Source organism: Vibrio sp. 10N.247.311.12, assembly GCF_041467515.1.
In the GTDB taxonomy this organism is placed as follows: domain Bacteria; phylum Pseudomonadota; class Gammaproteobacteria; order Enterobacterales; family Vibrionaceae; genus Vibrio; species Vibrio crassostreae_C.
On record NZ_JBFSUV010000039.1, the window covers coordinates 1 to 55,168 of the forward strand.

The 55,168-nt window shown below is 44.1% G+C and carries 57 protein-coding genes and 2 pseudogenes; 48 read left to right on the forward strand and 11 right to left on the reverse strand.

Annotated elements, in window-relative coordinates; all coding sequences use genetic code 11:
* Positions 1–82 precede the first annotated feature (82 nt).
* A complete protein-coding gene (locus AB6E30_RS16525; RefSeq protein WP_372104453.1) occupies positions 83–1,342 on the reverse strand; it encodes an adenylosuccinate synthase in 1,260 nt (419 codons plus the stop codon).
* Positions 1,343–1,625: 283 nt separating this feature from the next.
* Between AB6E30_RS16525 and AB6E30_RS16530 the strand changes: the two genes are divergently transcribed.
* From AB6E30_RS16530 to AB6E30_RS16545, 4 genes are all read left to right on the forward strand, one after another.
* A complete protein-coding gene (locus AB6E30_RS16530) occupies positions 1,626–2,498 on the forward strand; it encodes a LysR family transcriptional regulator (protein ID WP_017059183.1) in 873 nt (290 codons plus the stop codon).
* Positions 2,499–2,774: 276 nt separating this feature from the next.
* Positions 2,775–3,770: a CDF family Co(II)/Ni(II) efflux transporter DmeF gene (gene dmeF / locus AB6E30_RS16535; RefSeq protein WP_372104456.1), complete on the forward strand. Its 996-nt coding sequence runs from the start codon at positions 2,775–2,777 to the stop codon at positions 3,768–3,770.
* Positions 3,748–4,164 (forward strand): MarR family winged helix-turn-helix transcriptional regulator, encoded by a 417-nt coding sequence (locus AB6E30_RS16540; RefSeq protein ID WP_017059185.1) that lies wholly within the window; start codon positions 3,748–3,750, stop codon positions 4,162–4,164. The genes dmeF and AB6E30_RS16540 overlap by 23 nt, the downstream gene beginning before the upstream one ends.
* Before the next feature lie 618 nt (positions 4,165–4,782).
* Entirely contained in the window at positions 4,783–6,507 is a 1,725-nt protein-coding gene (locus tag AB6E30_RS16545) for a methyl-accepting chemotaxis protein (protein ID WP_372104525.1), read from the forward strand.
* 145 nt (positions 6,508–6,652) lie between these two features.
* Here AB6E30_RS16545 and AB6E30_RS16550 read toward each other — a convergent pair whose 3' ends face one another.
* The gene (locus AB6E30_RS16550) at positions 6,653–6,892 is read right to left on the reverse strand and encodes a PAS factor family protein (RefSeq protein WP_004733935.1); all 240 of its coding nucleotides are present in this window, start codon (positions 6,890–6,892) and stop codon (positions 6,653–6,655) included.
* A 239-nt stretch (positions 6,893–7,131) separates the two neighbouring features.
* Here AB6E30_RS16550 and AB6E30_RS16555 point away from each other — a divergent pair, with 239 nt between their 5' ends.
* From AB6E30_RS16555 to AB6E30_RS16570, 4 genes are all read left to right on the forward strand, one after another.
* Positions 7,132–8,130, forward strand: coding sequence for a DHH family phosphoesterase (locus tag AB6E30_RS16555; RefSeq protein WP_372104459.1), 999 nt, complete (start codon positions 7,132–7,134; stop codon positions 8,128–8,130).
* Positions 8,131–8,617: 487 nt separating this feature from the next.
* Positions 8,618–10,807: an immunoglobulin-like domain-containing protein gene (locus AB6E30_RS16560; RefSeq protein WP_372104461.1), complete on the forward strand. Its 2,190-nt coding sequence runs from the start codon at positions 8,618–8,620 to the stop codon at positions 10,805–10,807.
* A 229-nt stretch (positions 10,808–11,036) separates the two neighbouring features.
* Positions 11,037–11,957 carry a LysR family transcriptional regulator gene (locus AB6E30_RS16565; RefSeq protein ID WP_017059189.1) on the forward strand — a complete coding sequence of 307 codons (921 nt, stop codon included), beginning with the start codon at positions 11,037–11,039 and terminating at the stop codon, positions 11,955–11,957.
* 181 nt (positions 11,958–12,138) lie between these two features.
* Positions 12,139–14,184: a TonB-dependent receptor domain-containing protein gene (locus AB6E30_RS16570; protein ID WP_372104464.1), complete on the forward strand. Its 2,046-nt coding sequence runs from the start codon at positions 12,139–12,141 to the stop codon at positions 14,182–14,184.
* A gap of 129 nt (positions 14,185–14,313) precedes the next feature.
* Here the strand turns inward: AB6E30_RS16570 and AB6E30_RS16575 are convergent, their stop codons facing one another.
* The gene (locus tag AB6E30_RS16575) at positions 14,314–15,057 is read right to left on the reverse strand and encodes a class I SAM-dependent methyltransferase (protein WP_102321012.1); all 744 of its coding nucleotides are present in this window, start codon (positions 15,055–15,057) and stop codon (positions 14,314–14,316) included.
* A 459-nt stretch (positions 15,058–15,516) separates the two neighbouring features.
* On the opposite strand from AB6E30_RS16575, the gene AB6E30_RS16580 reads away from it, so the two are divergent.
* From AB6E30_RS16580 to AB6E30_RS16610, 7 genes and pseudogenes are all read left to right on the forward strand, one after another.
* Positions 15,517–16,041, forward strand: coding sequence for a GNAT family N-acetyltransferase (locus AB6E30_RS16580; RefSeq protein ID WP_372104467.1), 525 nt, complete (start codon positions 15,517–15,519; stop codon positions 16,039–16,041).
* A gap of 14 nt (positions 16,042–16,055) precedes the next feature.
* Complete coding sequence (locus AB6E30_RS16585) at positions 16,056–16,652, forward strand: LysE/ArgO family amino acid transporter (protein ID WP_372083664.1); 597 nt, start codon at positions 16,056–16,058, stop codon at positions 16,650–16,652.
* A 13-nt stretch (positions 16,653–16,665) separates the two neighbouring features.
* A pseudogene (locus AB6E30_RS16590) lies at positions 16,666–16,839 on the forward strand (porin family protein); the annotation flags it as partial.
* Between the two features lie 213 nt (positions 16,840–17,052).
* Positions 17,053–18,306 (forward strand): exonuclease subunit SbcD, encoded by a 1,254-nt coding sequence (sbcD, locus tag AB6E30_RS16595; protein WP_372104470.1) that lies wholly within the window; start codon positions 17,053–17,055, stop codon positions 18,304–18,306.
* A gap of 4 nt (positions 18,307–18,310) precedes the next feature.
* Complete coding sequence (locus AB6E30_RS16600; protein ID WP_372104472.1) at positions 18,311–22,027, forward strand: AAA family ATPase; 3,717 nt, start codon at positions 18,311–18,313, stop codon at positions 22,025–22,027.
* Positions 22,028–22,357: 330 nt separating this feature from the next.
* On the forward strand, positions 22,358–22,492 hold the full coding sequence (locus tag AB6E30_RS16605) for a DUF2256 domain-containing protein (protein ID WP_081324519.1): 135 nt from the start codon (positions 22,358–22,360) through the stop codon (positions 22,490–22,492).
* A 160-nt stretch (positions 22,493–22,652) separates the two neighbouring features.
* Positions 22,653–23,537, forward strand: a complete 885-nt coding sequence (locus AB6E30_RS16610; protein ID WP_029235559.1) for a PA4780 family RIO1-like protein kinase — start codon at positions 22,653–22,655, stop codon at positions 23,535–23,537.
* A 147-nt stretch (positions 23,538–23,684) separates the two neighbouring features.
* Here AB6E30_RS16610 and AB6E30_RS16615 read toward each other — a convergent pair whose 3' ends face one another.
* The 3 genes from AB6E30_RS16615 to AB6E30_RS16625 form a co-directional block, all read right to left on the reverse strand.
* Entirely contained in the window at positions 23,685–24,425 is a 741-nt protein-coding gene (locus AB6E30_RS16615) for an SDR family oxidoreductase (protein ID WP_372104475.1), read from the reverse strand.
* On the reverse strand, positions 24,425–25,996 hold the full coding sequence (locus AB6E30_RS16620; protein ID WP_372104478.1) for a cryptochrome/photolyase family protein: 1,572 nt from the start codon (positions 25,994–25,996) through the stop codon (positions 24,425–24,427). Before AB6E30_RS16620 ends, AB6E30_RS16615 begins: the two co-directional genes overlap by 1 nt.
* Before the next feature lie 293 nt (positions 25,997–26,289).
* A complete protein-coding gene (locus AB6E30_RS16625) occupies positions 26,290–26,712 on the reverse strand; it encodes a universal stress protein (RefSeq protein WP_017063967.1) in 423 nt (140 codons plus the stop codon).
* Positions 26,713–26,947: 235 nt separating this feature from the next.
* Here AB6E30_RS16625 and AB6E30_RS16630 point away from each other — a divergent pair, with 235 nt between their 5' ends.
* The 10 genes from AB6E30_RS16630 to AB6E30_RS16675 all read left to right on the forward strand — a co-directional run bounded on the left by AB6E30_RS16630 (position 26,948) and on the right by AB6E30_RS16675 (position 34,730).
* On the forward strand, positions 26,948–28,078 hold the full coding sequence (locus AB6E30_RS16630; protein ID WP_136975749.1) for a PcfJ domain-containing protein: 1,131 nt from the start codon (positions 26,948–26,950) through the stop codon (positions 28,076–28,078).
* 23 nt (positions 28,079–28,101) lie between these two features.
* Positions 28,102–28,236: a hypothetical protein gene (locus AB6E30_RS16635; protein WP_017059202.1), complete on the forward strand. Its 135-nt coding sequence runs from the start codon at positions 28,102–28,104 to the stop codon at positions 28,234–28,236.
* Between the two features lie 66 nt (positions 28,237–28,302).
* Positions 28,303–28,737, forward strand: coding sequence for a GNAT family N-acetyltransferase (locus AB6E30_RS16640; RefSeq protein ID WP_017059203.1), 435 nt, complete (start codon positions 28,303–28,305; stop codon positions 28,735–28,737).
* 242 nt (positions 28,738–28,979) lie between these two features.
* Entirely contained in the window at positions 28,980–29,234 is a 255-nt protein-coding gene (locus tag AB6E30_RS16645) for a DUF3297 family protein (RefSeq protein ID WP_017059204.1), read from the forward strand.
* 505 nt (positions 29,235–29,739) lie between these two features.
* The gene (gene glpT, locus AB6E30_RS16650; RefSeq protein ID WP_372104481.1) at positions 29,740–31,113 is read left to right on the forward strand and encodes a glycerol-3-phosphate transporter; all 1,374 of its coding nucleotides are present in this window, start codon (positions 29,740–29,742) and stop codon (positions 31,111–31,113) included.
* 77 nt (positions 31,114–31,190) lie between these two features.
* Entirely contained in the window at positions 31,191–32,246 is a 1,056-nt protein-coding gene (gene glpQ, locus AB6E30_RS16655; RefSeq protein WP_372104484.1) for a glycerophosphodiester phosphodiesterase, read from the forward strand.
* 262 nt (positions 32,247–32,508) lie between these two features.
* Positions 32,509–32,973: an ASCH domain-containing protein gene (locus AB6E30_RS16660; protein ID WP_017059207.1), complete on the forward strand. Its 465-nt coding sequence runs from the start codon at positions 32,509–32,511 to the stop codon at positions 32,971–32,973.
* 130 nt (positions 32,974–33,103) lie between these two features.
* Positions 33,104–33,598, forward strand: a complete 495-nt coding sequence (locus AB6E30_RS16665) for an HAD family hydrolase (protein ID WP_102398441.1) — start codon at positions 33,104–33,106, stop codon at positions 33,596–33,598.
* A 121-nt stretch (positions 33,599–33,719) separates the two neighbouring features.
* Positions 33,720–34,100 carry an STAS/SEC14 domain-containing protein gene (locus tag AB6E30_RS16670; RefSeq protein WP_017070707.1) on the forward strand — a complete coding sequence of 127 codons (381 nt, stop codon included), beginning with the start codon at positions 33,720–33,722 and terminating at the stop codon, positions 34,098–34,100.
* A 228-nt stretch (positions 34,101–34,328) separates the two neighbouring features.
* Positions 34,329–34,730, forward strand: a complete 402-nt coding sequence (locus AB6E30_RS16675; RefSeq protein WP_102393698.1) for an NUDIX domain-containing protein — start codon at positions 34,329–34,331, stop codon at positions 34,728–34,730.
* A 53-nt stretch (positions 34,731–34,783) separates the two neighbouring features.
* Here AB6E30_RS16675 and AB6E30_RS16680 read toward each other — a convergent pair whose 3' ends face one another.
* Positions 34,784–35,185 (reverse strand): YkgJ family cysteine cluster protein, encoded by a 402-nt coding sequence (locus AB6E30_RS16680; RefSeq protein ID WP_017065706.1) that lies wholly within the window; start codon positions 35,183–35,185, stop codon positions 34,784–34,786.
* A 208-nt stretch (positions 35,186–35,393) separates the two neighbouring features.
* Between AB6E30_RS16680 and AB6E30_RS16685 the strand changes: the two genes are divergently transcribed.
* The 15 genes and pseudogenes from AB6E30_RS16685 to AB6E30_RS16755 all read left to right on the forward strand — a co-directional run bounded on the left by AB6E30_RS16685 (position 35,394) and on the right by AB6E30_RS16755 (position 44,323).
* The gene (locus AB6E30_RS16685; RefSeq protein ID WP_017059212.1) at positions 35,394–35,555 is read left to right on the forward strand and encodes a hypothetical protein; all 162 of its coding nucleotides are present in this window, start codon (positions 35,394–35,396) and stop codon (positions 35,553–35,555) included.
* Positions 35,555–36,238 (forward strand): pseudouridine synthase, encoded by a 684-nt coding sequence (locus AB6E30_RS16690; RefSeq protein WP_372104486.1) that lies wholly within the window; start codon positions 35,555–35,557, stop codon positions 36,236–36,238. The genes AB6E30_RS16685 and AB6E30_RS16690 overlap by 1 nt, the downstream gene beginning before the upstream one ends.
* 93 nt (positions 36,239–36,331) lie before the next feature.
* Positions 36,332–36,613: pseudogene (locus AB6E30_RS16695) on the forward strand (glyoxalase); the annotation flags it as partial.
* 69 nt (positions 36,614–36,682) lie between these two features.
* Complete coding sequence (locus AB6E30_RS16700) at positions 36,683–37,039, forward strand: hypothetical protein (RefSeq protein ID WP_372104489.1); 357 nt, start codon at positions 36,683–36,685, stop codon at positions 37,037–37,039.
* 36 nt (positions 37,040–37,075) lie between these two features.
* Positions 37,076–37,546 carry an N-acetyltransferase family protein gene (locus tag AB6E30_RS16705; protein ID WP_372104491.1) on the forward strand — a complete coding sequence of 157 codons (471 nt, stop codon included), beginning with the start codon at positions 37,076–37,078 and terminating at the stop codon, positions 37,544–37,546.
* 87 nt (positions 37,547–37,633) lie between these two features.
* Entirely contained in the window at positions 37,634–37,978 is a 345-nt protein-coding gene (locus AB6E30_RS16710; RefSeq protein WP_372104494.1) for a VOC family protein, read from the forward strand.
* A 119-nt stretch (positions 37,979–38,097) separates the two neighbouring features.
* Positions 38,098–38,514: a VOC family protein gene (locus AB6E30_RS16715; protein ID WP_017061801.1), complete on the forward strand. Its 417-nt coding sequence runs from the start codon at positions 38,098–38,100 to the stop codon at positions 38,512–38,514.
* 129 nt (positions 38,515–38,643) lie between these two features.
* Positions 38,644–39,225: an HD domain-containing protein gene (locus AB6E30_RS16720; RefSeq protein WP_102321002.1), complete on the forward strand. Its 582-nt coding sequence runs from the start codon at positions 38,644–38,646 to the stop codon at positions 39,223–39,225.
* A 203-nt stretch (positions 39,226–39,428) separates the two neighbouring features.
* The gene (locus AB6E30_RS16725; RefSeq protein WP_102393703.1) at positions 39,429–39,686 is read left to right on the forward strand and encodes a hypothetical protein; all 258 of its coding nucleotides are present in this window, start codon (positions 39,429–39,431) and stop codon (positions 39,684–39,686) included.
* A 140-nt stretch (positions 39,687–39,826) separates the two neighbouring features.
* Positions 39,827–40,831, forward strand: a complete 1,005-nt coding sequence (locus tag AB6E30_RS16730; protein ID WP_372104496.1) for a S66 peptidase family protein — start codon at positions 39,827–39,829, stop codon at positions 40,829–40,831.
* A 151-nt stretch (positions 40,832–40,982) separates the two neighbouring features.
* Complete coding sequence (locus AB6E30_RS16735; RefSeq protein ID WP_372104498.1) at positions 40,983–41,447, forward strand: DUF302 domain-containing protein; 465 nt, start codon at positions 40,983–40,985, stop codon at positions 41,445–41,447.
* A 267-nt stretch (positions 41,448–41,714) separates the two neighbouring features.
* The gene (locus tag AB6E30_RS16740; protein ID WP_372104501.1) at positions 41,715–42,230 is read left to right on the forward strand and encodes an adenylate kinase; all 516 of its coding nucleotides are present in this window, start codon (positions 41,715–41,717) and stop codon (positions 42,228–42,230) included.
* A 132-nt stretch (positions 42,231–42,362) separates the two neighbouring features.
* Positions 42,363–42,587, forward strand: coding sequence for a hypothetical protein (locus AB6E30_RS16745; protein ID WP_017061807.1), 225 nt, complete (start codon positions 42,363–42,365; stop codon positions 42,585–42,587).
* A gap of 138 nt (positions 42,588–42,725) precedes the next feature.
* Positions 42,726–43,754, forward strand: coding sequence for a radical SAM protein (locus AB6E30_RS16750; protein ID WP_372104503.1), 1,029 nt, complete (start codon positions 42,726–42,728; stop codon positions 43,752–43,754).
* Positions 43,755–43,771: 17 nt separating this feature from the next.
* Complete coding sequence (locus AB6E30_RS16755) at positions 43,772–44,323, forward strand: DUF1349 domain-containing protein (RefSeq protein WP_372104506.1); 552 nt, start codon at positions 43,772–43,774, stop codon at positions 44,321–44,323.
* A gap of 94 nt (positions 44,324–44,417) precedes the next feature.
* Here AB6E30_RS16755 and AB6E30_RS16760 read toward each other — a convergent pair whose 3' ends face one another.
* A complete protein-coding gene (locus AB6E30_RS16760) occupies positions 44,418–44,750 on the reverse strand; it encodes a PBPRA1643 family SWIM/SEC-C metal-binding motif protein (RefSeq protein WP_017068336.1) in 333 nt (110 codons plus the stop codon).
* A 255-nt stretch (positions 44,751–45,005) separates the two neighbouring features.
* Between AB6E30_RS16760 and AB6E30_RS16765 the strand changes: the two genes are divergently transcribed.
* The 7 genes from AB6E30_RS16765 to AB6E30_RS16795 all read left to right on the forward strand — a co-directional run bounded on the left by AB6E30_RS16765 (position 45,006) and on the right by AB6E30_RS16795 (position 48,867).
* Complete coding sequence (locus AB6E30_RS16765) at positions 45,006–45,722, forward strand: HAD family hydrolase (RefSeq protein ID WP_372104509.1); 717 nt, start codon at positions 45,006–45,008, stop codon at positions 45,720–45,722.
* 51 nt (positions 45,723–45,773) lie between these two features.
* Positions 45,774–46,157 (forward strand): nuclear transport factor 2 family protein, encoded by a 384-nt coding sequence (locus tag AB6E30_RS16770; RefSeq protein WP_372104512.1) that lies wholly within the window; start codon positions 45,774–45,776, stop codon positions 46,155–46,157.
* An 89-nt stretch (positions 46,158–46,246) separates the two neighbouring features.
* Positions 46,247–46,978 (forward strand): glucose 1-dehydrogenase, encoded by a 732-nt coding sequence (locus AB6E30_RS16775; RefSeq protein ID WP_372104515.1) that lies wholly within the window; start codon positions 46,247–46,249, stop codon positions 46,976–46,978.
* A 144-nt stretch (positions 46,979–47,122) separates the two neighbouring features.
* On the forward strand, positions 47,123–47,704 hold the full coding sequence (gene catB / locus AB6E30_RS16780; protein WP_372104518.1) for a type B chloramphenicol O-acetyltransferase: 582 nt from the start codon (positions 47,123–47,125) through the stop codon (positions 47,702–47,704).
* Positions 47,705–47,875: 171 nt separating this feature from the next.
* The gene (locus AB6E30_RS16785; RefSeq protein ID WP_372104520.1) at positions 47,876–48,127 is read left to right on the forward strand and encodes a Rho-binding antiterminator; all 252 of its coding nucleotides are present in this window, start codon (positions 47,876–47,878) and stop codon (positions 48,125–48,127) included.
* Between the two features lie 8 nt (positions 48,128–48,135).
* Complete coding sequence (locus AB6E30_RS16790; protein WP_010441052.1) at positions 48,136–48,369, forward strand: hypothetical protein; 234 nt, start codon at positions 48,136–48,138, stop codon at positions 48,367–48,369.
* Positions 48,370–48,417: 48 nt separating this feature from the next.
* Positions 48,418–48,867: a GyrI-like domain-containing protein gene (locus AB6E30_RS16795; protein WP_102398034.1), complete on the forward strand. Its 450-nt coding sequence runs from the start codon at positions 48,418–48,420 to the stop codon at positions 48,865–48,867.
* Between the two features lie 150 nt (positions 48,868–49,017).
* On the opposite strand, the gene gltS is transcribed toward AB6E30_RS16795, so the two are convergent.
* The 3 genes from gltS to AB6E30_RS16810 all read right to left on the reverse strand — a co-directional run bounded on the left by gltS (position 49,018) and on the right by AB6E30_RS16810 (position 52,538).
* A complete protein-coding gene (gene gltS / locus AB6E30_RS16800) occupies positions 49,018–50,241 on the reverse strand; it encodes a sodium/glutamate symporter (RefSeq protein ID WP_017078222.1) in 1,224 nt (407 codons plus the stop codon).
* Between the two features lie 77 nt (positions 50,242–50,318).
* A complete protein-coding gene (locus AB6E30_RS16805; RefSeq protein WP_102393707.1) occupies positions 50,319–51,692 on the reverse strand; it encodes a patatin-like phospholipase family protein in 1,374 nt (457 codons plus the stop codon).
* A gap of 249 nt (positions 51,693–51,941) precedes the next feature.
* A complete protein-coding gene (locus tag AB6E30_RS16810; RefSeq protein ID WP_240698159.1) occupies positions 51,942–52,538 on the reverse strand; it encodes a glutathione S-transferase in 597 nt (198 codons plus the stop codon).
* A gap of 173 nt (positions 52,539–52,711) precedes the next feature.
* Between AB6E30_RS16810 and AB6E30_RS16815 the strand changes: the two genes are divergently transcribed.
* Positions 52,712–54,967 carry a peptidase U32 family protein gene (locus AB6E30_RS16815; RefSeq protein ID WP_372104523.1) on the forward strand — a complete coding sequence of 752 codons (2,256 nt, stop codon included), beginning with the start codon at positions 52,712–52,714 and terminating at the stop codon, positions 54,965–54,967.
* Positions 54,968–55,168: the final 201 nt, after the last annotated feature.

A 55,168-nucleotide genomic window follows, 5' to 3' on the forward strand; every position in this document is an offset into this window, starting at 1 on the left:
TTTATCGCCCAAACTGGTTAAATTTTAACAGTGACATCTACCCTGCCAGATAGGGTAGATGTAGATGTAGTAGTCTTCTCAACTAAGCTCGAATGATCATTTGCTCGCGCTCTGGACCTACCGATACCATCACGATTGGCACACCCATCAGCTCTTCGATACGAGTAACGTAATCTTGCGCTGCTTGAGGAAGGCTCTCAAACGTGCGGCAACCCGTGATGTCTTCATCCCAGCCAGCCATATCTTCATATACGGGCTTTAGCTCAGCCGTTTGTGGCCAAATCGGGTTCTCAGTATGTTCACCTGAGTAAGCGGTACAGATTTTAAGTTCAGACAAACCAGACAGGCAATCGATCTTAGTCAGTGCTATTTCCGTTGCAGCTTGTAGGTCAACACCGTTGCGAGTTGCCACTGCATCAAAGTAACCCATGTCACGTGGGCGGCCTGTTGTTGCGCCGTATTCGTTAGAGCTTTCGCGGAAGCTATCTTGTTCTTCCATTGCAGTTACTAGCGTGCCAGTACCAACAGACGAGCTGAATGATTTAGCAACAGCGATAACACGTTCAGGACGAAGTGCAGGTAAACCGCTACCAATGCCAGCATAAGCTGCGGTTACATTCGAAGATGTTGTCCAAGGGTATTCACCGTAGACAAGGTCGCGACCTGCGCCTAACTGAGCTTCAAACAGTAGGTTTGCGTCTTGCGATTGTAGTGCTTTTAGCGGCTCAGTTACGTTGCAGATGAACGGGCGCCACGCTTTAGTTACTTCAAGTAGCCATTCTGTCATTTCAGAAGCTGTCTGAGTGAAATCACATTGAGGGTATAGAGCCTTCAGTTGAGGCATCTTCCAATCAAGTAGGAATTGAATACGCTGCTCTAAAATTTCAGGTTGATTCAGCCAACCGACAAGAATGCCTTTCTTCATTACACGATCGCCGTACGCTGGTGCAATGCCTTGACGTGTAGAGCCGTAAGCGCCATCGCCCAAACGCTCTTCTTCAAGCGTATCTTCAAGAGCATGTAAAGGGAGACACAGTGTCGCACGATCTGAGATCGCCATTTTCACTTTGATGCCAGCCTCTTGAACTTCTGCAATCTCTTCAGTTAGCGCAGCAGGGCTGATCACCATGCCAGGGCCAAGAACCGCCGTACAATTAGGATTAAAAATACCACTAGGTAGTTGGTGCAGTTTGAATGTACCGAAGTCATTTACCACAGTATGACCTGCATTGTTTCCGCCTTGGAAACGAATGCTAGCAGAAGCTTGGTCTGCTAAAAAATCGACGATGCGGCCTTTGCCTTCATCACCCCAGTTTGCGCCCACAACAACGATAGATGGCATAATTTTTCTCCTAACTGATTGAGAAATCATGTTAGGCCGACAAAGTGGATAAGAGAAATTAATTATCTTTATTATCTTGATAAGGATTTCATATATCCTTAAAGTCTTAACCTACAAACGAGATTCCCTATCACCTTCCTTTCTCACTGTAGGGAATGACGATATTTAGTAGAGAAACTTCAAAATAACCGTCATTCCAGAACCGAGGAACGAGGTATCAGGAATCTCAAACGGGGCATTCTTTACTTTTAGGGAATGATATTAGTGACACGAGAGAGAGGACATGATGCTCGATATTAATTTGTTGAAGACGTTTGTGACGCTTGCGGAGTACAAGCATTTTGGGAAAGCGGCCAATGCACTGCACATGACACAACCCAATGTGAGTTTGCACCTAAAACAACTGGAACAACAAACACGCATAAAGTTGATAGAGAGAAGCCCTTTTCAATTGACTCAAGCGGGTGAACGGCTATTGGAAACAAGCCAAAGAACGCTACTCGAACTGCAGATTTGTCAGGCCGATCTCAATGCCATTAACGACCTTAAAATAGGGACGTTAACCATTGCCGTAAGTGACATCATTTCTCGATTTTTGCTAATTCGTCCGTTCCAGAAGTTCAAAGCGCAGTATCCCGGTATTGACCTTACGCTCTTGAATACCACGTCATCTCAGGCATCGAATTTAGTTAAAAATGCTCAAGCGGATATTGGTTTTGTTATCGCCAAAGAGCAGCACAACGAGTCTTTGTATTTCACTAAGCTGCAAGAGCTTTCTTGGTGTGCGCTTGGCGATGGGTTTGATATCCGAGACTCTGATGCAGAGCTCACTTTGATTCTACTAGGTCATGATACGAGAACGCGTGACTTTATTGATGAAGGTTTACCAAGCCTTAATCTACCTAATTATAGGGTGATGGAAGTAGGGAGTGTCGATGCTCAAATCGACTGGGCAGAAGCGGGATTTGGTGTGGCTATTGTCCCGGAGTTTGCGGTATCAACCAAGCAGCACCTGCATTCGAAAGTGACACCATTGACCAACTTCTCGAGCACCAGTCTTGGTTATATTGTTCGGCAGAACCAAGTCTTGTCGAAAGCAACCAAGCAGCTGTTAGGTTGGGTGAATGATGAGATTATTTCATTGCAAAACAAATAAATACAATCATTGAGTTTGACTCAATCAGCCCACCTCGAGTGGGCTTTTTTGTCCCTGGAAAGCCTCGTTTTTACTGAATCAATAATCTTTGGAACAAACTAGCGCTCACCATCAACTATTCGTCCCGCAAATCAGAGTTTCAAAATTCATCGTTGACAAAGTTTGATAATCAAACTAAATTTCAAATTATTACTTTGATTGTCAAATTACTTGTCAATCAAAGGGCTTTTATTTGCAACGATCATCTAACCACAAACACAAGCTAAGGACGCCATTTTGAGTTTTCCAACACGTCACCAACACAACTTTTCTTCACATAACAGTCAAGGTGAGAAACGCACGTTCTATGTCCTGTTATTGACCGTCGTTACCATGGTTGTCGAAATTGTTGCAGGTACTATTTACGGCTCGATGGCATTGCTTGCCGATGGTTGGCACATGGGGACGCACGCCGCAGCGTTTGGTATCACCTTATTTGCATACCGTTATGCGAAGAAACATGCCGAGAGCGAACGTTTCTCTTTCGGTACTGGCAAAGTCAGCGTGTTAGGGGGCTACACCAGCGCGATTGCATTGGGGATTGTGGCATTGTTGATGCTGGTGGAATCAGTACATCGTTTTTTAAACCCACAAGCGATTCAGTTCAATGAAGCGATCATCGTTGCTTGTATTGGTTTAACTGTGAATGTGGTGAGTATGTTTTTACTTGGCGATCACCATCATGATCACGGACACGAGCATGGTCACAATCATAGTAAGAATCACGGTCATTCACATAGCCATGAGCACGACAGCGACCATGGTCATAAACATGGCGAGCATCACGGACACCATCATGATCACAACCTACGCGCAGCCTACATGCATGTGTTGGCGGATACTCTAACTTCGCTGCTTGCGATTGTTGCGCTGCTATTTGGTAAGTTTTACGGTTGGAACTGGTTAGATGCAGCAATGGGAATGGTTGGCGCATTCGTGATTGCTAAGTGGACGATGAACCTTATGAAACAAACCAGCCCAATCCTGCTGGATGAGAATATCGACCAAGATTATCGTGACTCAGTGACCAAAACCTTAACGCCTTATGCGTCGGTCACCGATTTCCATATGTGGAAGGTGAGTGGGCATCACTATTCAGCAGCGATTACTCTTGAATCAAACAGTGATAAAACCGTCTCTGAATATAAACAAATGCTCGCCAAGTTTGATAAGATTAATCATCTTACTCTTGAAGTGCATTCAAACGACCATGCGAAATATAGAACAGCTTAACCAAATACTGACTGAGTTCTACGATAAAATGTCTTCGTGGGAGCAGTCTGTTGTCAAAGAGACGGGTTATTCCCTGGCTCAAGTACACACCATTGAAGTACTTGGTATGCATGGTGCGTTAAGAATGAAAGAGCTCGCTGAAAAGTTGGGTATTACCACGGGTACACTTACTGTTCAAATAGAAAAGTTGGTTAAAGCTGAATTGATTGAGCGCCATGAACACCCAACAGATCGTCGTGCGATTGTGGTTGCCTTGACGGATGAAGGGCAGAAGATACACGTTCACCACAATCAGCTTCACTTGAATTTGGTTAATGAGCTGACGCAAGATATCGAAGAAGACGAGAAAGCGGTGTTATTGAAGTGCCTAACCAAGATGGTAAAAGCGTTTTAGCCAGCCTTGAATTCGCACCTAACTCTTTAGCTGCAAAGCGATTGACTAGAAAATCAAAAGATGGACCTGACTCGAATTGAGTAGGTCCATTTTTTTCGCCGTTTACGCTCTACTGTACAATCATCAATAGACGGATTCACTGTTTAAAAACCAAGTCAAAACCTCCAATATTGCGCTTCGCTCGTGCTCTTCTGGAGAGCCAAAAAAATGTCATCATAAATAATGCATCCAAATGTGCGTCAAAGTCTTTTAATTCAATGCCTTGTACACCATGATATTCAAGCAATTTATGTTCCGTCAAATAGCTGTCTCTCACTTTTATCATTCAACTAATGTACATGTATTCAATTTGTGTTATTGATGCTTTTATCTTTAGTGAAAGGATTCATTCTCTGTTTGAATACCATTGAGAATGTCACTGCTGGTGGGCTGAACAGTCGCTAGATTTAGTGCTCATTACTGATACAAAAAATATAACAATAATCAGGTCGCGCAAGTTGGATATCCATTCTTTGATGCGATTTATTTAGATACTCATAGTTAATTTAGTAAAGACGAGCCACGTATATGAATATAAAGAAAAAGCTCTATTCGTTGGGGATGTTCTCCATCTTCGGCATGATTTCACTGCTGTTTACCACATCACAATTTGCAGACACCACCGCTCAAATGAGCGAAGCCAAACAAATCACCAAAGAACTTGAAGTGCGACTAATCAATCTTCGCCGTAACGAGAAAGATTTCTTACTGCGTAGCGATATGAAATACCTCGCCAAGTTCGACGTAAACTACAACAAATTCTTAGCGTCTGAATCTGAGCTAGATACAGTGCTCAGTGATTTAGGCTTAGCCAACAGCACACACCTACGTGAAGACATCGAAACTTACCACACCAGCTTTGTTAACCTAGTTAAAGCGAGCGAAGTCTATGGGCTAGCACGCGACAAAGGCATGCTAGGCGAGTTTCATGTTTTGCTCGATAACATCAGCGCGACAGCCAGTGCTGAACAAAAAATCGAGCTTTACCTGTTCAATGACTTAATTGAGAAGGGGGAGTTTGACCCGAGTGTTCTTTCTATAACTTCAAATATGAGTAGCTCAGCTGCTTTGATTGACGCTGCTCGCCAAGTGGTTGAGCAAAAGCGAGTGATTGGCTTGAAGCACAACGAAGGTCTGCTTGGGCAAGCTCGCTCGGGTTCTCATGCTATCGAAACTCAATTTAAAGAGTTCTCCGCGGTGCTAGACCAACAAACGCAGCAAGAGATGGACAAGCTATCGCTGATCAACAACATCCTTTGCGTCACGCTACTCGTGTCGATCATTCTGTTCAGCTGGTTAATCGTCCGTTCTATCATTGGTAAAATTGAGTCACTGCTTTCGGTGATTCGTAACATCGTTGATTCTAACGACGTGTCTATTCGTTCGCACCTAGATGGCAAAGACGAACTCAGCACTTTAGGCCAATACTTCAACCAACTGTTGGATCAACTGGAAGGGCTTATCGCTGCCTCTCAATCTAAGTCACTGCAACTGACACAAAGCACATCGAACATGCATGATGAGCTAGAGTCAGTAATCAAACAGTTTGAAGTTCAAGCAAATCACACATCTACAATGACAACGTCAGTTCAAGAGATGGTACTCACCATTGGCGAGATCTCTGAAAGCACATCGGTTGCCGCTGAAGGTGTACATCAAGCGAAAGTGAATGCCGATAAAGGCCGTGAAGTGGTGGTTGAAACCATCAGCAACATCACCCAGTTGTCTGAACGTCTTTCAAGCAGCCAAGATTCGATCAGTTCACTGAACCATCATGTTGACCAGATCGGCGATGCAGTAAACATCATCCAAGGCATTGCAGAACAAACTAACCTATTGGCATTGAACGCAGCAATTGAAGCAGCACGTGCGGGTGAACAAGGTCGTGGCTTTGCGGTAGTTGCCGATGAAGTACGCGCACTAGCAAGCAGAACGCATCAATCGACCACAGAGATAACTTCAGTGGTGAGTGCAATTCAAAGCCAGATGCAGGCGTCGATGGCAGAGATTGGCGAGTGTAATCAACAAGGTCAACTAACGCTGAAAGATTCGGAAGAGCTGGATGCGAGCTTGCAACTTATCTTGAGCGACATGGAAAGCATCCAAGGTAATTCAGAACGTATTGCTTCAGCGATTGAAGAGCAGGGCGCAGTAATGGCGCAAGTGAGTGACTCAATTACTGAGCTGAACACTATCTCGAACGACAATAACGCTTCGGCGCAGCATTGCTTAGTTGAAGTGGACAAGGTAGCAGAGCAAGCGAACGATATGGACCAAGCGGTCGCGCAGTTCAAGACTTCATAAACAACATAGAACTTACTAAAACAAAAGGCGTGGATCATCTACGCCTTTTTTGTGCCTGAAATTCAAATAGATAAATGACGAGAATAAAAAAACGGCCCGATCTGGGGGAAGATCTGGGCCGTTATATTACGTATTAAAGGGGGGACTACTTATTTCGGCCTTCCAGCACATCCAGTGCCAGTTCAACCGCTTTATCAATATTGTCGCATCCCGCTAACTTACCTGAGCTGATAGGACCAAGCACATTAGCGTATAACGAGAGCTGCTTGTTAAATGGCAGGCTCAACTGCTCATATAAACGCTGGCGAATCTCGGCATGTTGCTCAGGAGCATGAGCAGCAAGGCTTTTCAAAGTGTCATAAACAAGAGTGGTGGTAGTGTTCATTCGTCTCTTTATCATTAAGTGGGAGGCGCTTATTTTATAATCTTTTCGTATTCTTTTACTGTGACATAAGTCATACAATATTATTAATGTGTTTATCTTTTCAATCTAATGAGAATAAGGCATTCCAAAATAGACTTAAGTATCTGTGAAATATAACTAAAATAATGACAGACTATCGAACACACAAACGAATTGGCGCGTTTCTGGCAAACGGTTAAATCTATAGTAAAAGGAACAACATGCACTACGACGTATTCAACGGAGACGCAGATGGCATAATCGCGTTGTTACAGCTGCGATTAAGTGAGCCAAGAGAGAGCGTGCTCATTACTGGTGTTAAGCGTGATATTAAGTTGGTCTCTCAAGTTGTTACTCAAACTATGGAGCCGGGTAAGCAAGGTGATGTTTCTTCCGTTACCGTTTTAGATGTATCGATGGAGAAAAACCTGCCTGCACTGCACTCACTGCTAGACGCAAACATCAATGTATTTTATTGCGATCACCACCGAACAGGGGATGTCCCAACTTCTAGTCATTTAGATACTCTGATTGATACCGCGCCAGAGAGCTGCACGAGCTTGCTGATTAACCAGAAGCTGAATGGTGCGCATGTGGCTTGGGCAATCGCAGCTGCCTTTGGCGACAATCTAAAAACGGTGGCGGCGCGGCTAGCGGATGAAAATGGATTCGCTCAATCTCAAACAGAGTTTTTAGAAGAGCTAGGTACCTTGGTTAACTACAATGGTTACGGTTCTTCATTAAGCGATTTGCATTTCACGCCAATTGAGCTCTACCAAACCCTTTATCAATACCCGAACCCATTTGACCTTTTAGATGATAAAAACTCTGTGTTTTATCGACTACGAGCTGCTTATCAAAATGATCGTCAACAGCTATCAAATCTTGCTCCTGTTTATGAAAGTGAAGTAGCACGCGTGTTTGAACTGCCAGGTGAGACGTGGGCAAGGCGCATCAGTGGTGTATTTGGTAATGAAATCGTTAATCAAGATCCAAACCGAGCGCAAGCAGTATTAACGAAAAACCAAGACGGCGAGTCTTACACGGTGAGCTTACGTGCGCCATTATCAAATAGAACGGGTGCAGACGAAATTTGCTCAAGTTTTGCGACTGGCGGAGGAAGAAAAGCAGCGGCTGGAATTAATCAACTTAATGAACTTGATAAGGTGAATTTTATTTCACTATTGGATGTATATTATTCACCCGGTACTGAGGGTTAGTCGAAAAACTCCCGAGGTATACATTCAAAATTCTACAAATTCTTGCTCCTATATTCCGTTATACGTGTGTATTGCTAGCACATGTGTGATGGCTATATCCAGGCTGCTTTAGTGATATCACTCGCAATGGTATCTGGTCTTAGGTCAGTAATTACGGCGTATTTGGGGTGATTTTTGCCGATTTAAAGTTTATTTTTTCCTATCGGTGATTTTTTATATTTTTGGTTAATTATCTTAGTGAATTAAGATTGATTAAGTATTTTCATGGTCAATGTATTCGACCGAAAATAACAGTTTTTAGCATTTCAATTTGAATGAAAAGTCAAAGTCATATTGATTCTGATATTCAATCTGTGACTTAAAATCACAAGTTAAATCAAAGGTCATCTTTTCCTAAAAATTCCATTACTTTTCTATAAATATTCATGATTACAATGAATTGGTTCGGTTGTGATTGGCACAGCTGTTAAGTAAGGAAGTGGGACTAATGTTGAAACGTAAAGCTCTACAATTAGCAGTATCGCTCGGCATGGCGGCAATGTCTGGCGCTGTTTATGCGAATGGTTCAGATATGACGAATCCAGACTCTGGCGTCGTGGTTGGCTATTGGCATAACTGGTGTGACGGTGGCGGCTACCAAGGTGGTAATGCGCCATGTGTGACGTTGGATGAAGTGAACCCAATGTACAACATCGTGAATGTGTCATTCATGAAGGTTTACGATGTGGCTGATGGTCGAATCCCAACTTTTAAACTGGACCCAACCATTGGGCTTTCAGAAGAACAATTTATTGACCAAATCTCGGAACTCAACAAGCAAGGTCGCTCTGTACTGTTGGCTTTGGGTGGTGCTGATGCACACGTAGAGCTAGAAACCGGTGATGAAAGAGCCTTTGCTGATGAGATTATCCGTCTTACCGAGCGTTACGGCTTCGATGGCCTAGATATTGACCTTGAACAAGCAGCCGTAACCGCCGCAAACAACCAAACCGTGATTCCAGATGCACTTAAGCTGGTGAAAGACCACTACCGCGCAGAAGGTAAAAACTTCCTTATTACAATGGCGCCTGAGTTCCCGTATCTAACGACTGGCGGTAAGTACGTTCCTTATATCGATAATCTAGAAGGCTACTACGACTGGATTAACCCACAATTTTACAACCAAGGTGGCGATGGTATCTGGGTTGAAGGCGTGGGTTGGATTGCTCAAAACAACGATGCGTTAAAAGAAGAATTCATCTACTACATTTCTGATTCTCTTATCAACGGAACGCGTGGCTTCCACAAGATCCCACATGACAAGCTCGTGTTTGGTATTCCTTCAAGCATCGATGCTGCAGCAACCGGTTTTGTACAAGAGCCACAAGATTTATACGACGCATTTGATAGCCTAACGGCGCAAGGTCAACCGCTACGTGGTGTGATGACTTGGTCTATCAACTGGGACATGGGCACCAACAAAAACGGCCAACAATACAACGAGCAGTTCATTAAAGACTACGGCCCGTTTGTACACGGTCAGGTAACGCCACCACCAGTCGAGGGCGAGCCCGTTCTTAAAGGTGTCGAAAATACGCGTGTTCTTCACGGCACAACGTTTGATCCTATGGATGGCGTGACGGCAACAGACAAAGAAGACGGCGATCTAACGTCATCAATCGATGTTGAAGGTTACGTTGAAACCAGTGTTATTGGCACTTACGTTTTGACTTACCGAGTGAAAGACAGCGATAACAACGAAACCACTAAAGCGAGAACGGTAGAGGTTTACAGCCAGAAGCCAGTATTTAATGGCGTATCTGACACAACAGTTGTGTTGGGTACTGCATTTGATGCTATGGCAGGCGTGACGGCGAATGATGCTGAAGATGGCGACCTGACAAGCACTATTACACACACTGGCAGTGTCGATGTAAATGAAATCGGCAACTACACACTTGTGTATAGCGTGACAGACAGCGCGAACCAAACCGTAACCGTTGACCGTAAAGTGTCTGTAACTGATGGTTCTAACTGTGCTGCTGCATGGGATGCCGACACCGTTTATGTTGAAGGTGACCAAGTATCTCATGACGGTTCAACGTGGGGAGCAGGTTGGTACACTCGCGGCGAAGAGCCAGGAACAACAGGTGAGTGGGGCGTTTGGAGAAAAGTTTCAGACTCTTCATGTGGTGGTAACCCAGATCCGGGTGTTGACTTAGAGCTTTCGGTTTCAGGACTTCAATCACAATATGCGCCAGATAACGGCAACGTGCGTTTAGATCTGACACTGACATCAAATGAAGCATTAGATGTTACCGCTATGGTGATCAACAGTGCAGGTACTGTGGTTGAGCAAACTAAGGTTAACGTAACGGACAGCCGTGCTATTACCATCGACTTATACGATGTAGCGGAAGGGCAATATGCACTTGAAGTAGTCGGTAAAGCATCTGACGGTGAAATGGTGATGGTAAACGATTCGTTCGCTGTTAAAGACGGTGGCGGAACAACACCTCCTCCAGGTGATTACCCTCCATATGAAGCGGGCACAAACTACGCAGCGGGTGACATTGTGGTCGGCAGCGATAATGGCTTGTACGAATGTAAGCCTTGGCCATACACGGCATGGTGTGCAAGCGCGTCTTACGCTCCAGCAGATAGCCAATACTGGCAAGATGCTTGGACAAAGCTGTAGTCTGATAGCTCAACGCTAGCAATATAAAGTAGACGATCAAAGAGAGGCCATTGTGCCTCTCTTTTTTATGTTTAAACAGTTCTGACTTAGAGCTTTAAAACCCACTTAACCTTAAACTCTGCTCTGCATATTGCTCTAGATCAAAATAGGAGTGATTATCAATTGTATTACATGTTAAGAAATAGCACTATGCGCACATTGAATTTTATATATTGTTAATATTTGCATAATGAATCTTGCTCAAGTCGACCTCAATCTACTCGTTATTCTTAAACACCTTCTTGAAGAGAAGCACGTTTCCAACACGGCATTGGCGCTGGATATGAGCCAACCTACGGTGAGCCGATCTCTGCAAAAACTGCGTACCGTTTTCAATGATGATCTATTGGTGCGAGCGGCTTATGGCTATGAGTTAACGCCAAAAGCAGAAGCCATTAAGCAAGATCTCAATTCGGTACTGACACGTTTAGAAAAGCTGGTACATGGCGATGTATTCGAACCGCAAAGCAGTGACAGTACGGTTCGCTTCTTTGGTTTAGTGCCTAATGTCGCGCACTTGCTGCCCAAGGTAGTTGCGGAGATACGTCAACAAGCGCCAAACATGACTGTTGATATCGACTCGATTCCTAAACGACACTTTGAGCCTCTGTTATCCGGTGATGCGCACTTTGTGTTGTCGACCCACGAGCCGTTAAGTTCAGAGCAAAATTTGTATCGAATGTTCGTGATTAGCCGCGATTACCGTTTGCTGATGAGTAAAAAACATCCTTTGGCGGACAAAGAGATCACGGTTGATGACTTGTTGAATAGCCAACTTGGTCAAATCTCACTGCAAGGGGATAAGAAGCTCTCGATCGAAAGTCGATTTAAAGATCTTGGCTTGATTGATAAGCAGCGCCAGCTGTCCATTCCAATTCAGCTTTCCAATTTTAACGTCGCGCCGGATATGGCAGAAGCAACCGACATCATCTTTCATTTACCGACACCTTTTGCTCAACAAGCCGCTACGCAAAGAGATCTTGTTTGTAAACGCGTGCCTAAAGCGTTGCGCCACCCATCAGAAGACGTCTACTTATACTGGCATAAGCGCTTTCATAACGACCCGATGTGTCGCTGGGTTCGCAATATATTCAAAGAGCTTTATACATAATCCATCTGCAGGGTGAATGAAAATTACGAATACCTATCGAGTTGGATATAGATCTCTTTCATTATTTGAATGGTGAATAACGAGAATCGATTTTTGGTATGAAACTTTCGTTGATAAGAGTGGTAGTTGGTTGTTTAATGCAAACCATTATCATTACCAATCACATATAAGAATGAATATCATGTCTGAGAGATCTCTTTTGATTCGCAAACCTCTTTTGGTTCGTAAACCCCTTTCGATCGCAGTCGCTGTTATTTGTACCTCACTTTCAGCTAACGTGTTGGCGCAAGAAGAAGCGCAAGCAACAGATGAGCAAATGGTTGTTACGGCAACTCGTACCGAGATGGCACTAAAACAAGCGCCAGCTTCAATGTCGGTTATCACCGCGCAAGACATTGAAGACAGCCCTGGTATTACCTTGGCAGACATCGTTGCCGAATCAACGAGTGTTGAGTCTGATTTTGATAGCACACGTGCTGGCCGTCAGATGATCTCTATTCGTGGTATGGATTCAGATTACACTCTTATCATGGTGAACGGTCGTCGTTTAAGCTCTGCAAGTGCCATCATCCGTGGTAACGACTTTGACCTATCAACGATTCCTGCTGATTCGATCGAACGTGTTGAAATAATCCGTGGCCCAATGTCTGCACTTTACGGTTCAGATGGTATGGGCGGTACAATCAACATCATCACTAAGGCTCCAGAAAACGATTGGAGCTCTACACTGAGCATGGACACTTCATCTCCACTTGATGGTGATGGAGGGGAAGAGTATTCGATGGGCTTCACGACATCTGGTGCGTTGATTGAAGACGAGTTGTTTGCTCGCCTTTCTGTTAACCAGACAAGCCGTAACGCTTGGCAACCCTATTCTGGTACGCATAGCTCTGGTTACGATCGTTCAGACATTACTGCGTTAGAAGAAAGAGAGACATTAAGCTTACTCGCGAGCCTGACATGGAATGCAACAGACAACCAAACCATTGATTTCGATTTTGGTTACAGTGACGACGAACGTGAGTCATCTGCGGAAAACGTATCATCTGTGATTGAGTCTGACACACGTGTTGTACGTCAGAGCCAAGCGATCACACATAGTGGTTTTTGGAGCTGGGGTGACACGCAAGTACGTTATTCACGTGAAAATGTGACAGATAATGATGCTGCGAACTCAGATACTAACTATAGCAGTGACATCGAAGAGCTGACTCAAATTGTTGAAGCTTCGGCGACCACTTATCTTGGTGATAGTCACACCGTAACGTTTGGTATGGACTACCAGTTGAGTGAATTAACCAACAAAGAAAACTTAGTCAATGGTACATCTGAAGCTTATCAAGGTGCGTTATTTGTTCAAGACCAATGGTTAATGACGGATCAACTAACGGCAACCATTGGTGGTCGTTTAGATAAGCATGAACTGTACGGTGAAGAGTTCAGCCCACGTGTGTACTTGGTTCATCAAACAACGAATGACCTGATCATCAAGGGTGGTGTGGGTAAAGCATTTAAAGCACCAACATTGACTCAAAATCAGACAGACTACATAGTTAATAGCTGTAAAGGCGTATGTGATTTACATGGTAATGAAGATCTTAAGCCCGAAACCAGCTTGAACTATGAGATCGCTGCGATTTATAGCCAACCTCGTTGGAATGTTGAAGGTGCCTTATTCCGAAATGAAATCAACGACCTAATTGATCGTGATGAAACCTATTGTGAGAACGGCGGAGTGTTTGAATCGGGTAAAGGTTGCGCTGATAGTTCAAGCTCAACTGGCTATGTGAATGGTAAGCGTACTTATACAAACGTATCAGAGGCTGTAGTTCAAGGTGCTGAGCTTACAGGCCAATTCCAAATTACTGATGAATGGGGTGTGTCTGGTAATTACACATTCTTAGACACTGAAGATAAGTCTACTGGTGACGAATTACTTGAGCGTTACAAGCATTCGGGTTTAGTTAAACTGAACTGGAGCCCAACTTACGATCTAAGTACCTTCGTGAGTGCGCGTTACCGTGGTGAACGTCAGATCGAAAGCGATCTAACTCAAGACGCTTACACAACGCTGAACCTAGGTGCTGTCTACAACGTGAATGCTTCAGTACGACTACGTGCAGGTATCACGAACTTAACTGACGAAGCTGTATCACAAGAGCTAGAGAGCATGGGCTATGTTGAAGAGCCACGTACTTACTACGTAGGTATGACAGCGGACTTCTAATTTAGAGTTCAGTAACTGATAGCTTGATACAAAAGAACCCACACTGGCTGATGCTCTAAAAGGAGAATGGCGAGTGTGGGTTCTTTTTTGATCTATAGATTTGGTTTAATTTGCCGTTTATCTATAAATCTAGATTTTGACACATGTGATCAGCGCATTACCGGACTGAGTATCCCAAGGAATCAGCTTGTCGTAATCGTGCTCGAAGATATTAACCTCGAAGTAGGGCTTCAATATCTCGATTAACTCTTTAAACGAGAATGCCACCATTGGGTGTTCATCATTCCACACTTGAGTTTCACCAGCAGTCGTCTTTTCGATGCTAAGCTTTAGCGCTTGCTTATCACCCTGACCAGAGTAATACCAACCAGAACGGAACGTGAAATCGTCTTTGTCTTGGTTTTTTGTGTGTCTAACAAACAGGTCGTTGCTGATCTTGTCTTTATCAACCACGTTAAAACAGAAAATACCTTCTGGCTTTAACGCACGATGCACACTTTCAATACACTCTTTAAGCTTCTCAAGGCCATCGTTGTAATGGATGGAATACAGGAAGCAAGTGATAAGATCGAGTGGTTCCGTGACCTCAAAGTTACTCATGTTTTGTACTGAGAACTTGGCTTCCGGGCAGCGAACTTCTGCGATATCTAACATCGGCTTGTTAAGATCTAGGCCACCGCTTTGGTAACCGAAATCAATAAAATGACGAACGTGTGGGCCAGTGCCACAAGCTAAGTCGAGGTGTGTTTTTCCTTCATTTCCAAAGATTTGATGGAGTCTACGTACGCAGTTACTTTGCGCTTGGTAGTCAATATCTACACACATTAAATCATAGTAACCGGATAGGTCGGTATAGAGTGCGTTGGCGGACATATTTGCCTGCAGCATAAGCTGAAAAATTAGGGTGGCGCATCATATACCGAAATTGGAAAATCGCAATCAAATATTCGATCAATGAAAGCGTTTTATTTTCTAACTTATGGTCGTTTTAAATGAGACCGTTTAAAGGGATGTTTAAGCTGCCAACAACATCAGTACGCGTGTCATCGCTATTCACTTTGCCCTGACTACTTATTCGTTAACTAAAACAGGTGTTGCTCCCTCAATGCAGCGACCATACGGGCTTTGCGGAACGCTTTTATCACGAGACGAGATAGGAAAAATATGGTATCTAGGTAAACCCAGTGTGACATTTATAATTTTATGATTAATCAGTAATTTTACTGATTCAAACCGAGTTCTTGAAAAGGAAACAATTCAGGAAAGTGGGCTGTTGATAAAAACCAAATCACTCAAGCTAAATAAGCGAACTAAACAAGGAGAGTTGAAACAATGACATCAGCAATAAATGCACAGGGTTCAATGGAAAATAGAACAGCATTGGAAAGCAGTGCTTCAATAGAAATTAAGGTGGATGACTTGTCGGGTGGGGAAGTCATTGAATTACTTGAAGAGCACCTCGCTGATATGTACGCCACTTCGCCAGCCGAAAGCGTTCATGCACTGGATCTAGATGGGCTCAAGTCACCAGAGATTACTTTTTTCAGTGCTTGGAAAGACAGCCAACTACTTGGGTGTGTTGCCATTAAAGAGCTAAATACTCAACACGCTGAACTCAAATCAATGAGGACCTCACAGTTTGCACGAAAGTCAGGTGTTGCCAGCCAACTTTTACAACACGTATTAGATACAGCGGCCATTCGCCAGTATCAAACAATCAGCTTAGAGACTGGCTCAGAAGACTACTTTAAGGCCGCACGTAACGTGTATGAAAAGTTTGGCTTTGGATACTGTGAACCCTTTGCTGATTATGTGTTGGATCCGCACAGCCAGTTTATGCGTATTGAGTTGCGTTAAGAGGCTAGCCTTAGATGTCGACTTACTTTGCAGGTTTCTCCCTTGGCCTTTCGCTGATTCTTGCGATTGGCTCTCAAAATGCGTTTGTTTTAAAGCAAGGGCTTAAGAACCAACACGTATTGGCAGTTTGTGCTGTATGTGCCATTTCTGACGCCTTACTGATTAGCTTTGGCGTGACGGGCTTTGGCGCAATCGTTAAACAGTTCCCACAAATTGAGCAGTTCGCCCGTTATGGTGGCGCTATCTTTTTGGGTGTCTATTCATTCTTAAGCTTCCGATCAGCATTTACCGAAAACCACGCCTTAGAAGCCACGGCAGAAACTAAAGACTCATTAACCAAAGCGATTGCGATGTGTTTGGCGTTCACTTGGCTTAACCCGCATGTGTATTTGGATACTGTGGTATTGCTGGGGTCTATCTCAACTCAATATCAACCGGATCAAATGTTGTTTGGCGCTGGGGCGGTATCGGCGTCATTCGTGTTCTTCTTTTCACTTGGTTATGGCGCTCGCTTCTTGGCTCCAATGTTTAGGAACCCGAGAGCGTGGAAGGTGTTGGAATTTGTCGTTGGCGTGATCATGGCATCTATTGCAATATCTTTGATTGTCTAGCTGCGCGTAATTAGGCTTCCATTTTGGTATAGGTGTTGAATACACGCCAGAAGAAAGCCTAACCTTACGTTTAATCTCACAAGCAGATGCAGTAAATATCGAATTCTTCGGCCCGAATGGTAATAGACTGGCAAGCCGTGATGTAGCGTTTAGCACAGTAACTCTGGGCGCTTCGTACAATTTTTGACGACCTCTGTGAAATAGCTTAAAGCTAAAGCTATGGACACCTAAAACCGCTCTAACGTTGAGCGGTTTTTTTATGTCAAAAATAACGATTGGTCACGCTATGGGCGGAGTTGGTCCAAAGCCTGAAATTAGTTGGTTTTCACAAGCTTATAAAAGGGAATTATCTCGACTATTTTGGTAGATTAAAGGTATTACAGACTTCCAGTGAGCAGCAATGAAGATTCTTCACACGTCCGATTGGCACCTTGGCCAAAACTTCTACAATAAAAGCCGCAAGAATGAACATGAACGGTTTTTACAATGGTTACTTGAGCAAGTTACAGAGCACGACATCGACGCGATCATTGTTGCTGGCGACATTTTCGATACCAGTACACCGCCGAGTTACGCTCGTGAGATGTATAACAAGTTTGTGGTCGATTCGAACAAGATCGGTTGCCAATTGGTGTTATTAGGTGGAAATCACGATTCAGTCTCTGTGCTTAAAGAGACACAACAGCTGCTCAAATACATGGGCGCAGACGTGATTCCTAATACCAATGAAGATTATGCGACTCAGGTTGTCGAGCTAAAAGGTAAGAACGGCGATGTAGAAGCGCTGGTTTGTGCCATTCCTTTTATTCGCCCTCGCGATGTGTTGATGAGCCAGGCGGGTGTCACTGGCGTTGAGCGTCAGAAGCAACTCGGCGATGCAATCAAACAGCATTATCAAAGTGTTTATGATGCGGCGGTTGCTAAGCGCGCGACGTTTGCAAACAGCGAGCACATGCCGATCATCGCTACCGGCCACTTAACTGCGATGGGTGTTCAACAATCGGATTCGGTACGTGATATCTATGTCGGCAACCTTGATGGTTTTGCCGCTGATGGCTTCCCAGACGCAGACTATATTGCACTTGGTCATATCCACCGCCCACAAGTGGTGGCAAAGCGTGAATACATTCGTTATTCAGGCTCTCCAATCCCACTAAGTTTTGATGAACTTAAGTCTCAAAAACAAGTGTGTGTGGTTGAGTTTGTTGAAGGTGAGCGCACCATTTCTCAACTGCCTGTTCCCACATTCCAACCTCTAGCTGAAATCAAAGGCGACTTGAGCGAGATCGAATCTCAGCTTAACCAATACATAGGTTTAGATAGCGACCAAAGCGTATGGTTATCGATAGAAGTGCAAGCGCAAGATTACTTGTCGGATCTACAAGAACGTATGCGCGCACTGACCGAAGGATTGAATGTGGAAGTACTTCAACTGCGCCGAGCAAGAGAGCGTCGTAATCAAGCATTAGAGCAAGAGTCGGCAGAGACCTTATCTGAACTGAGCCCGATGGACGTGTTTACGAAGCGTATTGCCTTAGAAGAGTTTGAAACCGATTCTGAAAAAGCGCGTTTAGAGCGCATGACGGTGAAGTTCAAACAAGTGATGGTCGAAGTGTCTGAAAGCGCTCAAGCGCCCAATAAAGTAGAAGAGTAATCGTATGAAGATTTTAAGCCTAGAATTTGAAAACCTGAACTCTTTGAAAGGGCGCTGGAAGCTCGATTTTACCCAATCGCCGTTTGCAGAAAACGGTCTGTTCGCAATTACTGGTCCAACTGGGGCGGGTAAAACCACCATTCTTGATGCGATTTGCTTGGCACTTTTCCATCGCACACCGCGTTTGAAAAGCATTGCTAAAGGTAATAATGAATTAATGACTCGTGGTACGGGCGAGTGTTTTGCTGAACTGGAATTTGAAGTTCAAGGTAAAACGTACCGATCTAATTTCCACCAAAAGCGAGCGCGTGGAAAACACGATGGCGCATTGCAAACGCCGACCTGTGAATTTGCAGATGCCGACACAGATAAAGTGTTAGAGACCATGCTCACTAAGAAGATCAAGTTGGTGGAGCAGGTCACGGGCCTCGATTTCTCACGCTTCACTAAATCCATCATGTTGTCTCAGGGTGAGTTTGCGGCGTTCTTAAATGCCAATGCCAACGATCGTGCAGAGCTACTAGAAGAGCTGACGGGTACCGAAGTGTATAGCCTGATCTCAGAGCGTATCTACGATCATTTTAAGTCGAGTGAAGAGTCGCTTAATCAACTTAAAGCGAAAGCTGAAGGTGTGAGCTTACTGTCTGAAGAGCAAATCAAAGAGCTGACCGCAGAGCGTGAAACGCTAGAAGTAGAGCAGAAGCGTTTAGCCGAGCAATTAAAAGAGTGGCAAGCCCATCTTAGCTGGTGGAAAGACGTGACCAAAGCTGAGCAAACTATTGCGGCCAGTGAGCTCGATCTGAAAACCGCTCAAGATGAACTAGACCGTAACCAACCGTCACTAGAGCGCTTGGCAAACAGTGAGCCGGCTGAAAAGCTGCGTCCAGTACACAAAGATTTAAAGCGTTGCGAACAAGAGGTGAACACTACTCAAGCTCACCTAGATAACAGCACCAAGTTACTTGCCGTTCGTGATGCAGAAATGCAAGACGCGCAAACTAAACTGACTCAAAGCAGTGCGATTGTCGAACAGGTAAAAAGTGAGCAACAAGATCAAGATAAGATCATCGATCTCGTGCGTCCGCTAGACAACCAAATTGCCGTACTCAAAGATAAGCAAACTGCGACCGTTAATGCAGCGAACACGCTAAACGAGCAACATACGCAGCAGCTTAATCAACAGGTCGTTTTGGTTCAAAAAATAGATGCACTAAAGCAACAAGATCAACGCAGTACTGAGTACTTAAATACGCATCAAGCTGACCAGCATTTGGAAAAATACCTAGGTCAGTGGCAAGCAAAGGTCGAGCAAGTTCGTACTCTAGAGCGCCAGCATTCAGAGCAGTTGAATTCAGCGAAGCAAGCGTTGTCTGCGGTTGATGCACAGCAAACGATTATCAAATCTGCTCAAGACGCTAAAGCAACGCAAGATAAAACTTTAGCTGAATTGGTTGTGCTAGAAAGTAGTGCAAAGCAACAGTGGGAAGCCTTGCAAGGCAACACTAGCGAGCAAGTGTTGAATTCGCAAAAAGATCTGTTGGAGTTTTGGAATCGCAATACGCACTCATTACTCGAGATCAATCGTTGTTTCCTAAATGCCCAACAACAGCTGCACGCAAAAACACAGGCACATCAAACCAACACCCAGTTGGTCGACAAGGTTTCGAAAGAGCGTGAAGTGTTGCTTCTGCGATACCAAGAAAAAAAGACCTCACTTGAACGTTTAGTTCGCTTAATTGATCAAGAAGGTGACCTTGCGAAATACCGAGCGTCATTGAAGCCAGGTATGGATTGTCCATTGTGTGGTTCAACAGACCATGCGATCGAACAATCACAAAGTTCGAAGGATTTGAATGCCCAGAAAGAGCTTGAGGAACAAGAATTAGCAGCGATTCAGAAAGAAGGCCAAGAGCATCGTCAGCAGTTAGATTCTCTTACCCTTGTGATTGTAGCGCTTAACGATGACATTCAACGTGCGCAAGCGGATATTCAACAAGCTCAGCTGAATTGGCAAGGCGTTGTCGGCAAGCTTCAACAGAGCTTATCGGATTTCGTTGGCACGGCTCCTGAACTGGCACTGCTAACGATTAACGATTTAGGCAATGAAGCTACAGTCGCGACCTTTGCTCAGCAGTGTGAACTTCAACTAAGTCAGAGCGCGCAGCAACTCAAAGCGTTGGGTGATGCTAAAGCGCATTACGCTGAAGCTGAGAAACAACGCCTGTCTGTAAGTGTTATGGCTGACAAGGCGCAGTCTAATCTCGAGTTGGCCGAGCAACGCTTAGCTGATTTGAATAAGCAAAACCAAGTCGCAAACGAGCAAGTGACTCAAATAGCTCAAGCGAAAGGCCAGCAATGGAACGCTTTGAAAGAGAGCATTGTTCAAACTTCTATCGAAGCACCTGAACTTGAGCATATCGATGATTGGTTTACTGCGAAATCGCAAGCATCAAGCACATGGCAGCAAACCAAACAGCAACAGGCCGATATTGAGAAGCAACTGATTACTCAAAATGCCGAATTGAAAACGTTAGACGACAAGCTAAGCAGTGTTGAGAAAGAGCTCGCGACACTGACGCAACAGAGTGAGTCTTTAGTGTCAGAACTCACTCGTGTAACGGCTGAAAGAACAGAGTTGTTTGGTGACAAAGACATTCAAGCCACCAGCAATGCGATGAAGCAAAAAATCACTGAAGCGGTAAATGCATTTGATGCCGCTCAGTTAGTGCTTAACCGCAGTGAACTGGAACATCGAACCGAGCAAACCAAACACACTGGTTTCTCGGACGAGCTAGTCAGCAAGCAGTTCAGTCACACACAAGCGTTGAATGCTTGGTTAGATGCACTGAAAGCTAGCCCATTCGAAGATGAGGTGAATTTTGAAGCAGCGTTGTTGGATGAAGAGGTTAGAACTCAACTTCAAAGCCTGAAGAAGACTTTAGACGAATCGATTGTCAGTGCGCAAGCAAGGTTGAACACCGCCAAAACGACGAAAGTGGAGCTACAAAACCACGAAAATGCGAAAGCATGGCAAGAGCAAAACCAACAGCAAGTTGAAGAAGCGACGACTGATTGTCAAAACGCACAACAAAGCCATGCAACCAAGATCGGCGCAATTTCTGCCAATCTTGAAACGGATAGCCAGAACCGCAGCAATCAGCAAGATCTGTTTAAGCAAATTGATGAGCAACAAGTCGAGTTTGATGATATCTCTCGTTTGAACTCACTTATTGGCTCTAAGAACGGCGACAAGTTCCGTAAGTTTGCCCAAGGTTTAACATTGGAAAACTTGGTGTACCTTGCGAACAAGCAGCTACAACGTTTGCATGGTCGTTACGAGCTTAAACGTAAAGCCGACGATGGTTTAGAACTGCAAGTGCTCGACACATGGCAGGGCGATGTGATGCGTGATACAAAGACTTTATCAGGTGGCGAAAGCTTCTTGGTGAGCTTGGCGTTGGCATTAGCGCTTTCTGATCTTGTGAGCTACAAAACCAGTATTGATTCTCTGTTCTTAGATGAAGGTTTCGGCACGTTGGATAGTGACACATTGGACATTGCCCTTAACGCGTTAGATAACTTGAATGCATCAGGCAAGATGATCGGTGTCATTAGCCACGTTGAAGCACTGAAAGAGCGAGTGCCCGTTCAGCTTAAAGTGACAAAACACTCTGGCTTAGGTGTGAGTGAGATGGAGAAGCAGTACAAGGTTGTCGCTTAGGTTGTTACTTTGGTTCTTGCTAAATTTATCTGCGCAGAAATAGAGCTAGATGAAGCAGATCCCCGACTCAGTCGTTCCTCCTTCTCGAGGATGACGGAGTCGGGAGTAGTCACAAATCACTACGCAGTCACTCCTTAAAGTCAGGAACGAACGTCATAGAGAACTAGGCTTTGTTCGTATTGCCTTCGTCATTCTCTAAAGCGAGGTACGAACGGAATAGGGAATCTAGATTTGTTCGCATTACCTTCGTCATTCCCTAAAGCGAGGTACGAGCGTAATAGGGAATCTCTAGTAAACGCAGGAAGTGGATGCTTCAAGAAGGGAACGGCCATGCACAAGAAACCCCATTTACCGACTAAGATATGTCCTGTTTGCCAAAAGCCTTTCGCATGGCGTAAAAAATGGCAGCGCTGTTGGGATGACGTGATCTACTGTTCTGAACGTTGTCGTCGTAATAAGTCTTAGTCCCATAATCTGAATAGATCAGGTCAATCCTCATGATCTAAACCCGTTAACTCCAATATTTCCTTCCTTTGTCGTAATTTTGATGATCCTTTAATCGTTTCGTCATTCATTTCTCAAGTTAATATTTCTATCTGTAAGATAAGTGATGTATAAAGGCGGCATGAAGATACCTAAAAGAATACAGCCTTTAGTTGACGACGGTTTAGTCGACGAGGTGACAAGCCAACTCATGAGTGGCAAAGAAGCATCGGTGTACATTGTGCGCTGCGGCGATACGATCCGTTGTGCCAAGGTATATAAGGAAATAAGCCAACGCAGCTTCAAAAAAGCGACCGCGTATCGTGAAGGCCGAAAAGTCCGAAATAGCCGCCGCGCTCGAGCGATGGAAAAAGGCTCTGGCTTTGGTCGTGAACAACAAGAAAAGGTTTGGCAAAGTGCTGAAGTGGATGCCTTATATAAACTGGCAGAAGCGGGTGTTCGTGTGCCTGTCCCTTATGGTTGCTTTGATGGCGTACTGCTTATGGAGCTGGTCACTGACGATGAGGGTTACGTTGCACCACGTTTGAACGATGTCGTTATGTCAGCAGAGCAAGCGATCGAAGACCACGCCGTGATGATGACTTACGTAGTTAAAATGCTGTGTGTTGGTTTGATCCATGGTGACTTGTCTGAGTTCAACGTATTGGTGGATGAGTACGGTCCAGTAATTATCGACCTACCACAAGCGGTTGACGCTTCGGCTAACAACAACGCTGAGTGGATGCTGGCTCGTGACATCAATAACATCCGTGACTATTACGCTCAGTTTGCTCCTGAACTGGCAAAAACCGAGTATGCCAAGGAAATGTGGGCGCTGTACGAGAAAGGCGACTTGAAGCCAGACAGCAAACTGACGGGTGAGTTTACGGAAACCGACGACTTGGCTGATATCGAAGCCATCATGCAAGAGATAGACGCTGCGCGAATTGAAGAACAACATCGACGCGAGCGAGCTAAAGAAGAGAAAGAAGGTGTTGACGATACTAAGTTCAATTGGGCTGAATAATCGTGATGATCAGTTTTGATCTTTAGCTAGATATCAACCAAACGCCTTTTAAAACAGAGGCGTTCTTTCTAAATAAAAACCCAATGGAGCTTCAACTCTGTTGGGTTTTCTTTTTTAGCACTAATGAAAGACGGACACTCGTATCAACTACCAATTTAACTGTTCACCATCGTAAGCGTAGAAGTGCCCACTGTTATCCGGTGTGGCAGTGCGAATAATATCGACCAACTGATGGGCGACATAGCTTGACTCAAACAACTTACCTTCAGGGACATTGGTCTGAAAAGGCTTCGACAGAGCTGTGTCTGTCGTGCCCGGGTGCAGAGCCAACACGGTGCCTTTCTTAATGGTGCGTTGCCATTCGATCGACATGGTTTTGATGAACATATTTAGGGCTGCTTTCGATGAGCGGTAGCTATACCAACCGCCTAATCTGTTGTCTGAAATACTGCCAACCTTTGCGGATACCACAGCAAACTTTGGATTGTCGCTCGCTTTAAGTATCGGCGTGAAGTGTTTTGCTAATAACAAGCTGGGCAGGGTATTCACAGAGATGTTTTTGAGGAAAAACTCAGGGTCGATGGACGACAAGTTCTTTTCCGGTCCAAGATCTGGAGTGTGGAGCATACCCACGCAGTTGATCAGCCAATCAAGTTGTTCAAACTCAGAACTCAAGCGCTTAATATCAGCTTCGTCGGTGGCGTCGACTTTGTGCCAGCTCAAGCGATTGTTTTCTTGTTCCGGCTGTTGAGAGTGGTAAGTCGCGTCTACATGCACATCAAGAAAATCAAACCGAGAGAGCTCAGATAATAGGTGTTTAACCACAGCGAAACCAATACCGCCGCTCCCACCGACCACCAATATGTGTAATCTGAGTTGCTCCACCATTATAAGTTCTCCAAGTTTGTGATTCGTTGTTCAGCAGTATCGAGAATCGCTTGTTGTGATTGCTCATCCATGTTGTCCCAAGAGCGATATAACATTCCCATACGTGGGTTGCGGTTTAACGCATCGCGGTGCTGGTCCATAAAGCGCCAATACAAGCTATTGAAAGGGCAAGATTGCTCGCCGCTGCGTTCTTTTATCTTGTAGTGACAGTCTTTGCAGTAGTCACTCATGCGGTTGATATAGGAACCGCTGGCAGAGTATGGTTTGGTTCCTACGATCCCGCCATCCGCAAACAGTGCCATACCTCGCGTATTTGGCATTTCAACCCACTCAATCGCGTCGACGTAAATACCGAGGTACCAACTGTCGACTTGGTCAGGGTCTATACCCGTGATTAAACAGAAGTTGCCAGTGATCATTAACCTTTGGATGTGGTGCGCGTAAGCAAACTCAAGAGACTGGTCAATCGCATGCTTCATGCAGTTCATCTTGGTTTGTCCGTCCCAAAAGTAATGGGGCAGGTTATTATGTGCTGAGTAATGGTTTTTGTTGGCGTAAGCAGGCATGTTTGCCCAATAGACGGCGCGTATGTACTCTCGCCACCCCAGTATTTGGCGTACAAATCCTTCGACCTGTGCAATATCGATGCTTGGCTTATCTGGTGAGCTGTCTCGAAGACAGGATGCTTGGTAGGCCGACAGTGCTGCATCAATCACTTCTTTAGGGCTCAGCAGTTTACTGTTCAGCGAGAACGATATACGGCTATGATACAAGCTCCATTTAGAGTCGTGCTCTGTCGTCATCGCATCTTGAAACTGCCCAAATAACGGCAAGCAGACTTGGCAGAAATGAGCGAGTAGAGACAAGCTTTGTGCGCGGTTCACCGGCCATAGTAACTGGTTACCGACTTGACCAATAGTTTGCACTTGGTGGTGCTCGATACGTTGCAAAATGTCGGTTATATCATTGGTAAACATCAGCGGCTGAGGTAGGTTTTCGATGTCTTGTTTCTTGAGCTTATTTCGATTGTTCGCGTCGTAATTCCATTTTCCGCCAACGGGCTTTCCGTCTTCTAGCAAAATGTCGAAACGTTTTCTCATTCGGCGATAGAAGTGTTCCATCATGATGTGTTTGTCTTTTGGAAACTGTTGTTCTATCTCCTCGAATGGAAAGAGGAAGTGTTCTGTATCACAACAACCTTTGGTCGCATTGGTCAGCTTGAGCTTGTTCATCTGCTCTAAGAGGCGATATTCATCTGGCCTTTGATATTCGAATTTCTCTGCGCCGAATTCGTGTACATAGTGCTTTAAAAGTGTGTCTAGGTTTTCAAATTGCGTTGTGTCGTCAAGAGTAAGGTGTAGTACTTGATGACCTTGTTCTTTGAGTTCGTTAGCGAAGTAACCCATCGCACAGAAAAACGCGGCCACTTTTTGAACGTGAGAGGCAACATAATCTGTTTCTTGTTTTAGCTCAGCAATGATGTAAATAACGTCATCGTTAACCTGTCGAAACCATGAATGCTCAATGTTGAGTTGGTCACCTAATACAAGTCGTACCGTTTTAAATTTCATAATGCGTCCTGGTTTGTGAGGCTTGTTGTGACTGCGTTACCGCCTGTCCATTGATTGATGAAGGCATGGTCTGGGTCGTACATTTCAGTACGTTGATTCAAATCGAAATGACGTGATTTGTTAATTATTAGACGCTTACGAGTTGATAGGCTGACAAGATCACAAATGATTACTCTAAGTGGGAAATAGGAGATTTCGGTCAGGATGAGTGTGTTGAAGAGGATATCAAGCCAACCAATAATACCGATAGAGGTTGGCAAAGCCGGTTATTTTTGAGTGTCGAACTGGAGCTTCTATTCCATAGGAACAACGAGAATATCGATAGGGGAAGTATCGATGATCTGTTTAGAATGGGAGATGAGCTTATGCCAAAAATCATGGTGATGGCCACACAGCAATAGGTCAACGCCATTTGCTTCGATGGCATTTTTGAGCTTATCGTTCAAATCACCCGTTCCCACGAAAATGTGCTTAATTGGGTGTTTGGCGTAGGCTTCAAACTCTTTCAAATGCTTAACGGCATCTTCATTGATGGGTAAATCACCGTCATTTCCTTGAATATCAACGAGCTCTGGGTAAATTTCTCCATGCGTACCATCGATATAAACAAATGAAATGCCAGCCTCCAGTTTATCAGCGAAGAAGGTCGCTCTATCAATGAGAATCTTGGTGTCGTCAGACAGTTCAAGTGCGACCAGAATATGTCGGTAATCCATAATTAAAGCCTCTTGTTGTGAGTTATGTATCAAGCATAGTTTCTGTTGGCACAAATGATATCGAAGAGGTCTCATAATGCGTAAAATCATCATTCAATGTTCTTCTAAGCACTATCGTATTTATATCGCTTTGATTGATAAGAAATTTACAAAAGGTTGATATAGTGGTTGAAGCGCTAGCTTATGCTGTTAGATAGGCTTGATAGTTCAATGCGCCAATAACGAAGAGGCATCAATGACAGCACTACTAACCATTCCCACTCGAACATTAGGTTTCGACTACGACATTGAGATCCGAGATTGGTCTCAAAAGCTCGTCGGCTTTCATGTGTTTGAAGATGGTAGACGACCGCTTGATGGGGGCATTGGGCTGAGCCTCAACCTTGTTGAACAGTTTGACGTGAATGGTCGTTGGTTAGACTCATTGCCTACGCGCTATCGTGAAATCACCGACGACTTTCCAGAGTACCAATACCAGATGCTGTGGCTTGCTGCGAATACCTATGAAGCCGCACAATTGCTTGAATTAAGGCCTGTTATTTTAGCTTTGATCTGCATGAAATACAGTGTCGACAACAAGAAAGCACTGGCACTAAGTCGCTTAGGGCAGAAGAAGATCCTTACCAAGTTGGGCTTAGACGGCAGCAAGGCGACACTCAAATTCATCGACAAGCTAGAGCTTCATTACAATGTTGGTGATGAACTCGACCACATTGTTCGTATTCTCGAACCGCTGCAAAGACGAGTCCTTAAGTTTAAGCATTACTCAAAAGTTGGATACACAGCCCTGCGTTTGGACCAAGTTCATCCATTTCTAACTGGTAGCAGGCTAGGGATTGCAATGGTGGAAGAGGGCAGACTTAACGCACCGTCGAAGATGGCGATGTTCCAAGATGCGATATTGTTAGGACTAGATTTGGAGATGGATGATCCACTGCGCGCGATTACCAGTCAGAACTCTTTTGCGATGTTTGAACAACTCCATGACCGCTGGACGGAGCAACGCCAATTACGTCGTTTGGAGGGTAACTGCCCAATGGATAAAGACATCCCTTATCCCGTTCCTTTACTTGGCAATGACAACATTCATCCGCTCACGGATTATTACGACCTTGAACACGAAGGCATCGAGCAGAAGCACTGTATTGGCGTGTATCACAACCGAATCATGAGCGATCGTTATGTGGTGTTCCGCATGCTCAAGCCTCAGCGTTTAACCATAGGTTTACGCCGCGTCCCGAGCAAAGCATTTCCTTTTGAAATAGACCAAATCTGCGGAAAACGAAATGCACCTCCGTCGGAATCCGCTCGCCAAGTGATTCACGACTGGCTAGAAGCGAGTAAGCAAAAATATCCTAAGCAATAGCCATTAAGTAGAAGGAATACAGGATGTTTCAACAAGGCGATCTTTGCCCTCATTGTGGTTTGATTATTGTGATGCCTACGGATCTGCAAGGTGAATGCCTAGGATGCGGCGAAGAAATTAATCAAGACCCAGCAGACGATTACGACGAAGAAGAGTAGCTTTACCTACACTTAGATTAAACAAGGCTAGGATAGCCGAATTACTCTCTTTAAAAGGACGGAAAAATGCAGAAAGTAATCTTTAGAAATTGCGATGAAAACTCACCTTATTGGCATGAGTTAGAGGGCTTATTTCAAAGTGAATGGTCTGATTTCAAGTTTAAAGATACATATAAAGAAAACGTACAACTCCCTCCAGTAATAACCGTACTTCGCGATAATGTGGTCATTGGTGGCTTGGCGTATTCCTATTTTCAAGAACCTCACCAAGTTCGTGATGTAGTGTGGATCAACGCTGTGTTTGTCGACCCTCAATGGCGCGGTCAAGGCATTGCCAGTGAACTGATTAATCGTGGTGTCAGACAGGTTTCTTCTGCAGTGCAAACTCAACTCTACGCGTACACCAATATCATGGGTCTCTACCAAGGGCTAGGTTGGTCAATCGTAAATATCGAATCAGAACCGAACCATAAAGTGATGAGTATTGAGCTTAATCGATAAGCTCGGAATAAAAGCCTGATATTAGTTTATCTGCCGTTCGAGTAATGAATTTCTCCCTTTCATCCATAATGCATAAACCTGTTAAATTTTCGTTGAAACTCATGCCGATATCGCCTTTAAATCAAACAACTAGCTGTTGATTAAAACGATCAAGACGATTTATTGCAGCAGTTGTTGAGCACAAAGCCTATATTGACTAGAATGACGCACTTTTTTTATTTACGTACATACAGGTAATGAACATGAGCGATACTAATTCAAGACCAGCTTTACCAGATCATCTTGCAGGCAACCCACGCAGCCCACACCACGTTGCTGAGTGTTTCGAATACCCAATCGGCATTCGTCTAAATGGTAAAGAGCGTACTGATGTTGAAGAATACTGCATCAGCGAAGGTTGGGTTAAGATCCCTTCTCCAAAAGCGCTAGATCGTTTTGGTCAGCCAATGCTTATTACTCTAAAAGGCACTGTAGAAGCTTTTTACATCGACGCATAATCATGTCGTGTGGCTAGCTAATACTTCGAGTAATTAGCTAATGTTTGCTTAATTAGCCAACATCAAGCCACCAAGCGTTATTACCTAAAAGGGTCTAGAGAAATCTAGACCCTTTTTGTTTGCATTGATTTTAGCGAACTTCTTTAACCAATAGCCCAAACCACCTTCATAACTCCACAGATTCAACCAAAATTGTTGTTATTCACTATGCATTCGCAGTAATAACAAAGTTGTTGTTGGTTGATTTATGTTCGCTCGCTCTTTTTGGATTTATTCGTACTCGAAAGTTCTGATGTTTAATTAAACAGATACAAACAAAAATATGAAGCGCAGTCTAATTAAATGAAACTAATATGCTGTATTTAAAGTTATTTTTTGTTAATAACTACCTCTATCACAGAAATTAATCCTGAAGCACATACAATTCCCTTGATTTCGAATGAGCGCTAAATTTTTTCGTTCGAGCATTTAAATTCTTCCTTCGCCCAATAATTATGAGGTTCCTATGTTTGGAATATTCAAACCTATGGCGCATATCGATCGCTTGTCATCAGATAAGATCGATAGCACCTACACACGACTACGATGGCAGCTGTTTCTTGGCATCTTCGTTGGCTATGCGGGGTACTACTTAGTCCGTAAAAACTTTAGTTTGGCGATGCCTTATCTCATTGAACAAGGTTTTAGCCGTGGAGAACTAGGGGTTGCATTAGCGGCGGTATCTATCGCTTACGGCTTATCTAAGTTCTTAATGGGCAGTGTTTCTGACCGTTCTAACCCTCGTTACTTCCTCAGCGGTGGCTTGTTAATGTCGGCGTTGGTGATGTTCTGCTTTGGCTTCATGCCTTGGGCAACAGGCAGCATCACTGCGATGTTTATCCTGCTGTTCTTGAATGGTTGGTTCCAAGGTATGGGTTGGCCAGCTTGTGGACGAACCATGGTTCACTGGTGGTCACGAAAAGAACGTGGTGAGATAGTGTCAGTATGGAACGTTGCTCACAACGTGGGTGGCGGTTTGATTGGCCCAATGTTCTTGTTGGGGCTGTGGGCTTTTAACGACGATTGGCGAACCGCTTTTTATGTTCCTGCATTTTTTGCCACTCTCGTTGCTGTCTTTGTTTGGTTTACTGTAAGAGATACACCTCAATCTTGCGGCTTACCACCGATTGAAGAACACAAAGACGATTACCCAGACGACTACGATACGTCTCATGAGAAAGAAATGACGGCGAAAGAGATCTTCTTTAAGTACGTTTTCTCTAACAAGCTGTTGTGGTCAATCGCTATTGCCAATGCGTTTGTTTACCTTATCCGCTATGGCGTACTCGATTGGGCTCCAGTTTACTTAAAAGAAGCAAAAGACTTCTCTGTAGATAAATCATCTTGGGCTTACTTCTTGTATGAGTGGGCAGGTATCCCTGGCACCTTATTGTGTGGTTGGATTTCAGATAAGTTATTCAAAGGCCGACGTGCACCTGCAGGTATCTTGTTCATGGTTCTAGTGACAGTCGCTGTGTTGGTATATTGGCTGAATCCAGCAGGTAACCCAACGGTTGATATGCTGGCACTGGTTGCGATTGGTTTCCTTATCTATGGTCCTGTAATGCTGATCGGCTTGTATGCACTGGAACTTGCACCTAAGAAAGCAGCAGGTACAGCGGCTGGCTTAACGGGTCTATTTGGTTACCTAGGCGGGGCAGTTGCTGCCAATGCGGTGCTTGGTTTCATGGTTGACCATTACGGCTGGGATGGCGGCTTCATGATTTTGGTCGGCGCTTGTGTGGCTTCAATCATCTGTCTGCTTTACGCCTTCTTAGGTGAGCGTGCGCACCATAAACAAAAAGATCTCGAACGAGAGAGAGAAGCGCTAGCTCAGTAGTGTATTTACTGAATCACATCTATAAATAACAACAGAGGCAGGTATATCCTGCTTCTGTTTTATCAAGGGAAACAATAATGAAAACAACGTCACTGTCTCTGACCTTATTAGCACTAAGCTTATCTGCAAATGCGTTCGCCGACCCTTTAGTGATTGCGCATCGCGGCGCTTCAGGTTATTTACCTGAACACACTTTACCCGCTAAAGCGCTCGCTTATGCGATGAAACCCGACTACATCGAACAAGATGTCGTGGTGACCAAAGACGACCAATTGGTGGTTTTGCATGATCATTATCTAGACCGAGTCACCGATGTCGCGGATCGCTTTCCAACACGTGCTCGCGCAGATGGCCGCTACTACGCGATTGATTTTACGCTCGCTGAGATTAAATCCCTGAAAGTGACCGAAGGCTTTAACCTCGATGACCAAGGTAAAAGAGTGGCAGGGTACCCAACGCGCTTCCCAATGTGGCAGTCTGATTTCCGTGTCGCTACCTTTGCAGAAGAAATCGAGCTGATCCAAGGCCTAAATAAGACCTTAGGTTATGACGTGGGCATTTATCCTGAAATTAAAGCACCTTGGTTCCATCGTCACGAAGGCAAAGATATCTCAAAAGCTGTGCTTGCAACCTTGCATCAATATGGTTACCTATCAAAAGACGACAAAGTGTATTTGCAGTGTTTTGACGCCAATGAACTTCAACGCATTAACGATGAGCTCATGCCAGTGATGGAAATGGATCTTAAGCTCGTTCAGTTGATGGCCTATACAGATTGGAATGAAACCATGACCTACCAAGGTGACAAAGCAACGCCGTACAGTTACGACTGGATGTTTGAAGCTGGTGGCATGGAAAAAGTGGCGTCTTATGCGGAAGGAATAGGCCCTTGGAAGCCAATGTTGGTGGACGATGCATCGACCAAAGATAACATCATTATTAAACCGTTAATGAAGTCAGCAAAAGACGCGGGCTTAGATGTTCACCTGTACACGTTCCGTGCTGACCCAGGAAGAATCCCAGCTTATGCTGATAACTTTGATGGCATGTTGGATGTCTTCTACAACCAAGTCAAAGTTGATGGTGTGTTTACCGACTTCCCAGACAAAGCGGTCGACTTCTTGAACCGTTAATACCCCGTCAGTTACGAGCTATTAGTAACGAGATACTAAGAGCCAAAAGCACCGACTAAAGGTGCTTTTGGTTCTTCTTTCACTTTTTGGATCTCCTTGTACTGGCCTCGAAATCCTACCTATATTCTTCTTTCTCAGCCCACATTTTGATATTCACTCGGTTTACAGCTATGACCTGACTTGATAGGTTACTCCCAATGCAGCCAGATGCTTAATCTATAAGTGTTTATCGGCTCAACCTGATATTGAATTTGGAAAGATCATGGAAGAAAGAAGCAAAGCTTATCTTGATAGCTACCTCAACACATTACCAGCAGACGTTGCTTCGCAATACACCTCTTTTAGTGCCGACTATTACTGTGCTGATGAATACAACGCCAACCTCTGCGCCCAGTTAATTCTCAAGGGTGAAAAACAAGCGTCTTGCAGCCTTGAATATTGGTACAGCCATGAAGGCGAGACGAGACCAGTAGTTGGTCACTTGCAAGTCGTCACTGACTGGGATGGCAAGCCAGTTTGCATTGTAGAGATCACTTCAGTCTCACAGTGCAAATATAACGAAGTGACGGCGGAGTTTGCTGCTGCCGAAGGCGAGGGTGACAAAACACTCGAATGGTGGAAAGAAGCTCACTGGAACTTCTTCTCTCGTGAATGTGAAGAGCTCAAGATCTCACCAAGTGAAGACATGTTACTTATGTTGGAGCGTTTCAAAGTGGTTTATCAATAAAGGGTATTTTGTGTTTAGAAGATCGTGCTCCATAAACAGTAACAAGGTTGTCCATAATGAGCCTAACCGTCCGAGAAGTTTTTATAGGCTCGCTTAAACATTAGATAATTCATCGTATGCAGGAGGCAAGATGACAAAGCTAATCGAATTAACAGAAATAGTCTTATTCGACTGGGGCAATACGCTGATGGTCGATTTGCCAGACGCACAAGGGAAGATGTGTGACTGGGAAACCGTACAAGAAGTGAGTGGTGCTCGTGCATTACTGGGGGAGTTGTCGAAAACTCATCTAGTTTATGTTGCTACCAATGCTGGTGATTCCAGTAAAGACGACATCATTCGAGCCTTTGAGCGTGTTGGCCTGTCTCAATATATCTTGGGTTACTTTTGTAAGGCGAGCATTGGCTTTTCTAAGTTCGAGTCGGGGTTCTATCCTGCCATTATTTCTAAGCTCGGTGTTTCACCACAAGAGATCACCATGGTAGGCGACACTCTAGAGAAAGACATTTACCCAGCACTTGAAGCGGGTTTGCAAGCGGTGTGGTTGAATACGGAAGGAGTTGATCTTAAGTCAGAGCATCCGAATATCGTACAAGTTCAATCCCTAAGCGAACTGTTGGAGTAGTGCGATTAACTCTCTGATATTAAGTTCAGATAAAGCGCTTGTCCGTTTTGACGTAAACCTCTCATCTCTTTGCTGTTTAATCCTCTAAGCTAACTTTAGTTTCTACTATGAGGGCTAGGTTATGAGTATCGAACGTCATGGAATATCGGTTGGAATTGAACGTGTTAGCGGTGAAACCATCGTTGTGTTTAAAGCGAAAGGCAAGCTTACACACGATGACTATCAAGCAATGATGCCAATTCTAAATACCACGCTAGAAGAACTCGATTCATCTGAACTCAAGATGCTGGTCGACATCTCCACCTTAACGGGTTGGGAGTTACGTGCTGCTTGGGACGATTTTAAACTTGGATTAGAGCTCAATTCGAAGATAGACAAAATCGCGATATATGGTGATAAAAGCTGGCAAGAAATGGCATCAAAAGTCGGCAGTTGGTTTGTGTCCGGTGAGATTAAGTCATTCGAAGACCATGACTCTGCGCTTAAGTGGCTAGTCGATTGATACTATTCGCGGGCAGCTAGAGAGCAGTTCGTAAACATCGCCAATGACAGTTGATGAGCATTGTCTCGAACGCTGTCATTTTTCGTTTTGGCGATGATATTTCCTATTCGATTCAATAGAGTATATTCCTTCCAGCGTGTAACATACCCAGGCTTTGTTTGGTCGCGACTAATGGTGTGGCTTGATTCAGTAAGAACGAGAACTAAAACAGAAATAAGGTCTAACGACATGCATAAGGTAATTGATAAGCTGGCTTGGATATTCATCAAAGACGGCAAGCTGTTGATGGTCAGATCACAAGGCAAAGAACTGTTCTATCTACCGGGTGGTAAGCGTGAAGCTGGCGAAAGTGATGAGCAAGCACTGGTTCGCGAAATCAAAGAAGAGATCTCAGTTGATTTAGTGCCTGACTCCATCAAATACGTCGAGACGTTTACAGGCCAAGCTGATGGCAAAGCGGAAGGCGTATCGGTGCAATTGACTTGCTATCTTGCTGATTATACTGGCGAACTGTCTCCGGATGCCGAAATTGAAGAGCTTAAGTTTGTGGATGGCAACGACAGAGCGGTATGCTCATTGGCGGCACTGGTTGCGCTTGATTGGTTAGAAGCGAACCAGTATTTGGCTTAAGGTTTTAGCGGCTACTAGCTAATACTGAAGATTGATCTTCAAAAGATCATCGCTTACGAATAGCTTGAAGGGCGGCTGTCTTTCATCAACAGGTCGAGTTTCCTTTGAGCTTTCTTCGTGTCTTGTAAATCCACCACCTCAATCATTTCACACTCATCTCGTACCATCTCATTAATTAGGCTTGGGTAGTGTCGGCAATCTTCTGGTCGGTCTAAGTAAATGCTACATGTGTACTTGGCTTGAGCCTTGGTGTCTTTCGTCGGAACCAGCTCCAGAAAAGGGCAGCGAGTTAAACGTTCGCCAGATTCAGGGTCGAACCAGATCTCGCTTCCTCGAACATATTCAAAGATGTCTGGGTTGAACAACTCCCACAAATCGATCTCTTCTTGAGTCGCGGCAAGGTCGCCATCTCCGTATTTGATACAGCATTTTCCGCATTGATTACAATCTTTCATTATCGACTTCATAAGTTGGTGAGCTTTTATCATTTTACCACTGATAGGCGTGGCACGTTGATTTTGTTGTTCATGGTTAAGCCGTTACGGGCGGGAACTTGGAATAGCGGTACTTAAAATCAATTTATCTATGCACCACCACTCCAATCAAAGCTGTAAACAGTGATACAATTTGCGCCTCTCACGTTATTCAAACAAAGGCATCAAGATGAGAACCGTATACACCACCGAAGGCAACATTAACGCAAAGAAACAAAAAGAGGCTTACCCAAAGCTCGCTTTATGTGACAAGTGCGTTGGTGACTATGTGGTTATCGAGCAAGGTGAACGAACTTACAAGCCTTGTGCTAAATGTGGTGCCGACGATTAATGCGCCTTGATAAATACCTATGTAAAAGCACTGACCTAACCAAGCCTGAAGCGATTGAACGCATCCATAATGGCGAGGTGAACGTAAACAGTGAAACAGTCACCGATGAATCGACTCAGGTTCATGAAACCAACGCCATCTTATTAAATGGCATGCCGCTTAAATTGCGTGAATTTCGATACCTTTTAATGCACAAGCCTGCGGGTACTATCTGTTCTAATGTCGATGAAGTTTATCCTTCACTGTTCAACTACATCGAGATAGACAAAGCATCAGAACTGCACATCGCAGGGCGCTTAGATGCCGACACCACAGGTTTAGTCTTAATTACCGATGATGGGCGCTGGTCATTCAATATTACGCTGCCAACCAAGTCTTGTAAGAAGGTGTATCGCGTGACATTGTCACGAGACATCAAAGACGATGTCGCTGATAAGTTTAAAGCGGGCATTCAATTGCAGGGCGAACAAAAGCCGACGCGTCCGGCAGAGCTCGAGGTGATTACCAGTAAAGAAGTGCTGTTGACCATTACAGAAGGCAAGTTTCATCAAGTAAAACGAATGTTTGCTGCGGTCGGGAATCGAGTTGTTGGCCTACACCGTGAACAGATTGGTGACGTTCGTTTGGATGTTGAAGCAGGCCAGTGGCGTTATCTAACTAAAGCCGAAGTTGACTCATTTTAGCAAGACTCTGAATAAGAGCTCTGAATAAACGCCGTAACCACTTAAAGCGTTAAGCGTGTCAGCACCGGAATATCAATACTATAAGGATGTAGGATGGAAAACCTCAAAGTCTCAGAAACTAAGTCTTTTGTACCCGCGAAAGACTTCGATTTATCCAAGCGTTTTTACCAGTCAATCGGCTTTTAAGTGAAGTCTGAATTTCACGATATCGCCTATCTACGACACGGCAGTTGTGCCTTCCTTCTGCAAAACTTTTATGAACCTGCGCACTGTCACAATTACATGATGCACTTGCTGGTTGAAGACGTAAAAAGTTGGTATCAACACATCCAAAACTCTAATGTAGTGTCGGATTTTGAAGTTACCGTTTCCGATTGAGCTTGAATTTGTAACAGACTCGCGCGCATCTTCCCAATATCAAAACAATCCTTGGAGTATTTAGAAATGTTGTTTTCTAGTCTGTCTAAACCATTGGTTCATGGCTCCGAGTTATGTTCTGAACTGCTCAATTTCTTAACCGAGCATAAGAGTAATTTCGAAGAAAAGTTAATCCCTGATCTGTCATACATCGATGATATGGCACATGTGGTGAACGGCATTAACATCAAAGACGTTCTACACATCAATGCGAATCAATACCGACTTCAATATTCGTTTGATTGGGAGTTGTTTCTAGGTTGTTCAGATAGGAACGAAACCGGTGTAGAGAATGGAAGTGTTCTATTCACACTTGAGGATGATAACGTTCTTAATATCAACTTCCCAAACTACGGTTCTCGAGACACTAGCGATGAGCTCTAGTCGGTTTTTCGTGGGTGCTATACAGAAGGAACAATAATGATAACTATCGAAAGGCTTGAAGAATCCCATGTGGCGTCAGTTCAGGCTATCCAACTCGCCGATGAACAGGTTAAGTTCGCTGGTACAGCTGCAGAGTTTTTATTAGACGGCAATGAAACGATGCACTTGCACGTGATCAAGTCTGATAACGAAGTTGTTGGTTTCTTTAAGCTGGATATCGCTTACGCAGAGCACTACGAATTCTGCCCTGAAGGAAGCATTGGGCTAAGAGCTTTTGTGCTTGATAAAAACCAGCAAGGTAAAGGTTTAGGAACTGGCACGGTCAAAGCTTTGTTTCCCTATTTAAAAGCGAATTACTCAGCGTATCAGTCGATTTACTTAACTGTGAATTGCAAAAATCCCGCAGCATTCAACTGTTATAACAAAGGCGGCTTCGAAGATACCAATGAACAGTATCTAGGTGGCGCAGCAGGCCCGCAATTTATCATGCGCGGTCAAATCGCTTAGTAATATGAAACCGATTAATTTTGATGAAGCACTCCTGCACAGTTGTATGCAGATTGAGAGTTTTAAAGAACACGAGAAGGAAATTTGATGAAGGTTCAATATCTTGAAGTGGTTACCCCAGAAGTCGATGTCGTTTGTGCAACATACGCTCAGCTCTACAACGTGAAATTCAGTGGTGCAGATGTGAACCTTGGTGGGGCGCGCACTGCAAAGCTATCTAATGGCGGGGTAATTGGCATTCGAGCACCGCTTCGTGAAACTGAAGAACCAACTGTTCGTCATTACACGCTGGTTGACGATATTCAGTCTGCAGTAACTGCAGCCGAGAAACTAGGCGCCGAAGTTGCGGTGCCGCCATTGGAGTTACCACGTCACGGCATGTGTGCCATTGTTATTCAAGGTGGCGTCGAGCTCGGATTCTGGGAGTTATAGGTGATGCGTAGCTTTTAGATTTTGAAGGACGAGATACTACGATTTATGATGCGACACCTAGTGTCTTTACCTGCTTCATGGCATTATTCCACGCAGCTAAAACCCCAACAAGGTATGTTATGAAACAGAATATTGTCCACATTGCACTCGTGGTAAAAGACTACGATGAAGCGCTTGATTTCTATGTAAACAAGCTTAAGTTTGATCTCATCGAAGACACGTATCTACCAGAAGAAGATAAGCGCTGGGTTGTTGTTGCTCCACCAAATTCAACCGGTGTGAGCCTGTTACTTGCTAGAGCTTCCAAGCCAGAGCAACTCGATTTCATCGGCAACCAAGCTGGTGGACGCGTATTCCTATTCTTAAACACCGATGACTTCTGGCGTGATTACGAACGTATGACGTCTTTGGGCATTAACTTTGTCCGAGAGCCTAAAGAGCAAGGCTACGGCACCGTTGCTGTGTTTGAAGATCTTTACGGTAACTTGTGGGATCTGCTTCAGTTAAATCCTGAACACCCTATGGCTAACAGGTAGATAAGCTTAGCCCACAACCATCGGGTGTTGCGTATTACAAAATGTCGGTTCATTGGGAGTAACGCTTCTTTGTCGCTAGGTTAACCCTCCGCACCGCTCAATCATCAACTTAAGTTAAGGAAGCTTATCGTGGAAGAAATCAAAGGCATTCTGCAATTCATGGTCGAAATTGAACAATTAAAGGATGTTCATCGACAGACGAAACCAGTTGGATTGGACCGATATGAAAACTCGGCCGAGCACAGTTGGCACGTCTGTTTGAGCGCTCTTATGTTGAAAGACTATGCCAATGAAGAAATCGATATTACCCGAGTAATGAAGATGTTGCTGATTCATGACCTTGGGGAAATCGATGCGGGAGATACCATCATTTATGCCAGTGAAACCGAAGAAAACAAGCTCAAAGAGAGAAACTGCGTCGAGCGCTTGCTGAAATCATTGCCGAGCCATTCAAGAAGCGAGTATTTGGATTTATGGCTTGAGTTCGAAGCCGGTGAGTCACCGGAAGCTAGATTTGGTAAGGCGATCGATAGAGTGCCGCCTTTGCTTCATAACATCCATGGTGGTGGTCATAGCTGGAAGAAGCACAACATATCCAAAGACAAAGTCCTGACCTTCAATGGCGAGCGTATTTCTAAAGGCAGTCGTGCCTTATGGAAAGAGCTAGAAGTGCAGCTTGAAGGTGCTGCGGACAAAGGGCTATTAAAGTAAAAGTTAATTTCGTACCTAAGCGTAACAATAGCTTTAGCTGTTCAATGAGGGAAATCTCGATGGCAACTGATTCAAGATGCATGGCACTTACCTTGTGTCTCATTTCTTTCAAATAAAGATCTAGTGGACAACAATAAGTTCGAGAACCGAGTGATAAGTTGTTAGTATGTATCAACTTTATAAATATTGGTTGGCTTATATAAATGCTTGATAATAAGTATATTAAACATCCTTATCACTGCGAACAGTGTAACGCACTTACCCCGCACCTTGCTGTTAACGCTTCCGATGCTGAATCTAAAGCGGACACTGAATCTGAAAAGAAACAATGGAAGTTAGGCGTGTTGATGGAGTACCTGATGACGTTATTGTTTAAAGGTGACCATAATGTTCCCGGTTTTTATGTCGACAGTGATTACGAATACCAGTGTGAGAAATGTGGGACTAAATCGTGGCATTAATTGGGGATGAAAATTTGATTCAACCTTAATTTTTTGAGCTCTAACCCCGAAATCAACTCGCTTAAAGAACTCGTTTGCTTTAAGAATTAGTGAGTTTCAGTCAGGCGTATTATTCCAATTTTGTTATGGAGGACAAACGAGTGATATACCCAAAAGCTTTAAATATTGGTGACAAAATCGGATTTTTCTCACCGTCATCGCCCGCAACGGTCTTTGCACCTAATCGATTTGCTCGTGCTAAACGTTATTTGGAAAAGCAGGGCTTCATTCTAGTTGAAGGTTTGTTAACTGGAGAGTCAGAAGGGTATCGTTCTGGTTCCATTCAAGCGCGAGCCGAAGAACTCAATCAGCTCATTCGAGATCCTGACGTGCGCTGCATTATGTCGACCATTGGTGGTAACAACAGTAACTCACTGTTGTCATACATCGATTATGATGCCCTTAAAGACGACCCTAAGATCATCGTCGGCTATTCAGATGCCACAGCATTACTGTTAGGCATCTACGCCAAAACTGGATTGGTGACTTTTTATGGCCCTGCACTTGTTGCGTCATTTGGTGAGTTCCCGCCATTAGTCGACGAAACCTTCCAATCGTTTACTGACATCTTATGCTCGGATTCAAGCCAACATCAGTACACGATGCCTGAGAGTTGGACGGACATTAAACACGATTGGGAAACTCAAGACTCTGCAAAGCCAGTTTACAATAACGAATGGCACTTCATGGGAAGAGGTCAAGTAAGCGGTCGCGTGATTGGCGGCAACCTGAGTACGATGGCCGGGATTTGGGGCAGCGAATACATGCCAGAAATTCAGTCTGGCGATATTCTGCTTATTGAAGATTCACTAAAAGGCATTGAAGCGGTCGAGCGTTCATTCGCGCACTTATTGGCTTGCGGAGTATTCGATAAAGTAGGCGCAATTGTACTCGGCAAACATGAGTTGTTTGATGACAAAGGGACAGGGCGAACACCACTCGATGTACTTCTTGAAGTGCTGAACGGTAAAAATGTCCCGATCCTGTATGGCTTCGACAGTTGTCACACCCATCCCATGCTAGTCACGCCACTAGGTGTGCAAGGCACTATTGATTTTGATGACCAAACATTCAAGCTTCAAAGCCAATGGTTAGCGTCGAGTTAACCTAAACTGATGATAATAAGACGCATTAGAAAAGTGATCCTCTCTGCAAACTGAGAATGGAATCGCGTCTATACTGACATGGGCTACGTCGCTGATTTTAGAAGTGGCGCTATGAATCTAAGTTTGACTAGGTTAAATCTCTGAGGTGACGATGAAAAAATTACTACCACTATGCGCCATTTTACTCTCGGCATCATTTTCAGCTGCGGCTTCTGATGGTTTGATTAAATACCAAAGTAATTACTCAGTGAAAGAGACCGCTGACCGCTTTGAAGAACTCGCTATAAGCAAAGGTTTGACATTGTTTGCGCGAATTGACCATCAGAAAAACGCGAGTAAGGTCGATCTTGAATTGAGACCAACGGAAGTCATCATCTTTGGTAACCCGAAAGTAGGGACACCATTAATGCAATGTGCTCAAGAAGTCGCGATAGATTTACCGCAGAAGGTGTTAGTCACTGAAGATTCAAATAAGAAAGTATGGTTGTCTTACAACGATCCTAATTACTTGGTAGAGCGTCACGCGATCAATGGCTGTGACGAGGTCGTTAAGAAAGTATCGGGTGTACTAAGCAAGCTATCAGAAGCGACAGTGGCGAAAAAGAAAGCGAAATAACCAAGACCAATTAGCACTCATTAAGACTATTAATGGGTGCGACTTGACGAGGATATAGCTTCCCAATCAACGTTTGGCTGCATTGACAACTAAGCAACAATATATAAAAGTAGTTTTATGAAACTGAATTTAGCGCCATCTAACCAACGAATTATCATCATTCCATAAGAATGGTGGGATTGTTGATGCGCTTTGTTTATCGAACCCACCCGTAAGGTGGGTTTTTTGTCGCTGTCTTATGGGTTTTATCTGAATAGAGGAAGTCATATGAAAAAGATCGCGGTTTTTGGTAAGCCTGGGAGTGGAAAGTCCACAGTCAGCAAGGCGTTAGCACTAGCTACAGGGATAGAGCTTCACCAGTTGGACTCTATTGTTTACAAGGCCAACGGAGAGTTTGTTGGACGTGAAGTATTTGAGGAGGCTCATGAGAGCATACTTAAGTCAGAAAGCTGGATCATCGATGGTTTTGGCCCTCTAGGCTCGTTCAACACACGTTTAGATGCAGCTGATACCTTGGTTTATATCGACATTCCTTATTCAACTAGCTACTGGTTTGTAACCAAGAGAATGCTCAAAGGTTTATTTGTTAAACCTGAAGGCTGGCCTGCTGGAAGCTCAGTGATAAAAGGCACGATACAAAGCTATAAGACACTACAACTGTGTCCTAAATTTTGGAATGACGACTTTAGAGCGCAGTTAGAATTGCGCGCTAAAGAGAAAGAGGTTTACATCATCAGAAGCGTGACTGAATTGAATAACTTTGTTCACCAACACTTCACTTAACAGTCGAGAGTTTACTTTTCTTTAAAACGCTCTTACTTACTCATAACTTCATGAAAATATTTAGATTTAACTCTACGTGTGGCATATTTGCCATATGTTTAGTTTGTGCTTTGAGTTAAGGCGATAGATATTATGTATGGAAGTGAGAAGACGAGAGCGTTCTGTAGTAACTGTAAGGAACTGACACTGCACAAGTACACTATGTTCAGTAACCAAGCCGAAAAAGCGCCACAACATGAAAAGAAGCCAGGGTTGCTTGGAATGATTTTATCGTCGCTAGCTTCAAGTGGCGGAAACGGTGACTATAAATGTACAAAGTGTGGAACCAATTTACGTACACCGGACAACCTTGATTAGCCTTTAACCTACTTAATACTTCAACATTCTTCTTCTTTAATTATCCGTTTTCATTTGATAATAATTCAAATTGTACCGTGTTTTTCATTGAATGAACTTCTAGTAGTCTATGCGAATAGTTAATTATTGGGCATTCAAATGACACAGTATCAGTTCCAACAAGGGCATATTCGCCCACCTTCAGAAGCGGATAGCTTATTGATTCGCACCACCCAAGGTTGTCCTTGGAACAAATGTAAATTCTGTACGCTGTTTGAGGGGATGGAGTTTGCAATTCGTCCCGTTGAAGAGATTAAGAAAGACATTTGGGCTGCGAAAGCATTCTATAAGAACCGTAAATTTGAGACCTGTTTTCTGCAAGACGGTGATTCATTCACTATGGATACCGAAGACTTGCTGGATGTGTTGAATACACTCAAACAAGCCTTCCCAGAGTTAAAGCAGATCAGCTCTTATGGACGAGCGCAAAGCATGACTAAGAAGTCGCCTGAAGAGATGAAAGCCATCTGTGATGCAGGGCTCAACATGCTTTATTGCGGTATGGAATCGGGTTCTATTGATGTTCTCAAATTGATGAAAAAAGGCATTACTCCGAAATCTATTTTGAAATCGACCGAATACGCGAAGCAAGCGGGTATGAAGATGATGACCTTCATTATCCTTGGCTTGGGTGGTAAAGAATATTCGGCGCAGCATGTTGAAGAAACGGCGGCCTTACTTAACCAAATCAACCCAGATGAAATACGCATTCTGTCGCTTGCTGTGAAGCCTGGAACCGAATTGGATGAACTGGTGCAGAATGGAGAGTTCACGCCACTTAGCGAACGTGAAATGCTTGAAGAACAATATCAACTGATCAGTAAACTAAACAGCGTGACGGGCAACTATGGTAACTATCACGGTATTAATTTGTTGATGGAACTGAACGGACAGTTGCCACAGGATAAAGCGAAGTTCTTAGCGACAATAGATCGTTTCAATATGATGAGTGAGAATGACCAGAATAACTTTATCTTGGGACGTCGCATTCATTACTACGCGGCATTGAAAGACATGGATAACCAACTTATGTACGATTCTGTACAAAGAGAGCTTAATCGCATTCAAAAGCAAAACGCCGATGAACTCGACAATGTGTTTTATCAACTCCGTCAACGCATGATCTAGCAACAAGGACTAATAACATGAATAACCTCGTTAACTGGCAAATCAGAAATGAAAATCCTGAACATTGGTCTTTGGAAAACGGTGTGCTGACGATGCAAGTGCAAGAGGGCAATATCTTTGGTGCGGGTTCAGCTGATGTTGATAATATCTTCGTTCATCCAGTATCTAGCTCGGATTACAGCACAGAAGTGACGGTTCAATTAGATCCAAACCTCGCATTTGAACAAGCTGGGTTAGGTATTTACTGGGATAACGACAACTACATTAAAGTGAGCAAAGAGATGTTCATGGGCGAGCGTTCATTGATGTTCGTTGTAGAACAAAATGGTCAGCCACAGATCAAGGAACGTCTGTTGTTTAGTGAATCTAGTGTGTCGGTAAAGCTCGTCAAACAAGGCGGAAAAGTCAGCGCTCATTTCCGCCCGTTAGAAAAACAACAATGGCAGGAAGTGATCACGTTTGATTCGTTAGTAGGCAGTGAACAGGGTGTGATGCTTTATACGTTCAGTGGCAGTAAGGCGACGCCTAATTTCGCCAAATTTAGTGGCTTCAGTTTGTCTGACGCCTAATAATTTGTCTTACGCTGAATAAGCTTGCTTAGCGTATAAAAAAACGGACCGATATTGCTACCGGTCCGTTTTTAAATTCTTCAAGTCAAAGCGCTTATGCACAGCACTTCTTGTATTTCTTACCGCTGCCGCAAGAACATGGGTCGTTACGGTTAGGGGTCTTTTCAAACGTCATCGTTTTTGGCTTGTTCAGTAGAGTATCAAGCTCGATGGTGTTCTCTTCTTTGTCTGCGTCGACTGTAACAGTAACGAAGATAGTATTTTCAGCGGCTAGTGCTTCAACTTCTGCTTTGCGCGCTTCAGTTTGAACCATTACAGCGATTGGAGATTCTTCAGTACCCGCTTTTACATCGCGGTTTACGTTGTAGCCAGCAAGAACGTGGTTCTGTCTTGTTTCGATACGGCCTTTGAAAAATAGTTTCGACATTGGGTACTCATTAAAAATGTTGAATGGCGCTATTTTTAATGGCGATAGCGCAATGGAGCGGGGATTATACGCATATATTGCAATTGATAAAGCAGTGATGTGAGCAAACACTGTTTGGTTTTTGTTTGCTAGTAACGGTTTGTTCTCTAGCTTTGCTTCTATTCGACAAATTTCGAAATTCAAGACAATAAAATTGCCCTAAATAGGCTTATGAATGATAAATTAAAATTACTAATCGAAACAAAGAGATAGTGTATGAAGTTAGATGCCATCCTGTGGGATTACGATGGAACCATAGTCAATTCCGTTCCAAAGAATATCGCAATCACAAAAGATATTATCTCTTTAGTCGCGCCACACTTGTCAGGTGATAACTTACCTAAATATTTGCTCAGCGAAGCGCTTTATCATGAAGCCAACCACGGGGCTAAAAACTGGCAAGCCTTATATATCGACTATTACGGCTTATCACACGATGAAATGTTGATCGCTGGTGGAATGTGGGCAGAGCATCAAGAGAAAAAACAAACAGCCGTCGCCTTGTTTGAAGGAATGGAAACCGTGGTTAATCAGTTTGCTCATCTTCCACATGGGATCTGCTCTCAAAACTCTCAATTGAATATTCGTGGTGTGCTCGACAGTTATGGCATCGGCGATTTGTTTAAATCGGTAGTGGGTTATGACGATGTTTCGAACGGCAACCAAAAACCCCATCCATTTGGTGGTGTGAAATGTGTCGAGAACATATTTGGCGCCGATCCGACTAACGAGCTTTGTTTGATGTACATCGGTGACCATGAAGCGGACACACAGTTTGCTCGCAATATTGAAGCCGCGCTGGGTAAAAACGCAAAAGTGATTGCCGTTGCAGCAGGTTATAGCCGATCGAAACCTGAAAATTGGCAAACCAAGCCCGATTACATTGCTAACAGTGTCGATGATCTTTTAACGATCATTAGCAAGTACGCATAACGAAGCAGACATTTAAAAATCACCACACGTAAATAACTTTAAGGAAGAATAATGACACCAAAACAAGTGGTATTGGGATTTTGGGATGCAATGCGCAGTAATGATTTTGCAAAGGCAGGTGAATGGTTAACCGCAGATTTTGAAGGCTATTGGCCGCAGTCGTCTGAATTGACGTTAGGGCGCGACAACTTCACTGCAATCAATACTGAATACCCAGCCAATGGTGTTTGGGAATTCACGCTCAATTCGATTGTCTGTGAAGGTGATACGGTAGTCACGGACGTTTCGGTCACTGACAGTGTGTTGAAAGGCCGAGTGATCACCTTTCACACGGTGGTTGACGGTTTAATTCAAAAGCAAACTGAGTTTTGGCCAGACCCATTCGAAGCGCCGGCGTGGCGATCGCAGTGGGTTCAGGTTGTGTCGAGTAATTAGTTTGTGTCGATACGATCAGTTTGTATCGAACAACTAGGTCGTATCGAATAATCAGGTTGCACAGAATAAGTAAACATTAGGAGGTTTCATTGAGCAAGGTAGTGGTTGTAACCGGCGGAAGCCGAGGCATTGGCGCAGCGACGTCTAAATTGTTGGCCAGTCAAGGCTATGCTGTATGCGTTAACTTCATACACAATGAGTCGCGAGCTGAAGATCTAGTAGACGAGATTCGTGAACAAGGCGGAACCGCGATAAGCGTGCGTGCGGATGTGTCTGTTGAATCGGACGTGAAATCTTTATTTGAGATTGCTCGTAATAAGCTAGGTCCAGTGACGCACTTGGTCAATAATGCCGGGATCTTGTTTACCCAGTCACCGTTGGTTGATATTGAATTGGATCGCTTTGAAAAGGTGATGAAATCCAACGTATCAAGCTGCTTTCTGTGCAGTAAAGCCTTTATCAAACAAGCCGATGGCGCGGGTTCGATTGTGAATGTATCGTCTGCCGCTTCTCGTACTGGCGCACCGTTTGAGTATGTGGATTACGCTGCATCGAAAGGTGCGATGGATTCACTCACCAAAGGCTTATCGCTTGAATTGGCTTCACGTAACATCCGAGTGAATGGCGTAAGGCCAGGTTGTATTTATACTGAGATGCACGCAGACGGCGGAGAGCCAGATCGCGTAGACAGACTAGCTTCACAGTTACCGTTACAACGAGGTGGCACACCAGAAGAAGTCGCGAACTCTATCGCATGGTTATTATCGGATGAAGCTTCGTATGTCACCGGCTCATTTATTGATATTGCAGGCGGTCGATAGGGCACGTTTGCCTTTACACTAAGATAAACAAGTTAAAACCATAGACACGCAACAAAAGTACCTAACTAAAAGAACGAAACTAAGAGTACAAAAATGAAAAACTATTTTGAGAGCCCGTTTGTTGGAAAGTCACTCTAAGAACAAGTGACCAACCCAAACATCATCGTGGGCGAGCACAGCTATTACTCGGGTTATTATCATAACCACAGTTTTGATGACTGTGCGCGTTACCTATTACCGGATAGAACCGACATCGATAAGCTGATCATCGGCAGCTATTGTTCGATTGGTTCTGGCGCTGTGTTTATGATGGCGGGCAACCAAGGCCACCAAAATCAGTGGGCGAGTACCTTCCCGTTCTTCTATCAAGACGATGAGAAGTTTGAAGGTGCGATAGACGGCTTTGAACGCTCTGGTGATACCGTGATTGGTAACGACGTGTGGATTGGTACAGAAGCCATGATCATGAGTGGTGTTAAGGTTGGTGACGGAGCCATCATCGCAAGTCGAGCGGTTGTGACTAAAGATGTCGCTCCATACTCGATTGTCGGTTCAAACCCAGCACGCCATATCCGTTATCGTTTCAATGAGACTGAAATCGCTCAGTTGCTAGAAATGAAATGGTGGCAGTGGAGCGAAGAACAGATCAAAGGCGCGATGTCGTTGATGTGCTCTTCAGATATCAACGGGCTTTACCAGTACTGGAAAGAATTTTCTAAGCATTAAATTGTAGAACACAGAAGAAACGTGAAGAGCGAGGAATCAGTCTAAAATTAATAGATAACTCAGTAGCTTTACGATTAAAGTGTCAATGTGATTTAGATAAATGATTGATTATATGCATATTGCATAGTATGGCGTGTCGCATTAGCGTGGTGGATGAATTGGAGGGGTATTATGATTAGTTGCAACGATTACGATTATATTGAAATTGTGTGTATGCACCGATACCCAATCAAGTTAACGCTGAAGTCTGGCGAGCAGATTGAATGTGTCGGATTAGATACTCAACGCAATGATAGCCGTGAAGAGTGCATTAAGGTCAGTATTCAAGGTGTAGAACAACTTGTCGTACTCACTGATCTTTCCACACTAGAAGTCTGTGTCGACAATCCTTATTTTCAGCAGATTTCATTCAAAACGTCATAGGCTTTCAAATGAATAACACCATAGAACAATGCTATTGCACCGCATGCCGAGAAGATACACAGCACGTTGTGGTGTTGGTCAGAAAGACGAGTGCGTTTGCAGAGAAACCTAACCAAAAGCGAAGCGAGTTTTGGGCAGGCATGATAAAAGGTTGGTTCCTTGGCCCATTTATCGCATCTATGGACGAATTTTCTCGTCATATAGTGTGTGAGAAGTGTGGTCACAAAGAGATTGAAGATTAGGTATCGATTCAATATGCTCAAACCATCGTTGGCTTAGGGATAAAACGAATGAAAGTAGAAACGATTGAAGCCGTAAAGGCGTATGGGTTTTCAGTAAGAACCACTAATCAGGATGAGGTTGACCCAACTAAAGCGAAGATAGGTCAATTGTGGCAGGGCTTTTTTGATCAGGCTTTTCCCAAACTGACGCCGGATTCAAAAGTGTACGGTGTCTACACTAATTACGAGTCTGATTTTACGGGTGAGTTTGATGTTATCGCGTGTGCTAATGCGTTAACGGATCAAGACTTAAATAATCTTATTGAAACCAAGATTGAAGCAGGCAAATATCTGACGTTTTCTGCTGAAGGTGAACTTCCTCAAGCGGTCATCGATTTATGGGGAGAGGTGTGGGCGTACTTCAACGCAGCGGATTGCCCACATGTGAGAACTTACACAACAGACTTTGAATTTTACAAAGGTGAAACTGAAGTCGAGATTTCGATAGCGATTCAATAAGCTTTGGGTTGTCGTTAGTGATAGTCAAATTTAGTCATTAGCAAAAGAGCCGCTCTATACGAGCGGCTCTTTTTATTGGGATACACCGCCTAAATAAATTGCGGTACACCGCTTTTACAAATTGTGGTGTACCGTCTTAACAAAGGTCAGCTACATCATTCTCATGAAGTAAGGAATAATCAGGGCGTTCGCTAAATCAATGAAGAACGCGCATACCAATGGCACGATGATGAAGGCTTGTGCTGAATGCCCATACTTTTGACTTACTGCCGACATGTTTGCCATGGCTGTCGGTGTTGAACCTAACGAAATCCCTCCGAACCCAGCACATACAACAGCCGCATCATAGGTCTTACCCATTGATGGGAACACGATGAAGATATTGATTATCACGGCCAGTAGCAGCTGCATTGCCAATATCGCGAAGATAGGACCCGCCAAGTCAATGAGCGTCCAAAGCTGCATGCTCATTAATGACATCGCCAAAAATGTACCCAGGGAGATTTCAGCAATTAAGTCGATAGCGGGCGAGCGTGTCGGCCATTTTGCGCCCGAGATTCTAGGGTAGGAGTCTGGCATTACGTTGGTGATCACGATACCCGCAAACAAGCACGATACGAACAGTGGAAGCTGTAATCCTGTCTGACTGATCAATTCATTAAGCAACGCGCCGACAATGACACAAATATGGATCGCTAACACGGCGTCTAAAAATTGAAATGATGTGAGGGCTTGTTGTTGCTTTTTGGCATTTGAATCGATTGAGCCTGATTGCTCATCGGTAGGTTTGAGGTTATGACGCTTGATGAGAAACTTTGCAATAGGACCGCCCATAAGGCTGGCTAAAATCAGCCCGAACGTTGCACTGGCGATACCAATTTCCATTGCGCTTTCTAGGCCGAATTCTTCTGCAACCTTGGGTGCCCAAGCAATCGCGGTGCCATGTCCGCCAATCAGTGAAATACTTCCGCTGAGTAGACCAAAGACAGGCTCTAGGCCAAACATTGATGCGACAGAAATACCGACGATGTTCTGCATGATCATGAAGAAGATAGTGATTGCTAGCAAAATGACCAAGGGCTTTCCGCCTTTGAACAGATCTTTCAAACTTGAGTTAATACCAATCGTGGTAAAGAAGTAGACCAATAATACATCGCGAGCAAACAGATCAAACTGCACTTCGATTGAGGTCGTCGCGTAAAGAGCCGCGAACAGGAGCGATGCCAAAATCCCGCCAGAGACAGGTTCTGGAATACTGAACTCTTTCAAAAAACCGATGACCTGATTGAGCCTCCGACCGATAAATAGAACCACGATCCCCATGGTCACAGCAAAGAATGACCCGAGATGTAAGATGTTGTTTTCAAATTCCATAGTGATCCTTGTAAAGGTGAAATTATGACGTAATTTTTGATGGCCAGATTGCGCTTTAATAAGCAACTAGATTAGCATCATTTATTATATTCAAATGATAAGAAGTTTTGAAATTCCGGATCGGCAACAAGTTGTTTGTTACCTTCTTCAATCAATAGGTCGACGTTTTCTTTGTCGATCATAAAGTCCGTCGGAATTTGATTGAGTAAGTATCGCTTGGCACTGTTGTCTGATTTATTCAAGCTGATCTCAATGAAGTGCGGAGAAACCTTACGACCTTGATGAGAGGCCAGCTCCGACCAAGACTGCAACTCGTCGACGATCAAATCTTTTGTTGTGTCGTTATAGCGATGCAGCTGGATATCGGTGATGACGTCCACCGTTTGTTTCATGGAAGGCGCTTCAATTGACTCTCCAATGCCAGATTCTGGGTTCGTCGATGCATCAACCGAAATGATGACAATAGGACGCGCGTGCTGGGTGTCGTACAAGTTTTTCAGCTCTTCGTTGTCGTTGTAACGCAAGTATTCAGACATCTCATACACCGACAGCAAACCGAGGTTGTCAGTAATCCCGCCATCCACAAGGTGGAGATAACTCACATCATCCTTATTGCTATATGACTCTAACGACTTGATCAGATTTCGGTTGCGGTAACTGGTGGCGTCGAATGAGGGTTGTATGTGTTCTGTTTTGTCGCAGTCGTTTTTGTTTTCAAGCACAACAGGAGTAAATACAAAAGGGACAGCAGAAGAGGCGGCCACCGAGCTAGACACGGAATAGCTGTTTAAGTCTGAACAAATCAGGTCAAAGTACTCTTGTGTGAATGAAAAACGCGAGCCCGTTGAAATGTCGGTTGCGTTAATCACAATGTAGGGCGCATTTTCTCGGTACATGTCGGCAAACGTGCTTTCGCCGAAGATGTTGGCTTTGTAATAGTCGGTGGCTTTGTCTGTTCTGGTGGCGTACGAGAACCAATAAGTAGGAGATAAAAGGATGGAAAACAGATCTTTCGAGACTTCGTGATAAAGGAACGTTTCTTCGTAATCTTCGAATATCTGGTCGCCATAGATACCATAATAGGCGGCGGTAAAGCTGCCACCGGATACCGAGCTGATCATATCGACTTCATCTAACAGATTGACCGTTTCACCATCGATTTCGATGTTGGTGTCGCGCAATGCTTGCAACACGCCATATGAAAGCGCTGCCGCACGTGTGCCGCCACCAGAAAAAGAGAGGATCAACGTGACTTTGCTATTGGGTTTATTGAAGCTCTTCGCCGTGTAGGCTTGATTTTTCTGCGCGGCAGATTGGCCTGTGTTGGTTGCTTTGTTTTTCGCGCTACAGCCTGAAAGGGCAAGCGAGAAGACCACTAACAGTGAAACTTTCGCGAACCCTTTAAAATCGGGACTAGGTGTGTTGAACGTATTCACTTTGTTTTTTGGCATAGCGCATTTCAAACTAACGTTGAGGTTGAGTGAAAGGCTATTTTCGTTGATATCTAATATGCCATCAATGGCGTCACCTGTAATTCAGTGTCACGATTTTCATAACAATCTAGAGGTAATCAAGCTTATTTAGAACTGTTTACAGTCATCTTCAGTAATCTAGAGTCATCTTCGGTGATCTATAGTTATCTTCAGCAATTTAGAGTTATTCCCAGCAATTTGAAGTTATCTCCTGCAATTTATAGATACTTACTGGTATCCAAAAACACAATCTTGCTTGGTTTCATTCCACAAAGGGTATTGCTTCATGACTTGGGTGTAGAGCTTACTTTCCAGGTGCGATCTTAACCAACGTCCTACGTTTTGATATTCCGATTTCACAAACCACTTCTTTTCGACTCGCACAAACTGACTGACGAAAGGCATCACCGCAAAATCGGCCAAGCTTGGGCTTTCTCCAAAAAAGTAGGGCTGATCGGTAAGTCGCACTTCTAACTGCTTAATGAAGGTTTCGCAGGCTTGTCGGCGTTGTTCAACATCGATGTTTCGGTAACGAACCGATGCACGATACCTTTCTAAGTGACCAATAAATTCTTCATCGTTGGTTTTAATGAGCTGCTGAACTTGTTCGCTAAGCGTTGGATTGCTTGAACGCAGAAGATCTTGAGGATCGTTTTGTTGAAGTGACCAGTTCATCACATCCAAGCTCTGTTCAATGACTTGTCCATTGGGTAACACCAATACAGGCACTGTTCCTTTTGGCGAACTGGCCAATAGTTCGCTAGGCTTGTCTTTGGTAACGATTTCTCGAAGTAACACTTTTTGCTGTGATAGTGCGATGCCCATTCGTCCGCGCATTGCATAAGGGCAACGGCGTAAAGAATAAAGGATAGGTAGATCGGATTCGTTCGGCATTATTGAGGTCATTTAGTTTGAAAAGTGTTGTACGGTGGTAAAGAGATCGTGATGTGGGTAGAATACGCGGCTTAAAAATTATAAGTAAGTGAGCGACTTCAAAAATGAGCAGAAAAATTGAGTTATTAGCCCCAGGTGGCGATGTAGAAGCGATAAAAGCCGCCATCGTAGCGGGTGCTAATGCAGTTTATTGTGGTTTAGACACATTCAACGCTCGTAACAGAGCCTCTAACCTGTCGTTAGACGAATTGAATGGTGTGATTCGCCTTGCTCATGAATACGGCTGTGAAGTGTTCCTGACTCTTAACGTTGTGCTACTGGAGCACGAGACTAAGAGCATCACCAAACTGCTGAACCAGCTTGTGAACACCAAAGTGGACGGCATCATTGTTCAAGACTTGGGTTTATTCAACCTGGTTAAGAAGCATTTCCCATCGTTAGACGTTCACGCGTCGACTCAGTTAACTACGCACAACGAAGGTCAGATTAAGTTCTTGTCTAAGATTGGCGCGACGCGCGTTAACTTGTCTCGTGAGTTGAACCTGCCTGAAATCAAGATGCTGACGGAAGTGGCACACGATCACGACGTATTAACCGAAGTGTTCGTACACGGCGCTCTGTGTATCGCATTCTCTGGTCAATGTTACTCAAGCTCAGTAAGTGTGGGTAACTCAGGTAACCGTGGTCGTTGTAGCCAAGCGTGTCGTGATGAGTACGAAATCACCAACGCGGGCAACAAGTTCCCACTTAACCTGAAAGATAACTCAGCTTACTACGACCTACCTGAATTGGTTGATGCGAAAGTCGACTCATTGAAAGTAGAAGGCCGAATTAAAGGCGCACACTACGTTTACACTGTGGTAGACACATGGCGTAAACAGATTGATAGCTTTGTAGAAAGTGGTTTGTTGATCGAAGACGATTCGAACCTACACAAAGTATTCAACCGTGATTTCACCAACTCTTTCCTAAAGGGCAACCTAACGAAAGACATGTTCATCGATAACCCGCGCGACAACAGCATGAACTACGCTGTTGAAAAAGCGACGGAGCAGAACAACGAAATCTCAGTTGTACAGATTCAAGAAGTGACCAACGAACTTCACCAAGCGAAAGACGTTCTTGGTAACGAAATGCGTGACAAGATCGAGTTCCTTGATATTCGCAAGACACCAGTAGCACTGTCGTTCAGCGTAAAAGTGGGTCAACCATTTACGGTGACTGTGAACACGCCAAAAGAGAACTTTACTCTTCAATCTAAATCGCTATTGAAAGCGGTTGAAGAGAAGGCGATTACTCAAGAGCTACTTGAGAAGCGATTCAAAAACGTGAAGAGTGCAGTTCACACGCTAGAAAGCCACGACTTCAGTGAAGTGGATGCAGGCTTGTTGATTCCTCTAAAAGAAGTTTCAGACCTAAAAGACGAGATCGACTTCATTCTGAACGGCTCTGTGGAAGTGATTAAGCACGTTGAAGTGCCAGCACTGCCTCAGCACCCTAAAGTGAACGAGAAGCCGACTATGTCGATGCTTATCGCCGATGTAGAAGACTTACACCTGTGTGACGTGACTGACGCGGATGTTTACTTCAAACTTCCAGAAAGCTTCAAGAAGCGTTGTAACAAGTACATCGACATCTTGGCAGCAAACCCACGTTTTATTCCTTGGTTCCCAGCGGTATTGATCGGTAAAGATTACGACGAAGCGGTTCGTATTCTTGAAGAGATCAAGCCAGCTCGCATCGTAACCAACAACACGGGTATTGCTTACAAAGCTTACGAGATGGGTATTGAGTGGGTTGCAGGCCCGTTCATGAACACGACCAACTCTCACGCACTGGTTACTCTGAAAGAAGAGCTGAACTGTGCAGGCGCATTCATTTCGAACGAGATCAACAAAGGTCAGATTCGTCATATTCGTCGCCCAGAGAACTTCAAACTGTTCTACAGCATTTACCACCCAATCTTGATGATGACCAGCCGTCAGTGTTTCTTCCAAAGAACCGTGGGTTGTAACAAGCCAAGCATCGAAGCAGGTTGTATGTTGAAGTGTGAGAAAGCGACCACGATTACCAACGTGAAAGGCATCTCTTTTGCGGTTGATAAACAGAAGGGTGGCTACCCAAGCATTTACAACCACGAGCAGTTCTTGAACCACGACGCAGTAACTGACTTCTCTGGTCTGTTCGACGAGTTCTTCATTGACCTAACCAACATCGGTGCAGGTTCTAAAGAAGTGAAAGACAAAGTTGAGCTTATCAAGCATTTCGAAGCGCTACTGAACGGCGTTGAAGGTTCACAACAGAACCTAGAGCAGATGGTTGAAGTTCGAACTAATGCTCAGTACGTGCAAGGTCTATAGCGTACAAGGTTTATAGGGTTCAATGTCTATGGGCTGTAAGGCTTATAGCTTCTAACGCAAAGAGCGTTCAAGGTTTATAACGCTCAACCGCTTATAAGCACTCTGAACCAATAAACAAAAGGCCACTCAATCGAGTGGCCTTTTTAATGGTGCGCCGAGCATGGCGTTGATCTAGGAGGTGAAAGTCCTCTACGGGCTCAG

Excerpts from the sequence above, each read along its gene's own strand:
- AB6E30_RS16660 (WP_017059207.1), top strand. The coding sequence starts at position 32,509 with ATGGAAGAAAGAAGCAAAGCTTATCTTGATAGCTACCTCAACACATTA.
- AB6E30_RS16580 (WP_372104467.1), top strand. The coding sequence starts at position 15,517 with ATGACATCAGCAATAAATGCACAGGGTTCAATGGAAAATAGAACAGCA.
- AB6E30_RS16615 (WP_372104475.1), bottom strand. The coding sequence starts at position 24,425 with ATGGTGGAGCAACTCAGATTACACATATTGGTGGTCGGTGGGAGCGGC.
- AB6E30_RS16690 (WP_372104486.1), top strand. The coding sequence starts at position 35,555 with ATGCGCCTTGATAAATACCTATGTAAAAGCACTGACCTAACCAAGCCT.
- sbcD (WP_372104470.1), top strand. The coding sequence starts at position 17,053 with ATGAAGATTCTTCACACGTCCGATTGGCACCTTGGCCAAAACTTCTAC.
- AB6E30_RS16645 (WP_017059204.1), top strand. The coding sequence starts at position 28,980 with ATGAGCGATACTAATTCAAGACCAGCTTTACCAGATCATCTTGCAGGC.
- AB6E30_RS16815 (WP_372104523.1), top strand. The coding sequence starts at position 52,712 with ATGAGCAGAAAAATTGAGTTATTAGCCCCAGGTGGCGATGTAGAAGCG.
- AB6E30_RS16735 (WP_372104498.1), top strand. The coding sequence starts at position 40,983 with ATGAAAAAATTACTACCACTATGCGCCATTTTACTCTCGGCATCATTT.
- AB6E30_RS16610 (WP_029235559.1), top strand. The coding sequence starts at position 22,653 with ATGAAGATACCTAAAAGAATACAGCCTTTAGTTGACGACGGTTTAGTC.
- AB6E30_RS16670 (WP_017070707.1), top strand. The coding sequence starts at position 33,720 with ATGAGTATCGAACGTCATGGAATATCGGTTGGAATTGAACGTGTTAGC.
- AB6E30_RS16685 (WP_017059212.1), top strand. The coding sequence starts at position 35,394 with ATGAGAACCGTATACACCACCGAAGGCAACATTAACGCAAAGAAACAA.
- AB6E30_RS16630 (WP_136975749.1), top strand. The coding sequence starts at position 26,948 with ATGACAGCACTACTAACCATTCCCACTCGAACATTAGGTTTCGACTAC.
- AB6E30_RS16740 (WP_372104501.1), top strand. The coding sequence starts at position 41,715 with ATGAAAAAGATCGCGGTTTTTGGTAAGCCTGGGAGTGGAAAGTCCACA.
- AB6E30_RS16545 (WP_372104525.1), top strand. The coding sequence starts at position 4,783 with ATGATTTCACTGCTGTTTACCACATCACAATTTGCAGACACCACCGCT.
- AB6E30_RS16600 (WP_372104472.1), top strand. The coding sequence starts at position 18,311 with ATGAAGATTTTAAGCCTAGAATTTGAAAACCTGAACTCTTTGAAAGGG.
- AB6E30_RS16750 (WP_372104503.1), top strand. The coding sequence starts at position 42,726 with ATGACACAGTATCAGTTCCAACAAGGGCATATTCGCCCACCTTCAGAA.
- glpQ (WP_372104484.1), top strand. The coding sequence starts at position 31,191 with ATGAAAACAACGTCACTGTCTCTGACCTTATTAGCACTAAGCTTATCT.
- gltS (WP_017078222.1), bottom strand. The coding sequence starts at position 50,241 with ATGGAATTTGAAAACAACATCTTACATCTCGGGTCATTCTTTGCTGTG.
- AB6E30_RS16700 (WP_372104489.1), top strand. The coding sequence starts at position 36,683 with ATGTTGTTTTCTAGTCTGTCTAAACCATTGGTTCATGGCTCCGAGTTA.
- AB6E30_RS16640 (WP_017059203.1), top strand. The coding sequence starts at position 28,303 with ATGCAGAAAGTAATCTTTAGAAATTGCGATGAAAACTCACCTTATTGG.
- AB6E30_RS16555 (WP_372104459.1), top strand. The coding sequence starts at position 7,132 with ATGCACTACGACGTATTCAACGGAGACGCAGATGGCATAATCGCGTTG.
- AB6E30_RS16770 (WP_372104512.1), top strand. The coding sequence starts at position 45,774 with ATGACACCAAAACAAGTGGTATTGGGATTTTGGGATGCAATGCGCAGT.
- AB6E30_RS16585 (WP_372083664.1), top strand. The coding sequence starts at position 16,056 with ATGTCGACTTACTTTGCAGGTTTCTCCCTTGGCCTTTCGCTGATTCTT.
- AB6E30_RS16795 (WP_102398034.1), top strand. The coding sequence starts at position 48,418 with ATGAAAGTAGAAACGATTGAAGCCGTAAAGGCGTATGGGTTTTCAGTA.
- AB6E30_RS16550 (WP_004733935.1), bottom strand. The coding sequence starts at position 6,892 with ATGAACACTACCACCACTCTTGTTTATGACACTTTGAAAAGCCTTGCT.
- AB6E30_RS16570 (WP_372104464.1), top strand. The coding sequence starts at position 12,139 with ATGTCTGAGAGATCTCTTTTGATTCGCAAACCTCTTTTGGTTCGTAAA.
- AB6E30_RS16560 (WP_372104461.1), top strand. The coding sequence starts at position 8,618 with ATGTTGAAACGTAAAGCTCTACAATTAGCAGTATCGCTCGGCATGGCG.
- AB6E30_RS16760 (WP_017068336.1), bottom strand. The coding sequence starts at position 44,750 with ATGTCGAAACTATTTTTCAAAGGCCGTATCGAAACAAGACAGAACCAC.
- AB6E30_RS16675 (WP_102393698.1), top strand. The coding sequence starts at position 34,329 with ATGCATAAGGTAATTGATAAGCTGGCTTGGATATTCATCAAAGACGGC.
- AB6E30_RS16715 (WP_017061801.1), top strand. The coding sequence starts at position 38,098 with ATGAAACAGAATATTGTCCACATTGCACTCGTGGTAAAAGACTACGAT.
- AB6E30_RS16805 (WP_102393707.1), bottom strand. The coding sequence starts at position 51,692 with ATGCCAAAAAACAAAGTGAATACGTTCAACACACCTAGTCCCGATTTT.
- AB6E30_RS16710 (WP_372104494.1), top strand. The coding sequence starts at position 37,634 with ATGAAGGTTCAATATCTTGAAGTGGTTACCCCAGAAGTCGATGTCGTT.
- AB6E30_RS16575 (WP_102321012.1), bottom strand. The coding sequence starts at position 15,057 with ATGTCCGCCAACGCACTCTATACCGACCTATCCGGTTACTATGATTTA.
- AB6E30_RS16525 (WP_372104453.1), bottom strand. The coding sequence starts at position 1,342 with ATGCCATCTATCGTTGTTGTGGGCGCAAACTGGGGTGATGAAGGCAAA.
- AB6E30_RS16755 (WP_372104506.1), top strand. The coding sequence starts at position 43,772 with ATGAATAACCTCGTTAACTGGCAAATCAGAAATGAAAATCCTGAACAT.
- AB6E30_RS16635 (WP_017059202.1), top strand. The coding sequence starts at position 28,102 with ATGTTTCAACAAGGCGATCTTTGCCCTCATTGTGGTTTGATTATTGTG.
- AB6E30_RS16625 (WP_017063967.1), bottom strand. The coding sequence starts at position 26,712 with ATGGATTACCGACATATTCTGGTCGCACTTGAACTGTCTGACGACACC.
- AB6E30_RS16810 (WP_240698159.1), bottom strand. The coding sequence starts at position 52,538 with ATGGGCATCGCACTATCACAGCAAAAAGTGTTACTTCGAGAAATCGTT.
- AB6E30_RS16665 (WP_102398441.1), top strand. The coding sequence starts at position 33,104 with ATGACAAAGCTAATCGAATTAACAGAAATAGTCTTATTCGACTGGGGC.
- AB6E30_RS16620 (WP_372104478.1), bottom strand. The coding sequence starts at position 25,996 with ATGAAATTTAAAACGGTACGACTTGTATTAGGTGACCAACTCAACATT.
- AB6E30_RS16540 (WP_017059185.1), top strand. The coding sequence starts at position 3,748 with ATGCGAAATATAGAACAGCTTAACCAAATACTGACTGAGTTCTACGAT.
- AB6E30_RS16765 (WP_372104509.1), top strand. The coding sequence starts at position 45,006 with ATGAAGTTAGATGCCATCCTGTGGGATTACGATGGAACCATAGTCAAT.
- AB6E30_RS16725 (WP_102393703.1), top strand. The coding sequence starts at position 39,429 with ATGCTTGATAATAAGTATATTAAACATCCTTATCACTGCGAACAGTGT.
- AB6E30_RS16790 (WP_010441052.1), top strand. The coding sequence starts at position 48,136 with ATGAATAACACCATAGAACAATGCTATTGCACCGCATGCCGAGAAGAT.
- AB6E30_RS16530 (WP_017059183.1), top strand. The coding sequence starts at position 1,626 with ATGATGCTCGATATTAATTTGTTGAAGACGTTTGTGACGCTTGCGGAG.
- AB6E30_RS16745 (WP_017061807.1), top strand. The coding sequence starts at position 42,363 with ATGTATGGAAGTGAGAAGACGAGAGCGTTCTGTAGTAACTGTAAGGAA.
- AB6E30_RS16565 (WP_017059189.1), top strand. The coding sequence starts at position 11,037 with ATGAATCTTGCTCAAGTCGACCTCAATCTACTCGTTATTCTTAAACAC.
- glpT (WP_372104481.1), top strand. The coding sequence starts at position 29,740 with ATGTTTGGAATATTCAAACCTATGGCGCATATCGATCGCTTGTCATCA.
- AB6E30_RS16680 (WP_017065706.1), bottom strand. The coding sequence starts at position 35,185 with ATGAAAGATTGTAATCAATGCGGAAAATGCTGTATCAAATACGGAGAT.
- AB6E30_RS16705 (WP_372104491.1), top strand. The coding sequence starts at position 37,076 with ATGATAACTATCGAAAGGCTTGAAGAATCCCATGTGGCGTCAGTTCAG.
- AB6E30_RS16785 (WP_372104520.1), top strand. The coding sequence starts at position 47,876 with ATGATTAGTTGCAACGATTACGATTATATTGAAATTGTGTGTATGCAC.
- AB6E30_RS16605 (WP_081324519.1), top strand. The coding sequence starts at position 22,358 with ATGCACAAGAAACCCCATTTACCGACTAAGATATGTCCTGTTTGCCAA.